Annotated in this window: 61 protein-coding genes, 2 pseudogenes and 1 riboswitch (2 of these 64 running past the window's edge); of the genes and pseudogenes, 13 read left to right on the forward strand and 50 right to left on the reverse strand. The window is 49.6% G+C overall.

The window, feature by feature from the left end; all coding sequences use genetic code 11:
- The 15 genes from N7U64_RS13385 to N7U64_RS13455 form a co-directional block, all read right to left on the reverse strand.
- A protein-coding gene (locus N7U64_RS13385) for a hypothetical protein (protein ID WP_114596099.1) crosses the window boundary here: on the reverse strand, positions 1-100 show its 5' portion. 311 nt of this gene lie to the left of the window's left edge; the window shows 100 of its 411 coding nt (coding positions 1-100); the start codon lies at positions 98-100; its stop codon lies off the left edge, out of view.
- Between the two features lie 232 nt (positions 101-332).
- The gene (locus N7U64_RS13390; RefSeq protein ID WP_012370109.1) at positions 333-728 is read right to left on the reverse strand and encodes an RrF2 family transcriptional regulator; all 396 of its coding nucleotides are present in this window, start codon (positions 726-728) and stop codon (positions 333-335) included.
- A 246-nt stretch (positions 729-974) separates the two neighbouring features.
- A complete protein-coding gene (locus N7U64_RS13395) occupies positions 975-1,712 on the reverse strand; it encodes a Bax inhibitor-1/YccA family membrane protein (RefSeq protein WP_012370108.1) in 738 nt (245 codons plus the stop codon).
- A gap of 58 nt (positions 1,713-1,770) precedes the next feature.
- Positions 1,771-2,562, reverse strand: a complete 792-nt coding sequence (locus N7U64_RS13400; protein ID WP_318930116.1) for an AAC(3) family N-acetyltransferase — start codon at positions 2,560-2,562, stop codon at positions 1,771-1,773.
- A gap of 10 nt (positions 2,563-2,572) precedes the next feature.
- On the reverse strand, positions 2,573-5,581 hold the full coding sequence (locus N7U64_RS13405) for an SMC family ATPase (protein ID WP_318930117.1): 3,009 nt from the start codon (positions 5,579-5,581) through the stop codon (positions 2,573-2,575).
- Entirely contained in the window at positions 5,563-6,684 is a 1,122-nt protein-coding gene (locus N7U64_RS13410) for an exonuclease SbcCD subunit D (protein WP_318930118.1), read from the reverse strand. The genes N7U64_RS13405 and N7U64_RS13410 overlap by 19 nt, the downstream gene beginning before the upstream one ends.
- Before the next feature lie 148 nt (positions 6,685-6,832).
- Complete coding sequence (locus N7U64_RS13415) at positions 6,833-7,036, reverse strand: hypothetical protein (RefSeq protein ID WP_318930120.1); 204 nt, start codon at positions 7,034-7,036, stop codon at positions 6,833-6,835.
- Between the two features lie 85 nt (positions 7,037-7,121).
- Positions 7,122-7,511 carry a hypothetical protein gene (locus N7U64_RS13420; RefSeq protein WP_318930122.1) on the reverse strand — a complete coding sequence of 130 codons (390 nt, stop codon included), beginning with the start codon at positions 7,509-7,511 and terminating at the stop codon, positions 7,122-7,124.
- A 112-nt stretch (positions 7,512-7,623) separates the two neighbouring features.
- Complete coding sequence (locus tag N7U64_RS13425) at positions 7,624-8,649, reverse strand: thiazole biosynthesis adenylyltransferase ThiF (RefSeq protein WP_318930125.1); 1,026 nt, start codon at positions 8,647-8,649, stop codon at positions 7,624-7,626.
- Positions 8,646-9,413, reverse strand: a complete 768-nt coding sequence (locus N7U64_RS13430; protein WP_318930126.1) for a thiazole synthase — start codon at positions 9,411-9,413, stop codon at positions 8,646-8,648. The genes N7U64_RS13425 and N7U64_RS13430 overlap by 4 nt, the downstream gene beginning before the upstream one ends.
- A gap of 3 nt (positions 9,414-9,416) precedes the next feature.
- The gene (gene thiS / locus N7U64_RS13435; RefSeq protein WP_131502889.1) at positions 9,417-9,620 is read right to left on the reverse strand and encodes a sulfur carrier protein ThiS; all 204 of its coding nucleotides are present in this window, start codon (positions 9,618-9,620) and stop codon (positions 9,417-9,419) included.
- Positions 9,617-10,609 carry an NAD(P)/FAD-dependent oxidoreductase gene (locus N7U64_RS13440; RefSeq protein WP_318930128.1) on the reverse strand — a complete coding sequence of 331 codons (993 nt, stop codon included), beginning with the start codon at positions 10,607-10,609 and terminating at the stop codon, positions 9,617-9,619. The genes thiS and N7U64_RS13440 overlap by 4 nt, the downstream gene beginning before the upstream one ends.
- Positions 10,606-11,202 (reverse strand): thiazole tautomerase TenI, encoded by a 597-nt coding sequence (gene tenI, locus N7U64_RS13445; RefSeq protein WP_318930130.1) that lies wholly within the window; start codon positions 11,200-11,202, stop codon positions 10,606-10,608. Before tenI ends, N7U64_RS13440 begins: the two co-directional genes overlap by 4 nt.
- A gap of 91 nt (positions 11,203-11,293) precedes the next feature.
- A riboswitch (TPP riboswitch) is annotated at positions 11,294-11,396 on the reverse strand.
- Between the two features lie 59 nt (positions 11,397-11,455).
- Positions 11,456-12,694, reverse strand: a complete 1,239-nt coding sequence (gene nagZ / locus N7U64_RS13450; protein ID WP_318930131.1) for a beta-N-acetylhexosaminidase — start codon at positions 12,692-12,694, stop codon at positions 11,456-11,458.
- Complete coding sequence (locus tag N7U64_RS13455) at positions 12,691-13,116, reverse strand: OsmC family protein (protein ID WP_318092343.1); 426 nt, start codon at positions 13,114-13,116, stop codon at positions 12,691-12,693. Before N7U64_RS13455 ends, nagZ begins: the two co-directional genes overlap by 4 nt.
- 204 nt (positions 13,117-13,320) lie before the next feature.
- Here N7U64_RS13455 and N7U64_RS13460 point away from each other — a divergent pair, with 204 nt between their 5' ends.
- Positions 13,321-14,508 carry an MFS transporter gene (locus N7U64_RS13460; RefSeq protein WP_318930133.1) on the forward strand — a complete coding sequence of 396 codons (1,188 nt, stop codon included), beginning with the start codon at positions 13,321-13,323 and terminating at the stop codon, positions 14,506-14,508.
- 186 nt (positions 14,509-14,694) lie between these two features.
- Positions 14,695-15,192: a C40 family peptidase gene (locus N7U64_RS13465; protein WP_318930135.1), complete on the forward strand. Its 498-nt coding sequence runs from the start codon at positions 14,695-14,697 to the stop codon at positions 15,190-15,192.
- A gap of 72 nt (positions 15,193-15,264) precedes the next feature.
- On the opposite strand, the gene N7U64_RS13470 is transcribed toward N7U64_RS13465, so the two are convergent.
- The 8 genes from N7U64_RS13470 to N7U64_RS13505 all read right to left on the reverse strand — a co-directional run bounded on the left by N7U64_RS13470 (position 15,265) and on the right by N7U64_RS13505 (position 20,480).
- A complete protein-coding gene (locus N7U64_RS13470; RefSeq protein WP_318930136.1) occupies positions 15,265-16,347 on the reverse strand; it encodes a hypothetical protein in 1,083 nt (360 codons plus the stop codon).
- Between the two features lie 10 nt (positions 16,348-16,357).
- Positions 16,358-17,170, reverse strand: coding sequence for a hypothetical protein (locus N7U64_RS13475; protein WP_318930138.1), 813 nt, complete (start codon positions 17,168-17,170; stop codon positions 16,358-16,360).
- Positions 17,167-17,847: an ABC transporter ATP-binding protein gene (locus N7U64_RS13480; RefSeq protein ID WP_318930139.1), complete on the reverse strand. Its 681-nt coding sequence runs from the start codon at positions 17,845-17,847 to the stop codon at positions 17,167-17,169. The genes N7U64_RS13475 and N7U64_RS13480 overlap by 4 nt, the downstream gene beginning before the upstream one ends.
- Positions 17,840-18,220 carry a GntR family transcriptional regulator gene (locus tag N7U64_RS13485; protein WP_012370090.1) on the reverse strand — a complete coding sequence of 127 codons (381 nt, stop codon included), beginning with the start codon at positions 18,218-18,220 and terminating at the stop codon, positions 17,840-17,842. Before N7U64_RS13485 ends, N7U64_RS13480 begins: the two co-directional genes overlap by 8 nt.
- Before the next feature lie 147 nt (positions 18,221-18,367).
- Positions 18,368-18,658, reverse strand: a complete 291-nt coding sequence (locus N7U64_RS13490; RefSeq protein ID WP_318930140.1) for a hypothetical protein — start codon at positions 18,656-18,658, stop codon at positions 18,368-18,370.
- A gap of 133 nt (positions 18,659-18,791) precedes the next feature.
- Positions 18,792-18,980 (reverse strand): hypothetical protein, encoded by a 189-nt coding sequence (locus N7U64_RS13495; protein ID WP_318930141.1) that lies wholly within the window; start codon positions 18,978-18,980, stop codon positions 18,792-18,794.
- A gap of 13 nt (positions 18,981-18,993) precedes the next feature.
- A complete protein-coding gene (locus tag N7U64_RS13500; RefSeq protein ID WP_012370087.1) occupies positions 18,994-19,869 on the reverse strand; it encodes an SDR family oxidoreductase in 876 nt (291 codons plus the stop codon).
- Positions 19,870-20,018: 149 nt separating this feature from the next.
- Complete coding sequence (locus N7U64_RS13505) at positions 20,019-20,480, reverse strand: NUDIX hydrolase (protein ID WP_251138672.1); 462 nt, start codon at positions 20,478-20,480, stop codon at positions 20,019-20,021.
- Positions 20,481-20,814: 334 nt separating this feature from the next.
- Here N7U64_RS13505 and N7U64_RS13510 point away from each other — a divergent pair, with 334 nt between their 5' ends.
- From N7U64_RS13510 to N7U64_RS13520, 3 genes are all read left to right on the forward strand, one after another.
- The gene (locus N7U64_RS13510; RefSeq protein WP_131502901.1) at positions 20,815-21,549 is read left to right on the forward strand and encodes a peptidoglycan DD-metalloendopeptidase family protein; all 735 of its coding nucleotides are present in this window, start codon (positions 20,815-20,817) and stop codon (positions 21,547-21,549) included.
- A gap of 388 nt (positions 21,550-21,937) precedes the next feature.
- Entirely contained in the window at positions 21,938-22,870 is a 933-nt protein-coding gene (locus N7U64_RS13515) for a peptidoglycan DD-metalloendopeptidase family protein (protein WP_318930143.1), read from the forward strand.
- Between the two features lie 193 nt (positions 22,871-23,063).
- On the forward strand, positions 23,064-23,996 hold the full coding sequence (locus tag N7U64_RS13520) for a cation diffusion facilitator family transporter (RefSeq protein WP_318930144.1): 933 nt from the start codon (positions 23,064-23,066) through the stop codon (positions 23,994-23,996).
- Between the two features lie 83 nt (positions 23,997-24,079).
- On the opposite strand, the gene N7U64_RS13525 is transcribed toward N7U64_RS13520, so the two are convergent.
- Complete coding sequence (locus N7U64_RS13525; protein WP_318930145.1) at positions 24,080-25,189, reverse strand: glycerol dehydrogenase; 1,110 nt, start codon at positions 25,187-25,189, stop codon at positions 24,080-24,082.
- 138 nt (positions 25,190-25,327) lie between these two features.
- A complete protein-coding gene (gene brnQ / locus N7U64_RS13530; protein WP_318930147.1) occupies positions 25,328-26,668 on the reverse strand; it encodes a branched-chain amino acid transport system II carrier protein in 1,341 nt (446 codons plus the stop codon).
- Positions 26,669-26,962: 294 nt separating this feature from the next.
- Here brnQ and N7U64_RS13535 point away from each other — a divergent pair, with 294 nt between their 5' ends.
- Positions 26,963-27,907 carry a DUF2268 domain-containing protein gene (locus N7U64_RS13535; RefSeq protein WP_318930150.1) on the forward strand — a complete coding sequence of 315 codons (945 nt, stop codon included), beginning with the start codon at positions 26,963-26,965 and terminating at the stop codon, positions 27,905-27,907.
- A gap of 94 nt (positions 27,908-28,001) precedes the next feature.
- Here N7U64_RS13535 and N7U64_RS13540 read toward each other — a convergent pair whose 3' ends face one another.
- The 9 genes and pseudogenes from N7U64_RS13540 to N7U64_RS15415 all read right to left on the reverse strand — a co-directional run.
- Complete coding sequence (locus N7U64_RS13540; protein ID WP_318930151.1) at positions 28,002-28,820, reverse strand: MetQ/NlpA family ABC transporter substrate-binding protein; 819 nt, start codon at positions 28,818-28,820, stop codon at positions 28,002-28,004.
- Between the two features lie 19 nt (positions 28,821-28,839).
- Complete coding sequence (locus N7U64_RS13545) at positions 28,840-29,502, reverse strand: methionine ABC transporter permease (RefSeq protein ID WP_318930153.1); 663 nt, start codon at positions 29,500-29,502, stop codon at positions 28,840-28,842.
- Positions 29,495-30,241, reverse strand: a complete 747-nt coding sequence (locus N7U64_RS13550) for a methionine ABC transporter ATP-binding protein (RefSeq protein ID WP_318930154.1) — start codon at positions 30,239-30,241, stop codon at positions 29,495-29,497. Before N7U64_RS13550 ends, N7U64_RS13545 begins: the two co-directional genes overlap by 8 nt.
- A 185-nt stretch (positions 30,242-30,426) precedes the next feature.
- Positions 30,427-31,617: an acetyl-CoA C-acetyltransferase gene (locus N7U64_RS13555; RefSeq protein WP_318930156.1), complete on the reverse strand. Its 1,191-nt coding sequence runs from the start codon at positions 31,615-31,617 to the stop codon at positions 30,427-30,429.
- Between the two features lie 13 nt (positions 31,618-31,630).
- The gene (locus N7U64_RS13560) at positions 31,631-32,407 is read right to left on the reverse strand and encodes a 3-hydroxybutyrate dehydrogenase (RefSeq protein ID WP_318930158.1); all 777 of its coding nucleotides are present in this window, start codon (positions 32,405-32,407) and stop codon (positions 31,631-31,633) included.
- A gap of 5 nt (positions 32,408-32,412) precedes the next feature.
- On the reverse strand, positions 32,413-33,075 hold the full coding sequence (locus tag N7U64_RS13565; protein ID WP_318930160.1) for a 3-oxoacid CoA-transferase subunit B: 663 nt from the start codon (positions 33,073-33,075) through the stop codon (positions 32,413-32,415).
- A gap of 12 nt (positions 33,076-33,087) precedes the next feature.
- Positions 33,088-33,789, reverse strand: coding sequence for a CoA transferase subunit A (locus N7U64_RS13570; protein WP_318930161.1), 702 nt, complete (start codon positions 33,787-33,789; stop codon positions 33,088-33,090).
- A 32-nt stretch (positions 33,790-33,821) separates the two neighbouring features.
- A pseudogene (locus tag N7U64_RS15410) lies at positions 33,822-34,529 on the reverse strand (GntP family permease); the annotation flags it as partial.
- 86 nt (positions 34,530-34,615) lie between these two features.
- Positions 34,616-35,261 (reverse strand): annotated as a pseudogene (locus N7U64_RS15415) (GntP family permease); the annotation flags it as partial.
- 254 nt (positions 35,262-35,515) lie between these two features.
- Between N7U64_RS15415 and N7U64_RS13580 the strand changes: the two are divergent.
- Genes N7U64_RS13580 through N7U64_RS13590 form a run of 3 tightly spaced genes read left to right on the forward strand, consistent with a single transcriptional unit; the run spans position 35,516 to position 37,287 of the window.
- The gene (locus tag N7U64_RS13580; RefSeq protein ID WP_318930165.1) at positions 35,516-36,637 is read left to right on the forward strand and encodes a diguanylate cyclase; all 1,122 of its coding nucleotides are present in this window, start codon (positions 35,516-35,518) and stop codon (positions 36,635-36,637) included.
- Between the two features lie 56 nt (positions 36,638-36,693).
- Positions 36,694-36,870: a hypothetical protein gene (locus tag N7U64_RS13585; protein WP_290830598.1), complete on the forward strand. Its 177-nt coding sequence runs from the start codon at positions 36,694-36,696 to the stop codon at positions 36,868-36,870.
- Positions 36,871-36,882: 12 nt separating this feature from the next.
- A complete protein-coding gene (locus N7U64_RS13590; RefSeq protein WP_318930167.1) occupies positions 36,883-37,287 on the forward strand; it encodes a DUF350 domain-containing protein in 405 nt (134 codons plus the stop codon).
- Between the two features lie 41 nt (positions 37,288-37,328).
- Here the strand turns inward: N7U64_RS13590 and N7U64_RS13595 are convergent, their stop codons facing one another.
- The 4 genes from N7U64_RS13595 to trhA all read right to left on the reverse strand — a co-directional run bounded on the left by N7U64_RS13595 (position 37,329) and on the right by trhA (position 40,868).
- The gene (locus N7U64_RS13595) at positions 37,329-37,586 is read right to left on the reverse strand and encodes a hypothetical protein (protein WP_318930168.1); all 258 of its coding nucleotides are present in this window, start codon (positions 37,584-37,586) and stop codon (positions 37,329-37,331) included.
- Positions 37,587-37,616: 30 nt separating this feature from the next.
- Positions 37,617-38,315 (reverse strand): ribose-5-phosphate isomerase RpiA, encoded by a 699-nt coding sequence (gene rpiA / locus N7U64_RS13600; RefSeq protein ID WP_318930170.1) that lies wholly within the window; start codon positions 38,313-38,315, stop codon positions 37,617-37,619.
- Between the two features lie 46 nt (positions 38,316-38,361).
- Positions 38,362-40,089, reverse strand: a complete 1,728-nt coding sequence (locus tag N7U64_RS13605) for a M3 family oligoendopeptidase (RefSeq protein ID WP_318930171.1) — start codon at positions 40,087-40,089, stop codon at positions 38,362-38,364.
- Positions 40,090-40,220: 131 nt separating this feature from the next.
- A complete protein-coding gene (gene trhA, locus N7U64_RS13610) occupies positions 40,221-40,868 on the reverse strand; it encodes a PAQR family membrane homeostasis protein TrhA (RefSeq protein ID WP_318930172.1) in 648 nt (215 codons plus the stop codon).
- A 116-nt stretch (positions 40,869-40,984) separates the two neighbouring features.
- Here trhA and N7U64_RS13615 point away from each other — a divergent pair, with 116 nt between their 5' ends.
- Complete coding sequence (locus N7U64_RS13615) at positions 40,985-41,506, forward strand: DUF1836 domain-containing protein (protein WP_318930174.1); 522 nt, start codon at positions 40,985-40,987, stop codon at positions 41,504-41,506.
- Positions 41,507-41,560: 54 nt separating this feature from the next.
- Positions 41,561-42,532 carry a DUF4003 family protein gene (locus N7U64_RS13620; RefSeq protein WP_318930176.1) on the forward strand — a complete coding sequence of 324 codons (972 nt, stop codon included), beginning with the start codon at positions 41,561-41,563 and terminating at the stop codon, positions 42,530-42,532.
- 310 nt (positions 42,533-42,842) lie between these two features.
- Here N7U64_RS13620 and N7U64_RS13625 read toward each other — a convergent pair whose 3' ends face one another.
- From N7U64_RS13625 to N7U64_RS13640, 4 genes are all read right to left on the reverse strand, one after another.
- A complete protein-coding gene (locus tag N7U64_RS13625; protein WP_318930178.1) occupies positions 42,843-43,145 on the reverse strand; it encodes a hypothetical protein in 303 nt (100 codons plus the stop codon).
- Between the two features lie 54 nt (positions 43,146-43,199).
- The gene (locus N7U64_RS13630; RefSeq protein ID WP_318930181.1) at positions 43,200-44,954 is read right to left on the reverse strand and encodes an EAL domain-containing protein; all 1,755 of its coding nucleotides are present in this window, start codon (positions 44,952-44,954) and stop codon (positions 43,200-43,202) included.
- Positions 44,955-44,975: 21 nt separating this feature from the next.
- Positions 44,976-46,619, reverse strand: coding sequence for a sensor histidine kinase (locus N7U64_RS13635; protein WP_318930182.1), 1,644 nt, complete (start codon positions 46,617-46,619; stop codon positions 44,976-44,978).
- Between the two features lie 78 nt (positions 46,620-46,697).
- Positions 46,698-47,138 carry a YaiI/YqxD family protein gene (locus N7U64_RS13640; protein ID WP_318930184.1) on the reverse strand — a complete coding sequence of 147 codons (441 nt, stop codon included), beginning with the start codon at positions 47,136-47,138 and terminating at the stop codon, positions 46,698-46,700.
- A 130-nt stretch (positions 47,139-47,268) separates the two neighbouring features.
- Here N7U64_RS13640 and N7U64_RS13645 point away from each other — a divergent pair, with 130 nt between their 5' ends.
- Entirely contained in the window at positions 47,269-49,017 is a 1,749-nt protein-coding gene (locus N7U64_RS13645) for an ABC transporter ATP-binding protein (RefSeq protein ID WP_318930185.1), read from the forward strand.
- Complete coding sequence (locus N7U64_RS13650) at positions 49,014-49,895, forward strand: NAD(P)-dependent oxidoreductase (protein WP_318930186.1); 882 nt, start codon at positions 49,014-49,016, stop codon at positions 49,893-49,895. The genes N7U64_RS13645 and N7U64_RS13650 overlap by 4 nt, the downstream gene beginning before the upstream one ends.
- Before the next feature lie 117 nt (positions 49,896-50,012).
- On the opposite strand, the gene tnpB is transcribed toward N7U64_RS13650, so the two are convergent.
- The 8 genes from tnpB to N7U64_RS13690 all read right to left on the reverse strand — a co-directional run.
- Positions 50,013-51,104: an IS200/IS605 family element RNA-guided endonuclease TnpB gene (gene tnpB, locus N7U64_RS13655; RefSeq protein ID WP_318930187.1), complete on the reverse strand. Its 1,092-nt coding sequence runs from the start codon at positions 51,102-51,104 to the stop codon at positions 50,013-50,015.
- A gap of 202 nt (positions 51,105-51,306) precedes the next feature.
- Positions 51,307-51,945, reverse strand: a complete 639-nt coding sequence (locus N7U64_RS13660; protein WP_318930188.1) for a DUF975 family protein — start codon at positions 51,943-51,945, stop codon at positions 51,307-51,309.
- 410 nt (positions 51,946-52,355) lie between these two features.
- Complete coding sequence (locus tag N7U64_RS13665; protein ID WP_318930189.1) at positions 52,356-53,021, reverse strand: copper homeostasis protein CutC; 666 nt, start codon at positions 53,019-53,021, stop codon at positions 52,356-52,358.
- A gap of 25 nt (positions 53,022-53,046) precedes the next feature.
- Entirely contained in the window at positions 53,047-53,811 is a 765-nt protein-coding gene (locus N7U64_RS13670; protein ID WP_318930190.1) for a DeoR/GlpR family DNA-binding transcription regulator, read from the reverse strand.
- 206 nt (positions 53,812-54,017) lie between these two features.
- The gene (gene plsY / locus N7U64_RS13675; RefSeq protein WP_318930192.1) at positions 54,018-54,638 is read right to left on the reverse strand and encodes a glycerol-3-phosphate 1-O-acyltransferase PlsY; all 621 of its coding nucleotides are present in this window, start codon (positions 54,636-54,638) and stop codon (positions 54,018-54,020) included.
- Positions 54,639-54,655: 17 nt separating this feature from the next.
- Positions 54,656-55,723, reverse strand: coding sequence for a M15 family metallopeptidase (locus N7U64_RS13680; RefSeq protein ID WP_318930193.1), 1,068 nt, complete (start codon positions 55,721-55,723; stop codon positions 54,656-54,658).
- A 95-nt stretch (positions 55,724-55,818) separates the two neighbouring features.
- Positions 55,819-56,253: a thioesterase family protein gene (locus N7U64_RS13685; protein ID WP_318930195.1), complete on the reverse strand. Its 435-nt coding sequence runs from the start codon at positions 56,251-56,253 to the stop codon at positions 55,819-55,821.
- A gap of 12 nt (positions 56,254-56,265) precedes the next feature.
- Positions 56,266-57,188: the final stretch of an AAA family ATPase gene (locus N7U64_RS13690; RefSeq protein WP_318930197.1), read on the reverse strand. Its footprint extends 1,321 nt past the window's final position; the window shows 923 of its 2,244 coding nt (coding positions 1,322-2,244); its start codon lies beyond the right edge, outside the window — the gene reads right to left on this strand; its stop codon occupies positions 56,266-56,268.

The raw sequence follows: 57,188 nt of genomic DNA on the forward strand, positions 1-57,188 counted from the left end.
GTATATCCTGTCCATGTCCCCATCGCGTCGTCAGAAAATACGGTGGACTGACTAATTCCTGAATAAATCGAATGATACGATCAATACTTATCTCAGACATAAAGAAACCTCTCTTCTCACTTCGATACGACAAACGCACCGAAGACCTTCATTTTTAGGACGTGGTTGACACTTAAACATGTTTAAAATAAGTATGTTTTAATCGTGATCATTTCACATCACTTAACTTTTTTATTTTAACATAACGAGACTTTCCAAGCCGAATCGCAAGCAACGAAACACGGTTTTCCTCTCACCCGTAGGAAAAAGGAAAACCGTACTTTCCTGTTGCATCATACTTTTACTTTCGTCAAGTCTTCCAGTGTGTAGGCTTGTAAGGCGTTCGCAAACAAAAGGAATGCTTCATCAAAGGCCTGACGTGTGTTCTTAAGCGTCTCTTTTTCATTGGTTGGCAATACTTCTTTTAGATAGGAAACTTCTTCAAACAGAGCTACGACTTGCCCTAATGTAATTTCATTTGGTGCCTTGGCCAGTTTAAACCCGCCGTTGCGCCCTTGATAAGACGTGATTAAACCAAACTTGCTTAACGCATGGACAATCTTCATCAAATGATTTTTTGAGATGGCATAATGATCCGCCACTTCCTGGATTTGAACAAGCCGGTTCGGATTCAACGTCGCATACAACAGGACGCGAATCGCATAATCCGTCGAACGTGTCATTTTCATTCTTTTCACCTTCTTGAGTTCTTGCCGTTCTAAGCAGACAAATACGAGTGTGTCGATCGTAATAATTTCCGTGCAGTTGCACATATTATTTATCAAATATAGAATATTTTCTTAGATTTGACAATCCAATTAACTGCGTCATATTTTTTCTTTTCAAGGCTGTCATCATGGACAGACCTGTTTTTTAGCAATCAATCGTACTAAAAAGGACATTCCGTCTGACGGAAATGTCCTTTTTAATCGTTATTAATCCCGTGCTGCCAAACGATACAGCAGATCAAGCAACTCGATGTAGAGCCAGATGATCGTGACGATTAATCCGAAAGCGGCCACCCACTCCATCGATTTCGGCGCACGTGCCTGGACTTGTTGCGAGATAAAATCAAAGTCCATCACGAGCGACAGGGAAGCGACGATCACGATGACGAACTGAATCCCGATCGCAAGCGGCGAACTGCCGGTCATGAATGGCAGATCGACACCAAACAATGCGAGCAACAAGTTGACCGCGTACAAGACGAGAATCGACAGTATCGCTGCCGTGACTGCTGAGCGGAAACGTTGTGTTACTTTAATCATGCCCGTCGAATAGACGAACCACATCGCAAACGACACGACGAATGTCGCGAGGACTGCCTTCCCAACAAGTCCCGGGTACATGCTTTCGAACATCAGTGAAATCGCACCGACGGCGACCCCTTCAACGATTGCATAAACCGGTGAGAGTACCGGTGCCGTTCGTGGTTTAAACGTGATGATCAGCGCAAGAATCAATCCGAGGACGACTCCTCCGATCAAGGCCGGCACTAAAAATTGCGGATTAGCGGCTAAAAAGAACCAGGTTCCCCCCGCTGCTGCCGTGACGAGTGCAAGTAAGAGGAAAATCTTACTCATCGTCCCTGCCTTCGTCATCGGGCGTTCGCCGGCACGCGCCGTCTCGAAACCACGGCGTAAGGCTGGATTCACTTTAAAACGTGTTGCCATCTTGCGTTCACTCCTTCTGTTTTTCTATTTCTTATTACGGTTGTTTCCCGGAAAAGTTTCAGCTTAACCAGCTATTTAACGCATTTAGTTGCAGCATCACGACCGGAATCGAAGCTTTGGCTGAGACCAGATGCGACGTTGCCTGGCCGACCTTCCCTGTCGTGACAAACGGTTCGTCGAGCATCCCTTCACCGATCGGTCCAAACGGATCACTGTCGATGATGCGGTGCTGATAACGAATGAAGACTTCTTCATCTCCTTGTTTCATTTTACATCCCGATTCTTCGAGCGGGCGGTCAATCCCGTATTCGGCATAATGCCAAACAGTTGTCGAATCCCACGGCGACCCGATATGCAGAATCTGTCCGTCCGCTTCGATGAACTTCTCAAGCGGGGAGCCGGGACCGAATCCGTTATCAATCGTATGACCCGCAACGAAGGCTTCCGCCTCTTTCCCCCAGGCTGTGACCGACCACATCGGGTGGGCACTGCGTTTGACTTCCGGGAACGTCCGGAACAGTTCCGGCACCTTGCCGATACTCCGGGTTGGTGTCTTCGCCGGATCGTACGCCGGCATTTCCTGACGGATCGTTTCCCACCAGTCTTCCGGAACGGCAGGACGGCTCCAGTTTTTCGGATCCGAATTATCCGTACTCTGTGCCGCCATCATGATCAGACCGTCCGACGTGACAACTTCCTGTAACGCTTCAATCAGCGCTTGTGCGCCACCCGGAATCCAGCCAATCTGTTTCATCGCGCTGTGAACGAACACTTTCATGCCCGGCGTCAAACCAAGTTGTTTCAAATCGGCGATCAGTTTTGATTTCGTGACCATTTGTCTTGCTTCCATTTCGCACCCCTCACTCGACGACAAGGCGAATCGTCGATCCTGTTTTGCCTTGCGTCACTTCAATTTTCGCATCGACCCGCGACTTCAGCTCCTGCACGTGGCTGATGATCCCGACCATTCGGCCGCTCGCCTGGATGGAAAGCAGGGTCTCGATCGCCTGTTCAAGCGATTCCGGATCGAGTGTGCCAAATCCTTCATCAATAAACATCGTCTCGAGTGACACGCCGCCGCTCGCTTCCTGCACGACTTCCGACAGACCGAGTGCCAACGCGAGCGATGCCTTAAAGCTTTCCCCGCCCGACAACGTCTTGACGTGGCGTGTCTGTGACGTATAGGCGTCAAAGACGTTTAAATCGAGACCATATTTCTTCAAGCCTTTACCGGCTTCCGTCTTCCGTTCGAGCAGGAAACGTCCGGACGTCATCCCGTGCAAGTGACGGTTCGCCGCTTGCAGGATTTCATCGAAATAAGCGGTTTGGACATACGTCTCAAACGTCATCCGCTGGGCGTTTTCACCGACCCCGACCCGTGCCAGTTCGCCGATGATGCCGTACCGCGTATCTTCCGCCTCGATTTGTTGCTGAAGACCCGACCAGGCATCGACCAGTTGTTTGATATGCAACCGTTCTTTTTCGATACCAATCCGGTAATCCGTCGCTGTCGCCAGTTCCGCTTCCGCTTGTCTGACGAGCGGACGAAGAGATGTCAGATCCGGACGATCCTGTTGCTGAATCTGTTGTCGGATCCGCTCAAGACCACTTTCGACGTCCTGCCGTTTCCGCCGGTCCGCTTCAAGTCTCTCTGCCAACCTTTCCATCACCTGGCGTGTCAGACGGGCCTGCTCGAATTGTTCGATCGTCTCGAAGCGTTCTTCTTTCAGGCTCTGCTCCAAAGCCTGTTTGGCTTCCGCCTGCTTTGCCGTATGTGTTGCTAATTCTTCTTCCACATGCTCAAGACGTCCGCTTCGCACCGCGACTTCCTGATCGAGCCGTTGTTTTTGCGTCTGTCCTGCTGTCCGCGCCGTTTCAAAATCTGCCAATCGTTTTGCCAGTGTCTGCTGTTCGGTTTCCAACTCACGGCGTGACGGCGCATCTTGATGTTGATTCAGTATTCCTTCGAGCCGGGCGAGCTCCAACAACAGTTTCGACTGCTGATTTGTCTCTTCTTCGATTTGTCGGTCTGCCTGTTCCAATGCCGTCTCGCTCGTCCGGATCTGTTGCTCCAGCTGCTGCTTTCGTTCCTGTTGCTGTTGCAAGCGGCTCTCTTGATTTTTCAAGTCGTTGATTTCAGAACGAATCGCGGAACTGTCGGTCGAAACCGGTTGTCCGTCCGTCAGTGCCGAGAGTTCCTGTTCGAGTTGCCGTTTCCGTTCCGCGACCGTCCGGTACGTCGCTTGTAACTCCTGATGCGCCGATTGCGCCGTTAGGTAAGCTTGATGCAACGCTTCCACATCGAGCGGTTCCGTTTTGACAGCAAGTTGCGGATGTGTTGCACTACCGCAGACCGGACATGCTTCTCCGTCATGCAGATGTGCCGCAAGTTCCGCTGCCAGTTGACGGCGTTCATTCTGCCGGCCAGCCGTGTATATTTTTTCTGCCTGTTCTTTCTCCGTTTTCACGCGTGTCCCGAGCTCGATCAGCCGCAATCGTTCCGCCTCATTCCGTTGCCATTCTAAGTGTTTCTGTTCGATCGATTGCAGGACGAAGCGGCGTTCCTGCAAGGACAGACGGGTGCTCGAATCGTCGGTCATCGTCGCGATTTCTGCCTGCAACCGGGTCCGTTCACTGCGCTGCCGGGTCCGCTGATCGCGTAACGCCTCCGGATTCAACCGGGCGACGGCACGTTGCAGTTCCTGTTGTTGCTGGATCAGTTGCTCTTGATCCTGGAGACGTTGCAGTTCGTCGGCAATCTGCTCCAGGCGCCGTGACGTTTCACGCATTTCCGGTTCCTGCATCGTCAATTGCTCAACGGTCCGGTTGACCTGGTCGAGTTGCTGTTGCAAGTGTTCCAGCTCGGATAGAACCGTTTGTTTCGTCCCTGCCAATTGCCGGACCGTTTGTTCCACCGACTGAAACGTTTCGTATACCCCTTGGATGGCTGCTGCCCGAGACGCGGCAGCATACTCTTCTTGCTGACGTGTCGTTTCCGGCAACGTCAAGGCAAGCTGTTGCTCAAGGTGCAGTAATTGATCGTACTCGATGAATGTCTGCTCGAGTTGTTCCGCCTGACGCAACCGTTCCGTCAATTGTTCGAGCGTTTGACGTCCCGTCTGTTCAATCGTTTTTGCCTGCTCAATTTTTTCATCGAGAGTCGCAAGTAATGTATCAGTCTCGTGACGGATCGTTGTTTCCGTCGCTTCCGACCAGTTGAGGTCAAGCGGAAGTTCCTCAAGTTTTGCGAGCTGTTTCGTTTTCGTTTCTTTGATCGCCGCCGCGAGATCCAGTGCTTTCCGGTGCAGCCGTTGTTGAAATTCCCCGTAATGCTCCGTCTTAAATAACTGTTTGAGGATTTGTAACTTGTCTTTTGATTCCGCCATCAGCAGTTCGCGGAACTTGTTTTGCGGGAGTAGCAGGATTTGCGAAAACTGTTTGTGGTCGAGTTGCAACAGTTCCTGGACCTGTTGACGGATTTCCGGAATCTTCAATGCAAGCGGCTTCCAGGCCGTCCCGTCATGCCGGGCCAGTTCCGCCTCATGTCCGTAATCCGTTTTATTAACCGGATGCGGCTGACTCGGTTGCCGGATAATCCGGTAACGCTCGTCTTTTAACAGAAATTCGAGTTCAACTTCCGTCTTGTCTTCCGGTTTCGCGAAATGACTGCGCAAATCGCTCATTTCCCGTTCTCCGCCTGACGTCTCGCCATATAAAGCAAACGTCAGCGCATCAAAAATCGTCGTTTTCCCGGCACCGGTATTCCCCGAGATGACAAACATCGTCCGACCGCCGAGTGCCCGGAAATCAATTGTCTGTTCGTCGGCAAACGGTCCGAACGCACGTAAGGTTAATCGTTCTGGACGCATGCAGCTTCCTCCTCTAAGACGGTCTGCATCGCATCCGTCGGTTGTTTTTCCCGGACTGCTTCATAAAACTCCCGAAACAGATCCGTCAGCGTCGCCGCCTGCACCTGATCGCGTGACGCCTGGACCGCCCGGGTACTTTCGCGGGTGAAGCCGGTCCGCTCAAGATGGAGAATGTTCGGATAGAGTTTTTTCAGTTTCCCCATCGGATCAATCAAGGCTTCGGCATCCGTGAGGTTGATTTTAATGTAATCGTCCGTCGCTTGTGTTGCGACAAATGCCGGAGCCGTCAGTTCGGCAAGACTGCCGGTCAGTTCACGCAAATCTCGTTTCGCCGTCAACGGTTCGAAGCGGCGATCAAATGTTCCACCATCATTCAGCGTCAAGATATCGACCCCTTTGATGTGACTGGCTTCCGAAAACGAATACTTCAACAGTGAACCGCTGTAGCGGATCGTCTCCGACTTGATCGCAAGCGGATTATGCAGATGACCGAGTGCCGTATACGTAAACGGAGCAAACGCACTGGCGCTGACCTGTCCCGCGGTCCCGACCGACAATTGGCGTTCGGAATCGGTCTCCAGCCCGCCAATGACAAAGGCATGCCCGACAAGGACACTTGGTCCCTCAATGTCCAACGTCTCGATGATTTTTCGCATCGCGTCATCATGCGTCCGGATTGTTTCATCTTGATAGACATACCGGACGGTCGCCGGATCTGCGAACGGGACCGGATAAAAACGGACGCCTTTGATCTCCACCGGTTCGATTGTGTCCGTCAATTTACCGGCCAGGTGCAGACCCGCCCGTTCGAGTAATGTCGTTCCGAAACTCAGCCGTTCCGCTGAATCATGATTACCGCTGATCGCAACGACCGGAATCTTCCGTTCGAGCACGATGTCGGCTAAGACCGTATCGAGCAGCTCGACCGCTTCCGTCGGCGGGACGGCACGGTCATACAAATCTCCGGCAATGATGACCGCGTCCGGCTGTTCCCGGTCCAGCAACCGCAAAAATTCCTGAAGAACGGCGCGTTGATTGCCGAGCATCGATTCCCCGTGAACGATTTTCCCTAAATGCCAGTCGGCTGTATGAATCCATTTCATCTCTTATCACGCTCACTTTTTCTCTATAATATCCTTATTTTAGCATGACTCGTGTCGTTCTGACGATGCTGTAGGTGATTCTAAAACGAGTAAAACCCATGGATTGGCCGGGGATTTCATCCGGTCAACCTATGGGTCGCTGTAGACGTTATGTGTGAAAGGTTAATCCGTGCTCCGCGAGCAACTGTCTCAGTTTCGGTATCGAGGACGGTCCGATTCCGTGCCACTGCAACAGTTCTTCTTCCCGGTAGGTCGCTAACATCTGGAGTGTCGTTACCCCGTGTTCGCTTAAGGCACGTTGCGCCGGTTTCGCAAGGACTAGAAATGGATCAGCCTCAGATCGTTTTTGCATTCATGATGACCTCCTGACAAAATAGACAAAACCCGCTTTCCGATTCAGCCGGAAGGCGGGTTTTCGGATGACTGATCAGTCATCTTCAGTGGGTGTGGCGCTTTTGCCGAAATCTTTTGACCGACGTGAAGATGGATACGGATCCTCCGATGATTGCTCCGACGACGATTCCCGTTGTAAATTTTCCTGCGGGATTTTTCGCAGAACCTGGTTCAGTTGCTGTTATATGTTCTTCCTGTTTCTGCTCGAATAACTGTTGGAGAGGGGAGGATGTAGTCTCGACTTCAACGATCCGGTCAACTTCCTGTTTACAATCTTCCCGGCGTTCGACGCTGCAAGGTGACAGATAAAATGGATTCAGATTCGTCCGATACCGGTCTGGATTCCAATTCGCTTGCTGAACGACTTCAGCTGCATGGTCTGTCCGCTTCGTCTGATCCAATGGCTGGATCGATTGATCGAATTCTTGTTTCATCGTAATCACTCCTCTTCGCATTCAATTCCACCAAAAAAGCTCCGACTTACGTCTGAAGTCTTATTTACCTCTTTTTTAAACATCTAAAACATGTATTAAAAAAATTCTTTTGCTAATTTGTGAACATTTCCACAAAGTAAGTCCCGTATATGTGTTTCGCCTTTCTAGGATCAGGCTCGCCGTGCAGTAAAATCCGTCCGTCGGCAAAAGCCGTAATCCGGTAATCATCCGCCTTGAACATCAGCAGATACGGATTCCGGAGACAGCTGATCCCGTGTGTAGTCAGCTCCTGTTCAAGCCGGACTAAATCCCGCGGTCCTTCGCCGCGGATTTGAACCGTATCCCGGCCGCACAAAGTCACGAATTGAACGGTCGGTGCATTCAGATACGGGTAGACCGGATCCTCTCCGCAAGACGGGCACGCGGATTGTCTGAGAGAACCGACGTTGATTTGACTCTGATGATTATCCCAGACATCGAATGACAGCAACGTCTTCCGTAAGGCGTTGTCCGCTCCCGTCAAATACTTCAAGGCTTCCGTCACTTGATGCGCCGCGACCAGTTGGACGACGGGACTGATGACGCCCGACGTCTCGCATGTCTCCTGCTGTTTCGGCAGATGTTCAAGTAGACAATGCAAACAAGGGGTCTGGCCGGGGCGAATCGTATAAGTCATGCCGTAGCTGCCGACGCAGGCACCAAAAATCCAGGGAATGCCGCGTTTTGACGCCACATCATTGATCAGCATCCGGACACCGAAGTTGTCTGTCGCATCAATTATCAAATCACTGTCGCGGACCAGACGTTCAATATTTTCCGGTGTGACATCTTCGACGATTGCCGTGACGGAAACCATCGAATTGACTTTGCCGAGCCGGCGTTTGGCCGCAACCGTCTTCGGCAAATGATCCTGCACGTCCTGTTCCGTGTAGAGTTGTTGCCGTTGCAGGTTGCTCCACTCGACATAATCCCGGTCAATCAACGTGACGTGCCCGACCCCTCCCCGGACAAGCTGCTCGGCATTCGCCGTTCCGAGTGCACCGGCACCGATGATGACGATACGACAATCCGCCAGTAGATCCTGTCCCTTTTGTCCGATCGGACGAAATCGGACTTGCCGGCTGTACCGATCCGTCATGACCGGCTGATCCCGCTTATCGGACTGCTTGCCGTCGCATACCGTTTTTTCTCGATCCGTCCGGCTTCGAAACCAAGTCGTCCCGCTTCGACCGCCAGTTTCATCGCCTGCGCCATCTTAACGGGATCTCCGGCATGGGCAACGGCTGAATTCAACAGGACAGCATCCGCTCCGAGTTCCATCGCGTAAGCGACGTCTGCCGGTGAACCGATGCCGGCGTCGACGATGACCGGGACTGTCAGTTGTTCGATGATGAAACTGAGCGCGAGCGGATTCAGAATCCCCTGACCGGAACCGATTGGTGATGCGGCCGGCATGATGGCATGACAACCGAGTTCTTCGAGCCGGCGGGCCAGCAATAAATCGTCTGATGTATACGGTAAGACGATGAAACCGTCCTTGATCAGTTCTTCTGACGCCCGCAACGTTTCAATCGGATCCGGCAACAACGTCTTATCGCACCCGATCACTTCGACTTTGACCATATCGCACATCCCGGACGCGCGGGCAAGTCGTGCGAGACGGACCGCTTCTTCTGCTGTTTTCGCCCCTGCCGTGTTCGGCAGCAAATCATAGCGGCTTAAATCAAGCGCCGCAAGCGGATCGGTCTGTCCTTTTGCAAAGACGTCGAGCCGTCGGACTGAAAACGTCAGGATGTTCGTCCCGGATGCTTCGACCGCAAGTTGTTGTATCGTTGCATCCGGATACTTCCCCGTTCCGAGTAACAAGCGTGAAGCAAATGTTTTTCCACCGATTTCTAACATGATTCATCCTCCTCCTACAAAATGAACGATTTCAATGACATCTCCGGGCTGAACGGTCGTGTCCGGATAACGGCACCGGTCGATGATCTGCCGGTTCTGCTCGATGATGACGATTTTTCCGTCAATCGCCAGCTGTTGCAATAAGTCGTGTAACGTCGTTATTTCTTCGGTCAATGCGTAGTCTTTTCCATTTAAACGAATGTTCACTTCGTGTTCTCCCCCTGTCGCTGGTGACTAAAAGCACCTAGCATCGCTTTCGGTTTTTTCCCCATGATGCAATCGGCCAACACAGTTGCCGTCGCCGGTGCCAGTAGGATGCCATGCCGGTGATGACCAGTTGCGACGAATAATCCGTCGATGCCGTCCACCGGTCCAAGATACGGCAGACCGTCACCGGTTTGCGGTCGGACGCCGGCCCACGCTTCGACGAACACAGCTTCCGCAAGCGGCGGATAGAGCCTGATCGCTTGATTTACTAACAAACGAATGCTGTCGAGACGGACGGTCGTCGATTCATCCCCGGGCCGTTCCGTCGCTCCGATGATGATTCGTCCGTCTGCTTTCGGAACGAGGTACACCTGTTCATTAAACAGCGTCCGGTCGAGGCGTCCGGTCATGAGGCGAACGGACAGACACTCCCCCTTGACCGGACTTGTGTCGATCGTGATGCCGAGCGTGCGTAATACAGCTTCCGATCCACGACCACTGGCGACAATGATTTGTCTGCCTGTCCGTAGACCTCGGTTCGTCTCGGCGCCGATGATCCGCTGTTCGTCCCGAACGAGCTGCGAAACAGATGTGTCTTCCTCAATGACTCCACCCCGTCGTTCAATCGCTCTCCGTAAAGCCTGCGTCATTAATCGCGAATCGATCTGTCCGACTTGTTCGAGCGTCAAGGATTGATTTCCTCGTTGCAGGCAAAACGGCTGTTCCAGATAACCACTCCCGAGACCCGTCTCGTCCGACAATTTCCTGACCAATGTCGGATAGAGCGTCCGGCTGAGCGCCGCCAGTTCGTGTAACGATTCCGGCAGTTCCTCGTCTGTCGCAAGCATCCCTGCCGCTGCCCGTGTCGCCCCTTGCCCGGCTGTCGACTGGTCAAGTAACCGGACAGTTTGTCCGCGTTTGAGCAACTCATAGCCGAGCGTCAGACCGATGATCCCAGCCCCGATAATTAAGACATCCGGTCGTGTCATCGTTGCATCACCTCCCGGAACCGGTCAGCTGCTTTAAGCGGAATCGCTTGCCTGAGAATCCCCGACAAGACGGCAACGCCCGAACAGCCGGTCGCAAGGGCATCCCGAACGTTGGCCGGATTGATGCCGCCGATCGCAATGACCGGAATCGTAGTCTGGTCGACGATATGTTTTAAGGCATGCAGTCCCCGCGGCGGTACCCCTGGTTTTGACCCGGTTTCAAAAATATGACCGTACATCACGTAATCCGCACCGGCTTGTTCTGCTGCTGCCGCTTCCATCAGCGAATGGACCGATTGACCGATCCGCAGTTCCGGAAAACGGCGCCGGACACGATCGACCGGAATACTGCGTGTCGTCAGTTGAATTCCGATGCCGGTGACGAGAGCGACGTCAAGCCGGTCATGGACGATTAATCGTTCCGCCGGCACCCCGCGTTTCATTAATAATTCAATGCAGGTCACCAACTCCTGTGCGGACCAGTGCGGTTCCCGCAGATGAATCTGGTCGACGTGCGTTGCGAGTTCCGGTAACGTGCGTTCCAGCGTTTCCCGGCCCTGTTGACCGGTTGTCATCAGATGTAACCGATTCATCATTTCCCCCCTTTCTACACGAAAAAGGACCACCCCATGAACTGATGGAGTGGTCCTACAAAAAAGGGCGACAGTCGTCGCTTCCTCTATGATTGATCGGAATCCACTTCCCTCCGCTAGTACGAACTAGATCAGGTTCAAAGGGTCCGGATACTTCCGTCTCAGTCTGCTGCGAGACTCCCCTAGTGTAGGTATTGATTTATGTGGTACGCCTGTAGTTTACCATGGGTAGTCCGGTTTGTTCTACCCTTGATTAACGTCGCATGTCCGATTCGACCGCTTTGACCTGCTCGATCAAGCGTTCATAATCGCCGACGCGTTTCGTTTGAGACAAGTCATACGTTTGTTTCAAGCGTAGAACCCGTTCCACTTTCTGATCGAGATCGGCTCTCGACAATTTTCCTTGTTTGATCCGCACCATGATTTCCTTGTGAACGGACGTGTAGGCGCCGGGCGACGAAAACATCGCCATGTCGGCACCGTTTTCGAGCGCAAGGCTTACCGCCTGAGCCAGACCGTATCGTTCCGTAATCGCGCCCATCACCAGATCATCCGTGATGATGACCCCGTCAAACTTCAGTTCATCCCGTAAGATACCGGACATGACCGGTTTTGACAACGAAGACGGACGGGATTTGTCGAGAGCCGGGAACAGAATATGCGCGACCATCACCATTTCGGCCCCTTCTTTAATCGCCCGTTTGAACGGGACGAGTTCCGTCTGTTCGAGTTCCGCTTTCGTCGCATCGACCCGCGGCAGACCGACATGGGAATCGACGGTCGTGTCGCCGTGTCCCGGAAAATGTTTGACGACCGGAACGACGTCTTCTTCTTTCATCCCCTGCATCAACGGGACACCCAGCCGGGCCACTTGTTCCGGATCCGCACTGAGCGATCGATCACCGATGATCGGATTCGCCGGATTACTGTTGACGTCAAGGACCGGAGCAAAGTCCATATTAAAGCCGTAAAAACGGGAAATCAAACCGAGCGTCCGTCCGACTTCCTTCATCAAAGCAGGATCATTTTTCTGACCGAACGACAGGCTCGGTGATAATTTCAGTTGCGCATCCGGGACCCGGCTGACGCGTCCACCTTCTTCATCAAAACCGAGGAACGCTTTTTCGTCCGTCGTTTGCGCTTTGGTAATTGCTGTCGTAAAGGTTTTCAATTGATCGGTCGAGGTGATATTGCCGCCAAGCAGCAGGACACCACCGAGTGCATGATTCTGCAGTAATTGACGGTCCGCTTGCGTCAGAGCTGTTCCCGTCACGCCGATGTACAGCAACTGATCAACTTTTTCCGCTGTCGACATCTTCGAGATGGTCTCTTTCAGTTGTTTTTCCGCCCGTTCAGCGGCAGAAGGCCGGTCCGCTTGCGGCGGCTTTGTTTTCTTCGCCGGCTTCGGTTCCGGTGCAGCCGGTTTTGCGGGCTCGTCGGCGCAACCGGCGAGGAGGATACTTGCCAACAGAACAGGAACAATCCGCTTCAAATCGGTTCCTCGTTCCGGACACCGTTGATCGAATAATAGACTTCAATTTCTGCATTCAGCGATTGTGAGACCGAGCAGTATTTGTCTTTGGATAAGGCAATCGCCCGGCGGACTTTATCTTCCGGTAAATCACCTTCGAGCCGGTAATGAATCGAAATCGTCGTGAAACGCCGGGGATGATCATCCGCCCGTTCACCTTCGATATCCATTTCAAATGACGTCAGCGTCAAACGCATCTTTTCTAAAATTGAGACGATATCGATGCCGGTACAACCGGCAACGGCGTGAAGCAGGAGCTCTGTCGGCCGGGGTGCTTGATTGTCTCCGCCGTTTTCCGGCGCGGCATCCATCGCTAAGTGATGTCCGGATTCGGTCTCCCCGCTAAAACCCATCTTGTGATTCCAAGTGACTGTTGCTTGCATCAAGATCACGTCCTTTTCTGATTTAAGTGATGTTTCCTACTCTGTTAGTATACCCGAATCTGTGACAGGTGAAATTGACTGTCTATTCACAATAATGCTTCTTTTTCTGTGTCAGGCAAATCCGGTTTCCGCCCTTGTTAAATCATGCTATTCTGATAAACGATAGTTTTTTTGCGCACAGGCGCCAGAAGTGGGGAATTATTTATGTCATCATCATCGACTCGTTTGAGTCAAGCCGACTGGCTGTTAATCGCGACGTTATCCATGTTGACGTTTGTCCTTGGAACAAGCGAATTCGTCATCGTCGGTATTTTATCTGAAATTGCGGACGGTCTGAACATCACGATTGCAAAAGCCGGGACACTCGTCTCCGCCTTTGCGATCGCCTTCGCCATCGGAACACCGATTACGATGTCCTTGACCGGACACCTCGAACGGCGGAAGTTAATGCTCAGTCTGATTTTCGTCTGGATCATTTTGAATATCTGCAGCGGGATTGCACCGAATTATGAACTGTTGCTGTTGTCACGAATCGTGACGGCTGTGCTGACGGGTGTCCTGATTTCACTGGCAATGGTCGTCGCAAGTGACAGTGTGCCGATCGCGAAACGCGGCGTCGCTGTCTCCTTCATCTTCGGTGGATTCACGATGGCAAACGTCCTCGGTGTGCCGATCGGTACATTCATCGGACAACATGCCGGTTACGCTGCCACGTTTTGGCTGACGAGCAGTCTTGGTGTCGTCGCTCTGCTTGCTGTCTTGAAAGTCGTTCCGGTCCAGCAATCGGAATCATCCGGTTCGATCCGCGAACAGCTCAGTTTACTCGCCAATCCACGGATCATGATCGCCTTTTTCATTCCGTCATTCGGATTCGGTGCGACATACGTCGTCTATACGTATCTCGTGCCCGTGCTTGAGTTGGAACTGAATTTGCCGTCGGCCTGGATCAGTCCGATTTTACTCGCTTACGGTGTCGTCTCGATCTTCAGTAACATCTTGGCCGGTAAAATCGCCAGTCGGAATCCGATCGGCCGTCTCCGGTTCGTCTTCATCGTTCAGGCGATCGTCCTCGCTACTCTATACGTGACGACAGCGTCGGTATCGCTTGGCCTGATCAACATTGCCTTGATGTCCTTGATGTCGATTTTATTGACGACGTCGACGCAAATTTATCTGATCGACCTGGCAGAAAAGTTTAATCCGGAAGCGAAAGGGCTTGCTGCTTCGCTGATGCCGGTCGCAAGTAACGTCGGGATTGCCTTCGGTTCCGCACTCGGCGGGCTCGTCTATGCGAATGGTCCGATGATGAACATCGCCCTTGTCGGAGGTGCCGTCGCCTTACTCGCCGCCGCGTTGACAGCCGTCAGTCACCGGCTCGATCAACGTTCTTAAAAAACGCCTGTTTCCAGAGTGTCCTCTCGTGAGGCGCTTGGAACAGGCGTCTTTTTGTACCGGAGACTCAGACCGAACCTTACAAGACTGTTAGGTGAACGTATCTGATTTGTTGCTTTATTTTCCAATCGGCATGATACGGTAAAGATAGTTTTTCATCCCACTTATGTAAAAGGAGATTTTATTATGAAATCGTATTATGCCATTCCATTAACTGCCCTCTTATTGACAGCGACGGTCAGTCCGATCGCGACATTTGCTGCAACACCGACTAAAGCCGAGACACCAAAACCATTATCGGAAAAAGCACTTGCGAAAAAGAAAGCCGCGATTACAAAACTCGCGACGTCTTTGATCGGAACACCCTATAAAGAAGGCGGAACAACAACAAAAGGATTTGACGCGTCCGGCTTCACGCAATATGTGTATCAAAAAAGTGATCTGAAACTCGAACGGACGATTGCGAAACAAGCCGCAATGCCACTCAAAACCGTCACACTCAAAAAAGCCGTCCCAGGTGACCTATTGTTCGTCCAGGCGAAAAAGGCGAAAGCACCGAACTTCGTCGGAATCTATACCGGTAAAAATAAATTCGTTGCCGTGACAACGAAAAAGGTCGAATCGCAGGACCTGACGTGGAGTTACTATGCGAAACAGGATATCATCATCAAATCGTATCAGTAAGATTAAAAAACGCAATCCGGAACTCCTTGAGAGCTTCGGATTGCGTTTTTTTGGAGTTATTAAAGTTGTTCGCTAGTTCAAGACAAGTTCATTGAGCGTAGTTTCTGCTCGTTTTAGTTTGTCCTTAATATTACCTTCATACAAGGTACGGTCTGATACGGGATCGATAAGACGAACGTTGTATATCCCATCATCCAACCGGTTCGCCGTATAAATCAAACCATCCTTAAGCGTAGTATACTCACCCAATCCAAACTCATCCGTCACTAACGGGATATCCATTGAATGTTTTTCTACTTGCTTTGTTTTTATGTCATACACAGTCCAGTTGAAATCACCCATTTCACGCTCAAATGCAATCAATTTAGATCCGTCCGCACTGAGTTCCGTTTCCCCATTGCTAAATGATTTTAAGCCTTTTATACGTTGTGTTTTTTTTCCGTTGCTTATATATAGCTTATCTTCTGTCATATCGGTTCCATCGATACGTTCCGTCGTAGAATAGACAATTGTTTCGTCGTGAATCCCTATCAGTGAAACATCACCTTTAGGAGTAACAGGTAAATTAATTTTTTGAACAGCATCGTCTTTTAAATCGATTTTGTACAACTGCGTGTCGACTCCGGTTTGCGGATCGTAGACGATGACATATAATAAACTGTCCCCAATTTTTTTATACGGACTGATTTGGGCTTCGTTTAACTTCCGAGCTTCAACAGGTGCCGGAAAATTTTTTTTGACAATACGTTGTTTACCGTCTTCCCAATACTGCAATTCCCATTTGTTATTGTCCGACGTACCGATTGCATATGTTATATCTTCCTGTTCAAATGTATTCACTTGATCAGAATGCATGAAGCGCCGGAAGTTATCCGGTGCATTTTTTTCATCAAATGGACTTTCAAACAATCCTTTAATCAAACTATCCGTTGTTTTTTGAACACGACCGTCTAATCCGACGGTGTAATCAATTTTTCTTAATCCTTGATCAATTAATTCTGCTTGAATAGACCTGACAGCCGGTTGTTTGGGATCGCCTTTGACCGTCTCCACAATAAAGTCAGATTCATCAATCGAACGAATAAACAGAGTATAGATTCCAAGCGTCAGGAAGCTGACGACTGCCAATATAAGTACAAATTTAAATTTTCGCATGACGTCCTCCTCAGACCGAAATTTTCCATTTTAACAAGCGCAGGCTTTTCCAAATCGTATAAATAAAGTAGAAAACAAAAAGCGCTATCATGATTGCAGATATTTCCTGTGACAAAAAGATATCGAGCGTTTCAATGACGTACATACCGCCCATCATGATCACGACAAGCGCAATGACTTCAAGCACGATGAACAACAATCCTTTTACTTTGCGATACGACCGTTCCAACAGCACGAGCATAAACAAAAAGCTGATGATAAACAGGGCAAGCGTTACAATGACGAGTACGTCTGACAGATTCATCGTATATAACTGTTTTAAAGTCCGAGACAACCCAAGAGTAGAAGTTGCACGGTAGTCATCCTTAATCATCCAGTTGAATATGACAAAACTGAGCTGAATGACTACCCACTGCAAACCAATGAAGCTAATGATGACAAGAGCCAGCGAGGTAAATTTAGCAAAAAAGATTTTTGCCCGGTTGCCCGGTAACAACAGTAAACGGTATATGTACTTGGACTCTCCCAGCCAGTCCCGATACCAGATTTGAACAGCATACAGCAACACAAGAGCTACTCCGATCAAGATAATATAGCTGAAATACGAGCTGGCCTGTTCAAACGATAACTTTTCAATCGTGCGGATAGCATCTGATTCGCTTACTTTCGCGTAGCTCATATAGTCCTGCACCTGACGTTCATGATAGATGACCCGTCCGACGACGGTCAGGATTTCAATACCCGCCATCGCAAGGATGACCGAGACAATCATTTTCCAGCTTCGTTTTAACTCTTCGTTCGTTAACATCAGGTACTGTTTCATCGCTGATAAACCTCCCGAATCCGGTCCTGGACCGATTTTCCGTATACTTCACGCATCTCTTCCGTATCGTGTTCATCGATAATCCGACCATCCTGTAAGAAGACGACCCGGTCAATCAGGTGTTCGATTTCAATGATTTCGTGTGTCGTCATCAGGATGCCGCGTCCTTCCATGTAATGACTCGAAAAGATCCAGGCAATCTGTTCTTTCGTAAATAAATCAATTCCGGCAAACGGTTCGTCGAGCAACAAATATGGCCGGTCGAGTGCAAAACCAAGCACGAGACTGAACTTCGCCTGATTCCCTTTTGACAGTTCCAAAATTTTGTCGGTCGTCAGTAACTTGAACAACCCCATCAGCTCTTCGGCGACCTTTGGATTCCAGTCCGGATAATAGTCGCCCATGTAAAGAAGAGCATCCCCGATCGTCATATAGCCGGGCATCGTCTGCAGGTCTGGAACAAAGGCGATTTTGTCACGTGAGACTTCGCCATTGACGAGGACGGTTCCGGCATCAACCGGGACAAGTCCCATGATCGCTTTTAAGATCGTTGATTTCCCTTCCCCGTTTAAGCCGATCAGACAGGTGATGCTGTCCGGACGCACCGAAAAGGAGACACCTTCAAGAATCGGTTTTTTCCGACCGTATCGTTTTTTTAAGCCATGGACTTCAAGCATCGACCTTCCTCCGTTCCGTTGATTGATAGACGGTTTCGACTTTCGTGACGACTTCACCAAGCGGAATCTGAATCGCTTGGACGGCCTCGATGAACTGGGCGACGGCTTCATCGAGCATCTCCGTCCGGACTTTTTTGACGATTTCCTGATCCATCGTGATCTTACTCGGGACGTTTCGTTCTGTCGTGATCAAATTTTGTTCCTCCATCTCTTTATAGGCTTTCTGCGCTGTATTTGGATTGATTCCCAGCTGCGCGGCGATTTCCCGGCGCGATGGGATTTCCTGTCCGCACTTCAGTTCTTCCGTTGCGATTTGTTCCTTGAACCAACGGACGACTTGAAGATACACCGGGCTTCTTTGGTCAAATTGCATCAGGTCCTTGACCTCCTTCTTCCGTTCATTGTATTAAAACAGTAATACACTTTCTTTCTGTATCATACGGGTAATACAGTTGGCTGTCAATTACTTTCCAAAAAAAAGATGCTGTCTCTAAAAATAGAGACAACATCTTGAGTTCCATTACTTTTGATATTCCAAAATCGTCTGTTGAACCGGAATCCCCGACATTGGTACCGTCCGCTCGACGAACAGATACCGTTTTCCATTGACCAAAAAGCGACGGTTCCCTAAATATTCGACCAGTTTTCCATCCTGTTTTAATTTTTGTTCAATCGCTTTGACGTGATCTTCGAGTGCATAGAACCGATCGTCAAACGTCATCGTGATGTTTTTATTTCGGAATCCAAGTAAGTAACTGTAGAAAAACCAAAATCCCGCCCCTAGTGCCAAAAATGCAAATAGAATGTCCATAAGTAATTCCCCCTTTTGATATCTTATTTTACGTTCAAGATAATGTAAGGGTTCCCAAATTATTTGAAATTATCAAAAAGCTTTGGAATAAAAAAACTGACTCTGGACGATGTCCAGAATCAGCCTGTCTTGTTTAGTAGGGTGTTGGATCTTCTTGCGGTGTATCCGGAATTTCCGTTGGTTCCGGGAACGTGTCCGGCTCCGGTTGACGGATTGGATCTTCCTGCGGTGTATCCGGAATTTCTGACGGAGGTGTCGTCGGAATCTCGTCCGGTTGTTGATCCGGTTCGTGTTCCGGCACTTCATTCGGATTTTTCTTCATGATGAGTTCCTCCTTATGATGTAATGTAATCGCCGCCGTTGATATGAATCGTTTGACCGGTGACGTAACTGGAGTCGCGTGACGCCAGGTAGACATACGCCGGTGCGTTTTCCGACGGTTGGCCGCGTCGTTTCATCGGTGTGTCTTCCCCGTGTGCTTCCACCTTTTCTTTTGTGAACGTTGCCGGGATGAGCGGCGTCCAAATCGGACCGGGTGCAACGGCATTGACGCGAATCCCTTTTTCAATCAAGTTTGACGCCAGCGAACGCGTCAACGTCGTGATTGCCCCTTTGGTTGCCGAGTAATCGATCAGTGATGGTGCCCCGCGATACGCCGTGACGGACGATGTATTGATGATCGAATCTTCCTTGTTCAAATGCGGTAACGCAGCCTGCGTCAGATAAAACATTGAAAAGAGATTCGTTTCGAACGTCTCTTTTAACTGATCCGGTGTGATCGCCAAGAAATCGTCTTGCGGGAACTGTTTTCCGGCATTGTTGACCAGGATATTCAATTGACCAAACTCTTGAATGACCTGATCAATAATCGGTTGGGCGTTCTCCGGTTGACTGACATCTTTCGCAAGCGCCAGTGCCTTTACACCATACCCTTCAATCAATTGTTTCGTTTTTTCTGCATCCCGTCCCTCATTTAAGTACACGATGGCGACGTTTGCGCCCTCTTTGGCATAGGCAATCGCGACGGCACGCCCAATACCGCTGTCTCCGCCTGTCACCAACGCCACTTTGCCTTTTAACTTACCTGATCCGACGTATTCCGGGTCGTCGTACACCGGTTCAGGATGCATTTCCGCTTCGATTCCCGGTTGCTGATCCTGTGTTTGTCCCCGTGCTTGTTGATGCATCTGCTCCAATTCTTCTTCGCGCATATGACCCAACCCCTTTTCACTATTTAATGACTACCTTCATTAACATTCCCTTGCCATATATCAATAAACGTCTAACGAAAAAAAAACGATAAAAATTATCGTTTTTTTTAGTTCGTTTCTTCTATATGAGGAGAAGAAACGTAACACAGTCATTCTTCATTTGAAAATAATGGCGACCATTCACCAGACTGAATCATTTTCATCAATTTTTCAGGATACAGCTTCACTGTCTCTAATTGTTCGATTGGAACATATCGATAAATCAATTCTTCGCCTTCCACTCCGAAAAATTCTTCGGTCGTGACCGCCATATCACCCAAAATAGTTACTTCATAATAAAAGCCGACTTCATGAAAAGACACGTCTTCATATGTAAAAAAGTTTTCATGAACGGATAAAAAGCGTGTGACCTCGGCCTTTAATCCGAGTTCTTCTTTGATTTCCCGGACGATTGCCGCCTCCCCGTTCTCCATCAATTGAATCCTTCCGCCCGGCAATGCCCAAAACTCATCCCGGACATTCCGGTGAATCAACAGATGTCCGTCTTTAATAATGACTCCCGCTGCCCGGTGGTTAAAGCGTTGTTGCCCTACTGTAAACTTGATATCCATCTTCATCTTCTCCTCCAATTCGCTATCGACCCATACTTTATCACATTTTCACATATTCCGGATTATGTCATAAAACTCATACCCTGTAATAAAATTTTCCCTGGTATGACGGTATTTCAGAATCATTCCTATCGATATATTACAATACATATTAATTACCTATATTTAAGCAATCAAACTGAAATATTATTTTCAAAACACTCGATGCTATACTCGGTTTATCAAATTCACTACTTCGACGCAGTATTCATATACAGCCTACAACTTATAGACAGATGCGATCTGTCACAACTCATCGACCGTCAATTGTTTTCACATCAGGAGGAACTACTACATGAAACGTATTTTAACAACCGTCACGATGAGCGCACTCGTCGTTTCAGGATTTGCTAGCACGGGTACAGGTAAGGTCGAGGCTGCAAGCTCTTCTTCTTACAAAGTCAAAGTCATGGCCGATGGATTACGTGTCCGGACCGGTCCTTCCACAAAATATAAAATCGTCGGCGGTGTCAATGCCGGAAAAACTTTTAAATACTATGGTAAAAAAGGCAAGTGGACAAAAATTTCGTACGGCGGTAAAAAACGGTACGTCTATTCCAGTTATGTAAAACGATATAGCATCGGGAAAAAGGCAACAGCCAAAAAAGCTTCCCACTCGACAGGTTTCCTCCGTCCGACAAGCGGACGCATTTCTCAAGGATACGGAAAAGCGAGCGGCCGCTACGGATATACGTTCCATAACGGCATCGACATCGCAGCAGCCACAGGGAAAACGGTCCGTGCGACTGCTTCCGGCAGAGTCATTAAATCAGGTTATCAAGGCGCCTACGGCAACTATGTCATGATGAAACATAAAGTGAACGGTTCAACCTACACAAGTGTTTATGCTCATCTCAGCAAACGTTCCGTCTACACCGGTCAATCAGTCGCAAAAGGCTCAAAAATCGGAAATGTCGGCAGCACCGGAAACTCAACCGGTTCACACCTTCACTTCGAACTGCACCGCGGCGGTTACATCTACAGCGGAACTTCAGCAGTCAACACGATCAATCCGCTCAGCGTTTTATAATCATTTCGGACAACCGTTTTCGGTTGTCCGTTTTTTTAAACCTTTTTGGAAATAAGTCCTTTGAAATAAATTCATTCTAATTATTGGAAAATTCATCATAACATACTGATTGTTCTGATTTCCTGACACCTTTTAAAAATCGTTGTCTAATCAATAAAAATCTGACTTTTACAGAAAAATCAATAAGAATTAAAATTCCTAAATTAAGGTAAAATAGATTTTCTGTTCTCTATAATATAAAATATCGAAACATTACAGAAATAATATTGTAATATTTAAACATTTTTACTAATGGTACACTCATCTAAGAAATTCATAAAATAAACTTACATATTGCTTCACCCACATACGGATTCAGTCCGACAGATTTAAAGGAGGATTTACTGATTTGAAAAAATTACTTACTACGCTGACGGTATCTGCTATCGCCGTCGCCGGTTTCTCGACATATGCCGTACCAAAAGCAGATGCGGCAACGTTTTATAAGGTCAAAGTCATGAACGACGGATTACGGGCCCGGACCGGACCAGCTACGACATACGGCATCATCACCGGTCTTGATAAAGGCGATACATACAAATACTTAGGCCGGACCGGGAACTGGACGAAAATACTTTACGGATCACGCAAAGTCTATGTCTCTTCTACATATGTTAAAAAATATTCTGTCACGACATCATATAAAATCAAGATCATGGTCGATAATCTCCGTGTCAGAAGCAGCTCATCCACAAGCAGTTCCCAGGTCGGAACCGTCAACAGCGGTCAGACTTTCCGTTACCTCGGCCGGACCGGCGATTGGATTAAATTCTTATACAACGGCAATAAACGGTTTGTTCACGCCGATTACGTGAAGAAATATACCGTCACGTCACTGACGAATTCGACAGGTGGTGCTGTCAAGGCTTCAAAAGACTTTATCACACCGACCAGTGGACCGATTACGCAAGGATACGGTCAAGCGAGCGGTGTCTACGGCTATACGTTCCATAATGGAATCGATTACGGTGCCCCGAAAGGCACACCGGTTTATGCGACGGCAGCTGGGATAGTCATTACGTCTCAATTAAAAGGTGCGTACGGTAATTATGTCATGGTCAAGCATTCAATTGACGGCGCTTCCTTCACGAGTCTCTATGCCCACATGAACAGCCGGTCAGTCTCAGTCGGACAATCGGTCTCAAAAGGACAGTTGCTCGGCACTGTCGGTCAAACAGGAAATGCGTTCGGAACACATCTTCATTTTGAACTGCACCGCGGAACATATGTCTACAGTGCGACATCGGCGGCAAGCAGCGTCAATCCGTTGAACTACCTCTAACAACTCAAACATCCCCTTATTTCTCATGAAGTAAGGGGATGTTTTTTTCAGTTGTCTCATACAACCGTATACCGCCCAATGATCGCGTTTCATTCTCGTCCATCAGTGGGAAATGAAACATACGTCGATTGACCACAGACGTTTTGTATTTTATAATTCAAACAGACATTTGAATGTAACAGGAGGGACCGTTATGGCACATGACCATAATCACCATCATCATCACACGGATAATAAAAAAGTTTTACTTCTGTCATTCGTTATCATCACGCTGTTTATGATCATCGAGGTAATCGGTGGATTTTGGACGAACAGTCTCGCTTTGTTATCGGACGCCGGGCATATGCTGAGCGATTCGATTTCACTTGCCATCGCACTCGCAGCCTTTCACTTCTCCAATCAGAAGCCGGATGCAAACAAGACGTTCGGTTCGAAACGATTCGAAATTCTCGCGGCAATCTTTAATGGTGTCGCCCTGATCGGCATTTCGCTTTATATCTTTGTCGAAGCCGTCCAGCGGTTTGTTGATCCTCCGGCTGTCGCAACGACCGGGATGTTAATCATCAGTACACTCGGACTTCTAGTGAACTTACTCGTTGCCTGGATCATGACGCGCGGCAGCGGGCATGAAGATAATCTGAACATGCGTGGTGCCTACCTGCATGTCTTAAGTGACATGCTCGGATCCATCGGAGCCATCATTGCCGCCCTGTTGATCCTGTTCTTCGGCTGGGGAATTGCGGATCCGCTCGCCAGTATAATCGTTGCAATCCTCGTTCTGCGCAGCGGCTATTACGTGACGAAGGCCGCGGTCCATGTCTTGATGGAAGGTACACCAAGCGACGTTGATGTCGAACAGGTCGTCTCGACCATTCAAACGAACGAAGCGATTCTTGGTCTGCACGACCTTCATATTTGGTCGATTACGAGCGGTTACAACGCGTTATCCTGCCACGTCGTCGTCAAAGACGACATGACGGTCCGGGAATCGGAGTCGATCCGGGAACAACTGGACCACGACTTAAAACATGTCGGCATTACTCATGCCACGATTCAGGTTGAGACCGCTCAGCATGACCATGAGAATCAACTGTACTGTCATGGGGAACAGAAGCATGTCCATTAATAAGAACCATTCTTACACTAAAAAGGCGATTTCCCTTCAATCGGGAGAATCGCCTTTTTGCTTATCATTGGTATAACGTTTCGTCAGTTCTTCAATTTCGCCTGATAAGCTTTTGAATAGCGGTCAGCGGCAATGATGGCATCCGCCACTTCATCCGCCGTTACATCAAAGCCGCTGTGGATCGTCTCCCCTTCTGCGGTCGCTGCGTTACCGACCTTTAAGATGTCTTCGCGTGAAGCATCTTTTAGTTTGACGTCTTCCAGTGTGACCGGCAGTCCAAGATCCATATAGAACGAAATGTACCGTTCGATTTCTTCCTGCGGGTGTTCTTCGAGCGCCAACTGGACGAGCGTCCCGAACGCGACTTTTTCCCCGTGTGTCAAATGGTGAATGTCTCCTTCAAGCGCCGTGAATCCGTTATGGATGGCATGTGCTGCCGCCAGTCCACCGCTTTCAAACCCAAGACCGCTGAGCAACGTATTGGCTTCAACGACAGCTTCAAGCGCCGGTGTGACGACCTTTGCCTGAACCGACTCATAAGCGAGACGTCCGTGCTCGAACAACACTTCTTCACAGCGTTTCGCAATCGCTTCCGCCGCAATCGTCGGCCGTCCTCCGGCCATCGTCGTGCCGCCGAAGGCAATGACACTCCGGACCTCGACCCATGTCGCCAATGCATCGGCAATCCCCGAGGCAAAGAAACGGGCCGGCGCTTCGGAAATCAATTTTGTATCGACCAAGACAAGATCCGGATTTTTGTTATAAAAACGGTAACTCTCAAAGATTCCTTCATCCGAATAGATGACGGACAGTGCACTTGTCGGCGCATCGGTCGAAGCGATCGTCGGTACGATGACGACCGGCAGATGGAACTCGTCCGAAACGGCTTTTGCCGTATCAAGCGTCTTCCCGCCCCCGACCCCCATGACGAATTTCACGCCGGCATCCTTTGCTTGTGCGGCAATCCGTTCGACCTCATGTTTTGAGGCTTCACCGCTGAAATCTGCTTTTTCAATTTTGATTCCTTCTGCTGAAAATGAAGCATGGACACGTTCCTCGACGATTTTCCAAACGACATCATCGGCGATGACTAGGGCCACGTCTCCAATCGGACTCACATATGTACCGAGCCGATCAATGACATTTTTCCCTTGGACATACTTCGCCGGACTAATGAAAACACGTTCTGACATGTTCAACATCCTTTCTTTCTTCAACGACAGTATCAACAATGGCTTACATTTTAAGCCATTCCTTTTCGGTCTGTTCGTTAAACGCAAAAAGCCGTTTCGATTCGAAATCGAAACGGCTTTTTTCCAGACCAACTGAATTTAAGCAACCCGTGACTGTTCCGTCCGGTATGCTTTTTTCCGACCGAACAATCCGCCGAGGACAGCCCCGATGATGGCCGGAACGACCCAACCGAGTCCGACGGAAAAGAACGGCAATATGTTTTCAAAGACACGCAAGACCGGTTCGACCGGTGCTTTCGCCACCTTCAGTCCGTCAAACAGACTGACGGCAAACGTCATCCACATCGCCCCTTGATAGACGGCCGGTTTTCCTTTAAAGACGTTGTGTAAGAACGTCAGGAAGATCAGACAGATCGCTAACGGATACAGTGTCAACAGAACCGGTTTGGAGATTGCGATCAACTGTGTCAGTCCGATATTGGCGACAAGGGCACTGAAGATCGACAGACCAATCGTCCATTTGACATACGAAATCCGCGGCAACAACAGTGAGAAGAACGACGCACAGGCAGTAATCAGTCCGACACTCGTTGTCAGACACGCAACCGTGATCATCAATCCAAGTAAAATCGAACCGTATGAGCCGAAGTAATAATCGGACACCGCCGACAGAATTTCCGCTCCGTTCGTCAATGGACCGATTTTTGAGATGCTCGATGCGCCCATGAAGGCAAGCGCTGAATACGTGACGGCCAGTAAACTTGCTGCAATCAAAGCGGCTTTCGAACAAATGACGAGCAATTGTTTTTTCGACGTGACCCCTTTTTCTTTAATCGCCGAAATGATGATGATTCCGAACACAAACGCCCCGAGTGCATCAAGCGTCAAATAGCCTTCCTGGAAGCCGTTAAAAAAGGCATTGTGCTGATATGTCGTCAAAGGATTCTGAAAACTTCCGATCGGTTTAATCACGGCGACGAGAATCAATAAGCCGATGAACGTGATCTTAATCGGTGTCAGGATTTTGCCGACGACATCGACGATTTTTGTCGGATTCAATGACAACAGACACGCGACCGTATAAAACAGAATCGAAAAAATCAGCAATGGTGTCGACGATGCCCCTTCTCCGAAGAAAGGTTTGATACCAATCTCGTACGAAACGGTTCCGGCACGCGGAATCGCAAAAAACGGACCGATTGCCAAGTACAGGATGATCGCAAAGACAAGACCAAAGATCGGATGGACCCGTGACGCCATCGCCCGTAAGTCCGGTTCACCGGAATAAGCAAATGCCAAGATGGCCAGCAACGGCAACCCGACGCCTGTGACCAGGAATCCGGCGTTGGCAATCCAGACGTTCTCACCTGCCATTTGTCCGAGCATCGGTGGAAAAATCAAATTTCCGGCCCCGAAAAACAAGGCAAACAGCATCATACCGATGACGACGATAAAGGATGTTGGAACTGTTTTAGACATAAGAAACCTCCACTATTAAATTACGACCTGATTCGTTGACTCGAGCAAAATCAGGTACTTCGTCCGAAAGGATAACATAGGTTTGTGACCTCGTGCTAGGAGTTTATCTGGTGAATATTCTGAAAATTTAGCTGAAAACGTTCTCGTATCCTTCAATAGCGAAATATTGCCATTTGGGGCTGTTCTTTTGTAATCGGTAACATAAGTTCATCTGACTAGGAGGAAATCATGAAACTTTTACCAATTACTTTACGTATGGATAATTATGGTTTTTTAGACAAAGGAGGAACCCGGATGAAACGACTTTTACTTGCCGCTACCTTGACCAGTCTGCTTGCAGGCTGTACCGATGCGCCGGAAGCTGAAAAGGCCGAACCGCAGAAATTGACCTTCAAACAAGATCATCAGACGATTCAAATCATTCCGCTGTACGATGCCTATCAGTCGTATGTCGATGCGACATTAAAAGAGCCGACCGAGAATGGGGCCCTGTTCGAGAAACATGTGTTGGCTGCGAAACACAAATGGATTGAAAAAGAAAAACTGACAGATACCTATACAGACCGACGTATTTTAGAAATTCCGACCGACAACGCAGAAGAACTGAACAAAACGATCGCTTACTTAAAAAAGCATCAGGATGCCATTCAGCAACAGATTAAAAAAAGTCTTCAGACTTCGATTGATGCACTGCCGAGAACAGAGAAGCTGACGGTCTTCGTCGCGCCTTATAATGTTCATAACGCAGCCGATATTCAACGTTTCGGCGGCGTTACCGGTTTTGCCTCCGGAACTGATCTGTTCACGCTCTACTTAGCAAAAGACTTCTCAAAAGATACACTCGCAAATGCCGTTGCTCATGAATACCACCATACCGTTGCTTTTGAACACAACACGCACGACTCGATATTCAACGGTATCATGTTAGAAGGTGAAGCGGACATGTTTGCTGCACAGGTCTATCCAAAAGGGAAATCGGAAGCGACCGAACCGTTGCTCGACCATACATTAGACAATCTGTTGAAACAGATCAACCACCATAACGTCGATGCGTACGAGTTGCGAAACGGTAATTATGACAAAGACATTCCGCCGCTTGCCCAGTATACGCTCGGTTATATGATCATGACGGACTTCCTTCAGAAAAATCCGGATCTTTCCGTCGCCAAGTGGACTGCGATGCCGACGACTGATATTTTGGAGAAGACCGGTTATGCGAAGAGGTTGACCATTCGTTAAACGGCATCCTGATACTCGAACGACAAAAAAACCACGAATCGCGTGTCTCTGAAGCAGACACGCGATTCGTGGTTTTGATTTTTAAGCCGAACACTCATTTAAAGGCAGGAATTGCCGTTTCATCATAATTGTCCTCGAGGAACTTTTTGACTTTCGGACTTGTCATCGCTTTCGCAAGCTTTTGAATCGCTTCCGAATCCTGATTGTCCTTCCGGGCAACGAGTGTGATGGCGAAGTCATTTTCGATCCCTTCCGTGACGAGCGCATCTTTCTTCGGCGTCAGACCGAGCGGTGAAGCATAGGCCGGCGTCATGATGACTGCATCGGCATCATCATACAGACGGGCGAGCATCAGTAAATCGACTTCCTTGAACTTAAAGTTACGTTTGTTTTCCGTGATGTCTTTCATCGTGTAGTACGGACCGGTTTTCTTTTTCAACTGAATCGCATCATGCTGAGCGAGCAGAGCAAGTGACCGGTCGATGTTTGAGACATCGTTTGCGATGGCAATGACGGCACCTTTCGGCAACTGGTCCATCTTTTTATAGTCTTTCGAATAAAGACCGTAGTTGGCAAAGTAGATTGGTTTGATCGGCACTAAATCAGCCTTGTTGTTGCGGTTGAATTCTTCCATGTACGGTACGTGCTGGAAGAAGTTCGCATCGACTTCCTTTGCAGCCAGGGCACTGTTCGGTTGCACGTTGTCACTGAGGACCACGACTTCCAGATTGATTCCCTCTTTTTTCAGTTCCGGTTTAACGAGGTCGAGAATTTCCGTCATCGGTTTGATCAATGACGCGACTTTTAACGTTTCCGTTTTTGGAGTCGAACTCTGTTCGTTTTTCTCATCCGCGTTTCCACATCCGGCCAGTGCCAGGACAGCAACGCTGAGAAGTGTCATGATTTTTTTCATTTTAAATTCCTACTTTCGGTTAACGTTTATCGAGCAAGCGTGCTGCGGTCGTTCCGGTAAATTGAATCAGTTGGACCAGGACGACCATGATTAAAATCATATAGAGCATTAATTCCGTCTGAAATTGTTGATAGCCGTACCGGACGGCAAAGTCGCCGATCCCCCCGCCCCCGACAACCCCCATAATCGTCGAATAGGAAATGAAGCTGACGATCGATGTCGTCAGTCCTAGGACAAGACCAGACCGGGCTTCAACGAATAAAAACTTCAGGACGACTTCTCGCGTCGAGGCGCCCATCGAAACGGCCGCCTCGATGACACCTTTTGGCACTTCAAGCAACGATTGTTCGACGAGCCGTGAGTAATGGGCAACGGCAATGACCGCCAACGGAACCGTCGCCGCCGCTGTTCCGATCGCCGTCCCGATAATGAACCGCGTAAACGGAATCAGGAAAACGACGAGCAATAAAAACGGAAACGACCGGATTGTATTGACGAATAAATTCAGAATCGAAAAGACGAACTGGTTCGACAGCAACTGTCCTTTACGTGACAGATAAAGCCAGGTTCCGAGCGGTAAACCGAGAAGAAGAGCCGCGAGAATCGAGATTCCGACCATCACGAACGTTTGTCCGATCGCCAGTCTGATTTCCGCCGCATATTCGAGCACGATGTCAGGCATGTGGATCCCTCCGCTCTGTCAACTGGGTCAGGAACCAGCCGGCATCACTTGTAATTTCCGTGATCCCCGCCGGTTCAGTCGCTACGGTCGCTTCAATCCGGCCGTCCGCCATAACCGTGACCCGGTTGCAGATGCTCTGAATCACGTTCATCTCATGGCTGACGAGGACAATCGTCACGCCGAGCGTCTGATTGATATTCTGCAACACACGCAGGATTTCTGACGTCTTACTCGGGTCAAGCGACGACGTCGGCTCGTCACATAACAGCACACGCGGCCGGTTGGCGAGTGCCCGGGCAATGGCGACACGCTGCTTCTGTCCTCCGCTCAGTTCGGCCGGATACTTGCCGGCGAACGAGGCCAGACCGACGAACCGGAGACACTCCTGAATCCGTTCCGTTCGCTCCCGCTTTTTGACACCAGCCAGTTCAAGTGAAACGGCAATGTTTTGTTCGACCGTCTTGTTCCCGACCAGATTAAAGTCCTGAAAAATCATGCCGATGTTTTGCCGGGTCTGCCGGAGCTGCCGGTTCGACAGATTCGTTAAATCCATTCCATCGAATTCAATCCGGCCGGTATCCGGTTGTTCCAGCAGATTCATCAGCCGGAGCAACGTCGATTTTCCGGCTCCGCTCGCTCCGATGATGCCATGCACTTCGCCCTGTTCAATCGAGAGGGCGACGGACTGGATAACCGGCTGTCTGGAAAAAGCTTTACTGACATTCTGTAATGAAATCATCTGACACCCTCCCTTACAACGTGTTCCATTTTACCGTAAGCCGTCTCTTTTTACCATATTTTGCGCTCTTTTTCTTTCCTGCGTCATTTCGCTAATGAAGTAAATCATTTAGATAATAAAAATGGAATCCCACCTGAACATAACGTCCAAAGGGGATTCCTTATTCCATCATTCAACAACCAGAATCATCCTTCAAATTTCTTGACGATCGTCGCGATCCCTTGACCGCCGCCGATGCAGAGGGTTGCGAGACCATAGCTTTCGCCGGTCCGTAACATCTCGTGAATCAACGTCACCATGATCCGTGTTCCGCTGGCGCCGATCGGATGACCGAGCGCAATCGCTCCACCGTTACGGTTTAGCTTCGCCGGATCAAACCGGAGTTCCGCGTCGACTGCAAGCGACTGGGCAGCAAACGCTTCGTTCGCTTCGATGACGTCCATTGCGTCAAGTTCGAGACCGGCTTTTTGTAATGCCTGTCCGACGGCTTTGACGGGACCGATTCCCATGATGCTCGGATCGACACCGGATGTTCCGTTGGCGACGATTTCAACGAGTGGTGTCAGTCCGAGTTCTTTTGCTTTACGGGCCGACATGACGACGACTGCTGCCGCTCCGTCATTGATTCCGGAGGCGTTGCCGGCTGTGACTGTCCCGCCCTTTTTGAAGGCCGGACGCAGGCGTGCGAGTGATTCTGCGGTCGTGCCGGCACGCGGAAACTCATCTTCCACAAACATAATTGGATCGCCTTTACGTTGCGGAATCTCAACCGGTGTGATTTCCGCCTGGAACCGGTCCGCTTCGATCGCCTGCTCCGCTTTTTGTTGACTCGTTGCTGCGAACTGATCCTGCGCTTCGCGGGAAATCGTGTACTGCTCGGCCAGGTTTTCCGCCGTAATCCCCATATGATAATCGTTAAAGGCGCATTCGAGACCGTCCTTGATGATTGTATCGACCAATGGCTGATCGCCCATGCGTAAGCCGGTCCGGGCTCCGCCCAAGAGATAAGGTGCCTGACTCATGTTTTCCATTCCGCCGGCGACGATGATGTCGGCTTCACCGGATTTAATGGCTTGGAAGGCAAGATGGATTGCCTTTAAACCGGAACCGCAGACTTTGTTGATCGTCATCGCCGGAACCGTTTCCGGCAGACCGGCGAAGAGACTTGCCTGACGTGCCGGATTTTGTCCGAGTCCCGCCTGCAGGACATTGCCCATGATGACTTCTTCAACGAGATGCGGCGCGACATTCGCTTGTTCGAGTGCCGCCTGAATGACCGTTGCCCCGAGTTTCGTTGCCGGGACATCTTTTAAACTGCCGTTAAAACTGCCGATTGCTGTCCGTGTCGCACTGACGATGACGACTTGTTCGCTCATCCTGATGTCCCCCTTATTGAATCGTATAACCGCCGTCCAGGACGTTTGCCTGACCGGTAATGCCTTTTGCTTTACGGCTCGCGAGGAATAACGCATAATCCGCGATTTCTTCGACCGCAAGCAACCGTTTTTGCGGTACAAGCGGATAGATGACGTCTTCGAGGACTTTTTCCAGTTCAACTTGGCGTGTCTTCGCAAGATCCGCCATCTGATTCCGGACAAGCGGTGTATCGACGTAACCCGGGCATAACGCATTGACGGTGATGCCGTGTTCCGCTCCTTCAAGTGCCGCGACTTTCGTCAAACCAAGCAGTCCGTGTTTCGCCGAATTATAGGCGGCTTTTCCGGCAAAGCCAATCAGTCCGTTAATCGATGCCATGTTGATGATCCGGCCGTACCCTTGCTCCTTCATCAGCGGAAACGCATGTTTGATCGCCATGAACGGAGCTGTCAGCATGATTTTGATCATCAGTTCAAACTTCTCCGTCGGAAATTCTTCGATGGGTGAAACATGTTGCAGACCGGCATTGTTGATTAAGACATCGAGTCGACCGTAATGCTCAACCGTTTTTGCGAAAACCGACTGGACCTGTGCTTCATCCGTGACGTTCAGCGTCAGTCCGATGACATCGTGTCCCGCTTCCTGCAATGACTTTGCTGCTGTTTCGGCTGCTTCCGTATTCACGTCCGTAATGACGACTTTTGCTCCTGCTTCAGCGAAGGCTTTTGAAATTTCAAGACCGATTCCGCTTCCTGCTCCCGTCACGAGGACGATATCTCCGTTAACCATCTGACTCACTCCCCTATGCTGATGCGTTCCAGTTCCGGACTGACGGTAAACTGTGCTTCCGTCACGTTGCGGATGTCTTCAACGGTCAATCCGTCGAGCGTCTCAATCAAGACCATCCCGGCTTCCGTGAAATCAAAGACGGCTTTATCCGTGATCAACCGGTTGACGACCCGGCTACCGGTCAACGGTAACGTGCACCGTGCCTTGACCTTCGACTCGCCGTACTTATTGACGTGCTCCATGATGATGACGACCCGCTTGGCGCCGTTGACGAGATCCATCGCCCCGCCCATCCCTTTGACCATCTTGCCGGGAATCATCCAGTTCGCGAGATCACCGTTTTCGGCGACTTCCATCCCGCCTAAAATCGCGAGATCGATGTGGCCGCCGCGGATCATTGCAAACGATTCGGCACTGTCGAAGTACGATGCGCCTTTTTGTGCGGTGACCGTCTCTTTGCCGGCATTGATTTCGTCGGCGTCGACTTCATGTTCGAGCGGATACGGTCCGATCCCGAGCAACCCGTTTTCCGATTGCAGCATGACGTGTACATCAGCCGGAATCGCATTGGCGATCAGTGTCGGAATCCCGATTCCAAGATTGACGTACATCCCGTCCTCGATTTCCTGCAGGGCACGGTTGATGATGATTTCTCTTGACGTTGCCATAGTAACTCCCCCTTATGCTTCCCGGACTGTCCGGCGTTCGATGCGTTTTTCGTAGTCTGTTCCGACGATGATGCGCTGGACGTAGACGGCCGGCGTATGGATTTCGTTCGGATCGAGTTCCCCGACTTCGACCAGTTCCTCGACTTCGACGATCGTCACTTTCCCGGCTGTCGCGACAAGCGGATTGAAGTTCCGGGATGTTTTCCGGAAAACGAGGTTCCCGAGTTTGTCCGCTTTCCAGGCTTTGACGAGGGCAAAGTCACCGACGATCCCTTCTTCAAGCAGATACGTCTTGCCGTCAAACTCTTTTTGTTCCTTGCCTTCCGCAATCGGTGTCCCGACGCCGGTTGGTGTGTAAAAACCGGGAATGCCTGCTCCGCCGGCCCGGATTCGTTCTGCCAGCGTCCCCTGCGGCACGAGATCGACTTCAATCTCACCGCTCAAGTACTGCTGCTCAAACGTCTTGTTTTCACCGACGTAGGAAGAGACCATCTTTTTAATCTGGCGGGATTGCAACAAGATGCCGAGCCCGAAATCGTCGACACCGCAGTTATTGCTGATGACCGTTAAATCCTTGACCCCTTGTTGCTGCAAGGCGGCAATCGATTTTTCCGGAATGCCGCATAAGCCGAACCCGCCGACGACGAGCGTTGCCCCGTCAAAAATGTCGGCTGTCGCTTCTGTAAATGAATCGTAGATTTTCCCTTGTTGCATCGTTCATTTCCCCCTTTTTTAAACCCCGTTGCTTAATAAAGACCTGTCAGATTGTACAATCCGATCATCAGGAAGACGGTGACCGTTTTTAACACAGTAATCATAAAGATGTCACGGTACGACTGACGGTGTGTCAAACCGGTGACTGCAAGCAAGGTGATGACCGCTCCGTTATGAGGTAACGTATCCATGCCGCCGGACGCCATCGAGATGACCCGGTGCATGACTTCCGGTGGAACGCCGCCTGAAGTGATCGCCTGTGTATATTTATCCGACATCGCACTGAGGGCGATTCCCATTCCGCCGGACGCGGATCCCGTCACACCGGCAAGTGCGGTCGTCGTGACCGCACCGTTGACGAGCGGATCGGTGAACGTCGACGAAATACCGTTTGAAACCGTCTTGAAGCCCGGTAAAGCGGCGATCACACCGCCGAATCCATACTCGGCCCCGGTATTCATGACAGCAAGTAACGCCCCGCCGATACTGAGGTTCAATCCGGCCTGGAAGTTCGTCCGGACTTTTTTAAAGTCATACAGCATTGCCGAGATGATGCCGATGATCAAGGCCATTTGAACGGACCAGATGGCAAGAACAGCCGGTGTCTCGATTTTACCGAATGCTTCGAGACCAATCGCAGCGAAATCAAAACCTTCCGGATACCAGTTCGGAATCGCCAGCGTGAAGTATTTGTTCATGACGGCGACTAAAATTAACGGAACAAACGCCAGGACTTGGCGGTAGACCGGCTGCTGCGCTGTCTCAAGTGTCATCTCCGGTTCATTTTTCAATTCCATTTGCGGAGCTGTACTGGCTGCCGTCGCTTCAAAACCGGCATACCCTTCCCCCGCTTGATGGGCTTTCCGTTTACGCGATTCGAGATAGAACATTCCAACCGTCAAAATAATCAAACCGCCGACCGATCCCATGATCGGTGCTGCGTAAATATCTGTTTTAAAGAACGTCGTGGGAATGACGTTTTGGATTTGCGGTGTACCCGGCAGAGCGTCCATCGTAAATGTAAAGGCACCGAGCGCAATCGTTCCCGGAATCAGACGTTTCGGGATATTCGCTTCCCGGAACAGATTGGCTGCGAACGGATAGACCGCGAAGACGACGACGAACAGGCTGACGCCGCTGTATGTCAAGATGGCTCCGAGCAGCACGATGGCGAGAATCGCCCGTTTCGCTCCGATCATCCGAATGATTGACTTCGCAATCGATTCGGCGATTCCTGACATCTCGACGACTTTCCCGAAGATGGCTCCGAGCAGGAATACTGGGAAGTAGGCCTTAATGAAGCCGACCATTTTTTCCATGAAGATATTCGAGAAGAACGGTAAGACCCAATCCGGGTTCGTCAACAGGACGGCGAACAAGGCACAGATCGGGGCGAACAGGATGACTGAAAAACCACGGTACGCTACGAACATTAATAAAGATAAGGCAAGAAGAATAATAATCAGTTCCATGGTGAATCTCCTTTAAGTTTTAGTAAGCGCTTTCAATTGCTTCTTCATCATTTAACAATTGAATCAACGAATGGTCAATCAAAAAACGCAAACCTATAAGTAGAGCTTATAGGTTCTATAAGTTCACATTATAGACACATTTTTACTTCTCATGACTTTTTGAGAAATCTTTTAGTCAGATGAAGGACTATTCGACGCCAGTAGCGTATTCTAACGGTAGAATGATTTGCAACACGAAAGCAAGGTGCGTAAATTTGAAAACCATTCTTTATGATCTTATCCATAACCTGACCCTATTGATGAGCGGCTTTTATTTGCTTGGGAAATTGTCGCCGCACCCGATTACCGTCGATTCCAAACGCTCGGTCCGTATTTTGTACGGAATCAGCTTGAGTCTCCTGTCCTGGTTGCTGATGCAGATGACTTTTGAACCGGTTCCCGGTATCCTGATCGATTTGCGGCACATTCCCGTTATCGTCGCTGCTTACTTCGCTGGTCCGTTGCCGACGATGATTGTGACCGTCGTCATCATCCTGTACCGTTTCAGCGTCAGTCTGAACAGTTCGGCATATGCCGCGGCACTGTTCATCCTCTTAATGGCTGCCGGAACGTCCCTTCTCGTCAAATGGTTACCAATCTACTCCAAGCGGACTTTTACGATCGTGACGATTTATGCGACTCTTCTGCACGGGCTCGTCTTGACGTACGTCTTAGCTGACACGGGACTGATTCTCGATATTCTCAGTGTCGTGTTGCCGGCCTCATTCATCAGCAGTTGGCTGGCGCTTGTCATCATCCGCGATATCCGGTTAACAAAACAGTCGATGCGGACCTGGCAGCAAACGGCACAGCGCGACTTCTTGACCGGCCTGCATAATTTCCGGGCTTTTACGGATCGGTTTGATGATTTGAAGCAGCAAATGATTTTACAACAGCATGAAGTGGCCTTGATTACGATCGACATCGATCACTTCAAGCATGTCAATGACACGTTCGGTCACGAAGCCGGCGACGAGGTCCTGCGACAATTCGCTTCCCGTTTGCGGGACGGTGTGACGGATGCCGGATACATCTCCCGCAACGGCGGCGAGGAATTTTCTGTTCTCGTCGAACAGCTGACGGTCCCGAAAGTCCTGGCGCTCGCTGAACAATTACGGGAACGGATTGCCACTTCGCCGTTTCAACTGCCGAACGGGACGCTGTTACCGTTGACCGCCTCATTTGGCGTCGCTCATTTTCCGCAATCCACACCCGAGATTCAGCAGCTGGTCACGGATGCGGACGTCGCCTTGTACCATTCCAAACAAAACGGACGGAATCAAGTAACGCTTTTTGTAAAGGAAATTGAAGTGGCGATTACCCATCCTGTCGATTAGGGATGGACGAATTCGGAAAAATCGGCTACGTTTGATGATGAGGAAGGTGATTCATCATGAAATTAACAAAAGGACCTTACATTATCATCGGTCTATTGCTTGGTCTGCTCTTCGGCTACATCGGCGATAACTTTTACCTGTATGTCTCTGCCGGGATTTTAGTCGGCGCGATGCTCGAAGGGTATGTCGCCTGGCAACAACGAAAAGAACGAAACAAATCCAATCATTCCTAAGGAGGAAATACGATGGACTTCAGTGAACTGTTTGTCTCGACCCTTGCGTATATCGGCGTCGCCACACTTTTGCTTGCAATCGGGGTTGTTCTGTTTGAAGTAACAACGAAATCAAAAGAGATGGAGCTGATTCGTCAAGGGAAAAAAGCGGCCGTCTACGCATTCGGCGGACGGATTCTCGGTCTTGCGATCGTTCTCTACTCGAGTATCACGAACTCGGTCAGCATTTTCGACATGGTATTATGGGGCGCACTCGCCATCGTCTTCCAAATCGTCCTGTTTTATTTGGCAGACTTGATCATTCCGCGGATCAGCATGACAAAAGAAATTGATGCTAATAACGAAGCTGTCGGTTTATTACTGCTGTTTCTGTCGATTTCAATTGGTCTGATCATCGCCGGTTCCCTTACATACTGAAAAAAAGCGCCAACAATCCGGATGTGGATTGTCGGCGCTTTTCATTTTTCCAGATCTTCCAGTTCTTTTTGCGAACGCGGATAGCCGTTTGCCTGCCACTCCGCCCGGTAAATCGAATCAAGTTTCGTCAATCCGACTTCATCCGGATCTTTGTCGGCATCAGGACTTGAGTCCTGGTCCAAGTGTGTCAGATACTCTTTTAACGGATCCACATTTCGTTTGTCCTTGTTTTTTAGTAACAGAAGTCCGGCTCCCGCCAAAACACTTGCTCCGAATACATATCGTTTTCGCAAACGCATCGGTTTTCCCTTCTTTCTCTAAAAACATACTCAGACAAGTCCGCCTCCATCCCGTAACTCAGGATGCGCAAGCCGTCTGACCTGTCCCTGCTCGACCGTCAGGACATGATCCGGCTGCCGTTCGAAATAACCGGTTTCGAGGACACCGGTCAAACTTTTCAGTTCCTTCGCAAAATGATGCAAGTCCTGAACCCGTTTGAGATCCACATCCAAAATCAGATGTCCGCCGTCCGTGATAAACGGTTTCCCGTCCTGTTCCCGCAATGTCGCGTCGACATGCTTGTCCTGTAAAAAACGTTCAACATACGGTTTCGCAAACCGATCGATTTCGACCGGTAAGGGGCCGGTCAGGTGATGAACGAACTTCGAAGCGTCCGCTAAGTAGAGCACTTCCCGGCTCATCAGCGCGACGACCTTTTCCCGAAACAAGGCGCCACCGCCACCTTTCAAAACGCGGAACTGCGGATCGATTTGATCGATTCCGTCGACGGTCAAGTCAATCCGGGTCGCCTCTTTAAGTGAGAGAAGCGGAATGTTCAACCGTTCGGCTTGTGCCGCCGTCTCGTCTGACGTCGCCACTCCTTGGACCTGTCCGCCTGCCTCGACCCACTTGCCGAGGACATCAATGAAGCTCCGGGTCGTCGAACCTGTGCCGAGACCGATAATCATCCCGTTTTTGACATGCTTGATGGCGGCTTCTGCCAGCATCGCCTTCTCCTGTTCATACATCCGCACCACTCCTTCGTTACTACCCTATTCCCGATTGCTCAGGAATTCAATCGACGAGTCCGGCCGTCTTTTGTAAGTACATGTCAATCGCCGATAGGAGCGGTTCCAGTGCCTGTTGCCAAAAATCAACGGAATCCGGCTCACCGTTCATATACTGTTCAATCAGTTCTTCAATTGTCGCCTGTCCCGACGCGCGCAACAACGGTTCGAACTGTCCGGTGAACGCCTCATTTGATTGCTTGACCGCCGTATACAAGTGATTGCTCAGCAAATAACCGACCGTGTAGGGAATATTGTAGAACGGCTTTTCCGTATCATAGAAATGACCTACAAAAATCCATTTATATGGATCCGGTTCCGCCAGTACACCGCCGTAAAAGCGGGCATCCTCCTCCCGCATCAGTTCAGTAATCCGGTCGCTTGAAACCGGTCCCTGCCGTCGCTCCGAATAAAAACATTGTTCAAACCGGAACATGTTCGGAATGGTTGCGACGTATTTTAATCCTTCGCTGATTTTGATTTCAAGCATCGCCAGTTTTTCTTCGCCCGCCGATTGTTCGATGACGGCGTCAAGGACCAGGTTTTCCATGAATGTCGAAGCCGTCTCTGCACTGCTCGTCCCTTTTATCTGATCAAGAAACGGCAACTCGTGCAACAGTGCATTGTGATACGCATGACCCAGTTCATGGGCAAGCGTGACGACATCCGGATACGCTTCGCGGTACGTCATGAAGATCCGGCTCTCTTTAGCGGCCGGGAACGAGGCACAGAAACCGCCTTCTGCTTTAGATGGCCGGTTTTCCGCATCGATCCAGCCTTTTTCAAACACGGTTCTCGTAAAGTTTGCCAACCGCGGATGCAACCGGTCAAATTGATGCAGAATGATCGATTGCGCCTCGCCATAGGAAACATGACCGTGCGAGGTAAAGGTATTCGCCTCTAAATCATGCCATGCCGGTTCCGTGACATGTGCCAGACGCAATTTCCGTTCGTAATAGGACTGGAACAGCGGACGATTTTGATCAATCGCCGCAAGCATCGCTTCAATTGTCGTCCGTTGCATCCGGTTTTGTTCACACAGTTCCGTTAACGGATCCTCCCATCCGCGTTTTGTGTAAACTTGCAATCGAAAACCGGCTATCCGGTTCAAAATCATCGCAAAGTCTTCTCGTTCAGCAGCACACGTCTTTGCGAAAGCTGTCGCTGCCGCTTGCCGGTCATTGCGTGTTGCCCCATGAAAAACCTGATGCAGGGCGTGTCCGATTGTGACCTCTTCTTCATCAAGCGGAATCCGTAAACCGGTCAAACGCTGTTCATACAACTGTTCCCATCCGGAAAAACCGTCGATTGCCAGTGCTTGAATCATTTGTTCCTGCTCAGCCGGTAGACGCCGTTCCATGATGGCACGGCGTTCTGTCAGATAATAAGACGGCGTGTCCGCTTGTAGCGTTTCCCATTCTGCAGCGGACAGTTTCCGCAATCGTTCCTCAAAGTCCGTTTCACCCACCCGGAGACTCGCCTGCAATATCTCTGTCTGCTCAAGCAGCCTTCCCACTTCATGACGCGAAACATCTTCCGCGTACAGGCAATACACAAAATCACTCAGTTCTTCAACGTGGCATTTGATTCGCTCAAGATGCGTCAAATAAAAAGACACCGGAGGTTGGCCGGTTTGAAGCTGATCCAGTTCCTGTCGTAACCTGTCAATCGTCTGTTTCACGTCCTCAGTCGAATACAGTTTTTCGAGCTGCCAGCGGGATTGCGTAATCGACATCACTTTTCCTCCTTTAATTAATCCTGTCCTTTCGTTTCCTTCGGCTTCCCTTCCCGGGAGACCTGCCAATGAAATACTTTGCTAACAAAAAAACATCCTTCCGCTGACGAAAGGATGTGTGGATGGACTCATCAAATGACGAAGAAATAGACACAAAGGAAATGTGCTAAGCTGCCGAGCAGGACGAACAAATGGAAAATCTCGTGAAAACCAAGGTGCTTGAACGAAAGAGCACGCGGCTTTAATCCATAGATGATACCGCCGATCGTGTAGAATATCCCACCGAGGAACAATAGACCGATTCCGACCGGCGACAGGACTGCTGCGAGCGGTGTAATCGCAAAGACCATGATCCAGCCCATTCCGATGTAAAGCGTCGTTGACAACCAGCGCGGACTGTTGAACCAGACGAGCTTAAAGGTGATCCCAAAGACAGCAATCAGCATGACGATGCTGAATAGGACCCAACCGGTCGGTCCGTTCAGACTGATCAGGCAAAACGGGGCGTAGGACCCGGCAATCAGCAGATAAATCATCGAATGATCGAGACGTCTCCACGTCGCAATCGCTCGGTCACTGGCCAGTACCATATGATACGTCGCCGAGACAGCATATAAGGCAATCATGCTGACACCAAAGATAATTGCCGCGACAATCGCTAGTCCGGCTCCCCGCTCCAGTGCTGCTTTGATGACCAGTGCGAGCAGTCCGACGAAAGCCAAAACAGCTCCGCCCAGATGTGTCAGACCATTGATGGGTTCTCTCATATACGTTTTCATAATTCCCCTCCGTTGTTATGTAGTTTTTAATACTACATGGCGTTATATGAACATTCTATCATACACTAGAAAAATAGGAAGCCATTCCGCACTATTTTTTTTTTGGAGGTATTTTCATGACACAGCCAGATCAACCGATACCATCGTTCGACCGCCAGTTGGAATTAACGGATATCCCGAACATCGACCTCTACATGGATCAGGTCATCCAGTTGTTCGAACGGACCTTTCAGGAGACGACGCGGACGGAAGGCGAAACCATCTTAACGAAAACGATGATTAACAATTATGCCAAGAAAAAACTGTTTTTCCCGGTCACAAACAAAAAGTATACAAAAAATCATTTGATCCTGATCAGCCTGATTTATCAACTGAAAGGAACGTTTTCAATCAATGACATCAAAACGATTTTGACGGACTTGAATACCGGTGTGACCGAACATACGATTGATTTAGAAAATTTTTATCAGTCTTATTTGGACACGACGGCAGCCAACTTAACCGCCTTCGAGGAGCAGCAACCGCCGACGGATGACTTGGATCATCTCGAACAGTTGCAACTGATTCTGTCGCTCGCCCATATGAGTAACTTGTACCGTCGCGCAGCGGAGCGTCTGATTGACGGGCTAGAAAAGTAAGCAACTTTTATTAACGTTCATGGTAAAATAGGGGAAAAGGATGAGGTGCGCGGGATGGATATCGGACAACGTTTTTTGGAACGATTGGATGAAACAGGACATTATTTCGTCAGTTACCAGGATGGCATTATCATCGAGCTTGCTTTTGATGCTGCCGTCGGACGCCATTCCACACCTTTTCCCGCGTTGGAGAAAACGGCTCAATTTTTGGAGGACCATCTCCACTCGCATCAGACACAAGCTTTGTTGCTCGCTTCAAAAATTCACGCGTATGATGCGGAACCGACGGAACGGATTGCCCCGATGATGTCAATCTACAGTTTCTTTGCAACGCATCGGCTTGTCCATCCGCTGAATGCCTATTCCACTGCTCTATTGATCAGCCGCCTGGAAACAACGGATGTTCAGCTTGAACGGACCGTTTCGTTATACCGCCTTTGCAAAACCTCCCACCGCTTCATCGTCACCCCCCTGCTCATCTCGTTCCTGTTTTTGAACAGTCTCCGCCGGGGAGAACTCACGGATATTCATGAGCAGATTGAATCTTTGTACAGCATGTTGAAAAAGCGGTTTGGCCGGTCACAGCAGACATATGTCACGTCACTGCTGTTTGCGTTATTACCAGACGCGGATCATCCCCTTTACCTGGATCAGCTCGTCCGTTCCCGTAATCTTTACCGTAAACAGGGGATTCCGTTATCGTTTCATGCATTACTCGCCTTACTCGGTCAACCGGAAACGCATCAAAACGCGCTTAACCAGTTAACGGAATGCTTGCGCCGAAACCCACACTTTAAATACCGGAAGGATCTAGTATTCCTGACTGCCGTCCGGCTGTACCTTGCCGATCATCCGACATTACATCAACTGTTTGCGCCGTATAGTCCGTCTGACTGGACAAGCTCGACCGATTTCATTCCTATTTTCTTGTTTCCAGTCGACTTGACGGATACGTCACATGCGACCGACGGCGGAATGGCGGACGGAGGGTTTGACGGTGGAGATGGGGGCGGCGGAGGTGATTAACTTCTTCCATCGGGTATCTGTTCGCGTACTGGATTTCTAAAAAAGGGGTTGACTCAAAAAAGAAACACTCATTTTTTCACGCGCTATCCTCAGGCGAGACACAAGCCAGTTTCCCCGCCTGAATCAGGCAGGAAAGCGGGTCTTGTCTGTCTCTGACAGCGCAAAATTGCGCTTTTCCTGTAGGAGTCGCGTGAAAAGAGTGTTTCTTTTTTAACGCGAAAAGGGTGGCAGATTCCAATTCTGCCACCCTTTTCTTTGTAGAATCTGACTTTTAAGTCAGCCCCGTATAAAAACCGGCGTGTACGCCCGATTATTTTTGTTGATCGTCTGCATCGGACGGTGTAACATCACCGTCTTCATCTGCTTCGTGGGACAAATCTGGTGCTTCGTCAGACGATGGTTCAGAATCCAGTTGATCTGTTGATTCCGAATCTGCTGACTTCTTGTCTTGATTGTCAGAATTCGATGCTGATTCTTTTTCGTGGTGCTCTGATGTTGAATCCGAATCGTTTTGTGCTCCCGTATCGGATTGATCACGACCTGCGATCTCGTCGTTCGTCATACGATTCCCCGATGTAATCGGATCCGTTTCTTTTTCATGTTGCTCTGCCATCGTAATGTCCCCCTCAAATTCATAATGATTAGAGTATTCCCTTACATGAGCCGGTTAAACATCCTGGGTGTGAATCGTCTTTGAAAAATCAGCAATCAAGTTCGCGACCGGTTGCGGATGATGCATGTAATGTCCCTGTACATAAAGCGGATTTCCCACTGCAAGGATCTGTTGGAATTGAGCGCTTGTTTCAACTTCCTGGATGACAAGCGCGATTCCAAGAGCCTGAGTCAACGAGTAAACGGACTGGACCATCGACTGCTCCAGCTGATTTTGGACAAGACGCCGTGTAAAAATCGGATCCAGCTTGACGGATTGCACCGGTAATCGGAGCAGCGAATTGAGCGATGCATAATGACTGCCGAAGTGGTCGACACTCAACCGGTATCCTGCCCGACGCAATCTTTCCAATCGTTCGATGACTTTTCGTTTTCCGATTTGCAGTACTTCTTCCCGGATTTCAAGGACAATCCGGTCTTTTTTAAACGATGAACACTTTGAAAATTGTAGCAGGTCGTTGAGCATCGCATCCGACTTAAATTGACTGGCTGACAGATTGATTGAAATCGTCACCGGACGTCCGAGTTCCGTCTCTAACCGAACACTGTCCGAAAGCGCCTGTGCAATCGTAAAATGACCGATTTGACCGAACTTGCCTGTCCGTTCTGCAATCGGGATGAAGTCGGCCGGACTGACGAATCCGAGGACCGGATGATTCCAGCGCAGCAGAGCTTCGACGGCAACCGTTTGTCCCAGTTTGGCATTAAAGATCCGCTGATAATACAATTCAAACTGTCCGCGCTCCAGCGCCTGGTCCAATTCCTGTTCCAGCACATGGTTGAACGGATGTTGTTCGACCTCACGCTGTTGTTCGACGAACAAGGTGCCTGCTTTGCCGTCCAGTTTGACCTGTTGCATCAGCGCTTCTGCTGCATAGACTTGTGTCTGACGGTTCATATGGTCGCCTGTCAACAGACTGACACCGGATGAGGCGGTCAGACGAATCGGTTCATCGGCCAGGTTCAGGATCGGCTGTTCAATCGCTTCGATGATTAATTCGGCAAACGACCGGCCCTGGTCTGAAATGTCGGCCTGTTCGAACGGCGCCAGAATAATGAACTCATTGCCGTCCATCCGTCCGACGACGTGTTCCGGAATTGCCACATATTTCAACCGTGATGCGATTTCCTGAAGGACTCGATTTCCGACACGGTACCCATACTTCGCATTGACGGCATGAAAGTTATCGAGATTGAGAACCATCAGAAAGGTCGGCTGGTTCGAGACACTTGAAATCAAGCGGTTCATATAACGTTCGTTATAGACATTCGTCAACGCATCTTTGATGACATATGTCTCGACACTGATTGATTTACTGATGATGTCGGCGTAACTTTCAATCAATTCTAAATCCGTTTCACTGAATTCGTATGGTTGATCGTCAAAGGCACATAAGGTTCCAATTTTCTCATTGTTGGCATTTTTAATCGCCACACCGAGAAAACTCCCGTTTCCAAGCGTTTGTGTGACCGGGTGATGACTTGTCATCGGGTTCGCCAATAATTCATTGATTTGAATTTTACCGTCCGTTTCATCGATGACGAGTTTGCAGAGGACGTGTTGAAAGACGTGTGTCGTCCCCTCTTCAATCAGTTCTTTCCCTTGATTAATCGCCTTAACGATAAAATTGCTGTTCAAATCATTTAATGCAAAAAACAGTGTATTGACGCCGATTTTCTCACTTAACTGATTTAAGATATCTTCGACAAGCGGGTGTAAAGCTTCATATCGCATTTGCGAGTTATCCACATTCCGCCCCTCCTTTCCTGTTTAGTCCCCTGTCAGTTCGACCGGAAATTGAAGTGTAAACGTACTGCCCCGTCCTTCTTCCGACTGGACGGCAATCGATCCGCCGTGATCCATGACGATCATCCGGCAAATCGCGAGACCAAGGCCCGTCCCGCCAATTTTCCGCGTATCCGAGTTATCGGCCCGATAAAATTTATCAAATACATACGGCAATGCTTTTTCCGGAATTCCGATTCCTTCGTCTTCAATTGTCAGGACGACCTGCGATCCCTTGATACGGCCCTGTACTTGAATCGTGCCGCCGTCCGGCGAATATTTAATGGCATTCATGATCAAGTTCGTAAAGAGCTGTTTCATTTTTTCTTCGCTGGCGGTCATATGATAATCTCCCGCGTCAAAGCTTACCCGGATGCGGTGTTGGCTGCTTGCCAGTTCAAACATCGGTCGCATTTCATGAACCAGTTTTTTTAGATCCAGCTGTTTTTTGACGATGCCTTGGGAGACGTCCTCGCCTTTTTGGATTTCTAAAATATCATCGATCAGTTCAGCCAGACGGACCGTCTCGGAATGAATCGTCTCAAGGTATTTTTTTTGACGCGGACCATCGAGTGAACGGCGCATCAACAGTTCCGTAAAGCCCATGATGGACGAAAGTGGTGTTCGGAGTTCATGCGAAACAATCGATACGAATTCCGACTGCTTCAAATCGAGTTCCTTTTCTTTCGTGACATCACGCAGGACAAGCATCATCCCCCACTCGACGTTGGCGATGGCGATTCGTTCCGCGTAGGCACTTAACAACAAATTTCCGCGAAACGCCGACAGTTCAATTGTCTCGCCCGGAATCTCGCCGTTCATCAATTGACCGATGTAGTCATGCAGCGCATCCGGCTGATCGACATGTTCGAATAAAGAAGTCGCCCGTTCATACGCATGGCGAAAACCTTGGGATTGACTGACGAGCTTCGGTGGAAACATGTTCAACAACGCCTGATTGGCATAAATCTGCTCTCCGCTGCTTTCGATATACAATACCGCTTCCCGAATCGAATCGAGTAATTGGTAGGTTTTGATTTTTTCATGTTCCATTTGATGGAACAGCAGGTGCCGTTCCAGTGTCATACCGAGTTTACGTGATAAATCCAAAATATCTCCGACCTGCTCCAAGTTGAACTGTTCGAACGGATGTTTAAGATAGATGACACCGACGACACCGCCATTGCTCGGTGACTGGACCGGAATCGCGGATTCATACATCTGATCTGCCAACGGGAGCTGAACCGATTTACGCATGACAAAAGCACGGCGCAACACGGAATACTGATCTAAATCCTTTTCAATCAATTCAATGTCTTCGACGCCTTGCGTGACAAGATGACTCAGTTGTTCCCGACGGTATAACAGAATGGCTCCCGCCTCGAGGTCGATCAGCTGAAGCAACTTGACAAGTAACGTCTCACAGGCAGACTCCACGTTTTGGGTCGCCAACGCTTCCATGATTTCATTCCGGTGTTTCAGTTTATGTTCAACTTCCGCCAAGTCTTGTGTCAGTTGACCGATCCGTTGACGATCAGTCGTCTGCAATTCCTTGACTGGAAATGGACTGGTTTTCAGACGATACGGTCTCGTCTTTTTTTCAGGACGATATCGTACGATTTTTTTCAATGGGCTTCCTCCTTCCAATACATGCATTCATGTTTCAAATTATAACATGAGATTTTAAGTTTTCGGCGCGCATTTGACTCAAGAATGAAGAGTCGTTTCCGCTAATAAGCGCTTAAACGATTGTTCAAAGGCAACATCTTCTTGTCGTGTCCGTTTTTTCGGTCCCTTCGTCCGTCCACCTGCCCGCCGGATTTCTTGACCGACATGTCGTGTATGTAGAAGGAAATCTATATTTTCATTCGTAAAAATCCGGCCATTTTGATCGACGGCTCGTCCGTTGCGGGCAAGCGCAAGTGCCGCCAGACCGTAATCCTGGGTCACGACGATATCTCCCGGCGCCATCCGGTTGACGATGGCAAAGTCGACCGCGTCAGCCCCTTGACCAATCGTGATGGTCGTCGCGCCTTCCCGGTTAAACTGATGTGCCGTATCGCACACTAAAAACACTTCGTACCCCTTACTCAATCGAATCGTCAAATCGACGACGGGACAACCGTCCGCATCAATCCATATTTTCATGTCCTGCCACTCCCTTTTCAATTCTCTTTCATTCAGTGTCCGCGACGACCGGAATTACTGTCAAGTCAATCCCTCGCAGTTGACCGTAACTGTCTTAGAACCGACAATAGGAAGGAAAGGATGTGCCGACTTGAAACCTGCTACATTTAGCTCATTTTTATCCTTACTGAAGAAAAGCGAACCACCGGTCGGACTGCTGTCAGCCGCCGTGACGGTTTCGATCATCCAGGCGCTCGCCGCACTGATGATTCCCTGGTTCTTGAAATCCCTGATTGATAACTTTTCCATCGATCAGGTGACCCCGGGTCTGATTGCCCTCTTTGTCACCGTCTTCATCGTCCAGATGATCAGCAATGCTTTTTCGATTTACTGGTTGCAAGTCGCCGGGCAACGAATCGTCGCCAACTTACGGACGATGTTATGGAAACACCTGCTAGCTTTACCCATTCCCTTCTATGACGAAACGAAGTCGGGTGAACTTGTCTCGCGTCTCAACAATGATGCGACGACGTTACAACAGTTACTATCGGAGCAACTCGTCCGTCTATTGACCTCGATTGTTTCGATTGTCGGCGCAATCACGATTTTATTTTTCCTCGACTGGCAAATGACGCTTGTCATGGTCATCGCTGTTCCGTTGACATTATTGATTATCATTCCGCTTGTCCGGAAGTTGCATCAGATCTCGCGGGAGACCCAAAAAGAGCTCGCCGGTCTGTCCGGATTTTTTGCAGAAATGCTTGGTGAAGTCCGTCTCGTCAAATCACAGGCGACAGAAACCTATGAAATGGACCGCGGGAAAACACGGATTGAACATCTGTTTGGATTTGGGGTGAAGGAAGGAAAGATTCAGGCCATCTTACTGCCGGTCTTCAATGTCGCCCTGACATCGATGCTGATCGTCATCATCAGCTTCGGTGCCTACCGTGTCTCGACGAATCAGATCACAGCCGGTGAACTCGTCGCCTTCTCGTTGTATCTGTTTCAAATCATGACGCCGCTCGTGACGATGACCGAATTCGTTTCGAAATTACAAAAAGCACGCGGCGCGACGGAACGGATCTCCGAACTGCTCGAAGAACAGCCGGAACAGAACGGTACGCGACAGGTCGAGCGTCCGTTTGCTGCCGTTCATTTTAATCACTTGTCATTCGGCTACGACGAAGCGACACTGTTGCACGATGTCACTTTCTCGTTACCGCGTGGTCAAACAACGGCAATCGTCGGCCCGAGCGGTTCCGGGAAGTCGACATTATTCGCCTTGCTCGAACGGTTTTATCTGCCAACGAACGGTCAGATCGAACTCGGGCGTCATGCGATTGATCAGTTCGAGCTCGCGAGCTGGCGGAATGCGATCGGCTACGTCGCACAGGATTCACCTGTCCTGTCCGGAACGATCCGCGACAATCTGCTGTACGGCTTGACGCAACAGGTCACGGAACAACAAATCCGCGATGCCGCTGAAATGGCGAATGCCGATGAATTCATCTCTTCGTTCGCACTCGGATACGATACGGAAATCGGTGAACGCGGAGTCAAATTGTCCGGTGGTCAACGGCAACGGATTGCGATCGCCCGGGCCCTCCTGCGTGATCCGGAATTGTTACTGCTCGACGAAGCGACCTCGAGCCTTGACTCGGAGTCGGAACGGGTCGTCCAGGAAGCGCTTGAACGGCTGATGGAAGGACGGACGACATTTGTCATCGCCCATCGTCTCGCAACGGTCCGGCATGCGGATCAAATCGTCGTTCTTGAACAAGGACGTGTGTCCGGCATCGGAACACATGACACCCTCGTCGAGACAAATGTTTTGTATAATAAACTCGTAACGCAACAATTCATCGGTCAAACCGAAACGTCCAGGGGGAGTAATACATGACAAAAACAATTGGTTTCATCGGACTCGGCGTCATGGGTCAAGGCATGGTCCGCAACTTATTAAAAGCCGGTTTTTCCGTCAAAGGCTATAACCGGACAAAAGAAAAGGGCTTGCCGCTCGAACAGGACGGCGCTGTCATCGTCGAGACGATTCAGGAAGCCGTCCAAGATGCCGATATCGTCATCTCGATCGTCGGTTATCCGCAGGATGTCGAACAGATTTATTTAGCGGACGATGGGATTCTAGCATCCGCTAAACCGGGAACGATCGTCATCGATATGACGACATCAAGTCCGGCGCTTGCGATCCGGATTGCAGAGCAGGCGGACGAGAAAGGTCTGCGGGCACTCGACGCCCCCGTCACAGGCGGTGATCTCGGTGCAAAAAACGGGACCCTTGCGATTTTAGCCGGCGGAGACGAAGACGCGTTCAACACCGTCCGACCGTTATTCGAGGCCATGGGAAAATCAATCGCCCGGTTCGGCGGTCCGGGACAAGGTCAATCGGCGAAGCTCGCCAATCAGATTGCGATTGCCGGATCGATGATTGGAACCGCCGAAATGTTGCTGTTCGTCACGAAATCCGGGATTGATCCGACACAGTTCGTCGAGACGATCAAAAGCGGCTCGGCCGGCAGCTGGTCACTCGAAAATCTGATCCCGCGTGTCATCGCGGAAAACTATTCACCGGGGTTCTTCGTCAAACACTTCATCAAGGATATGAACCTGGCACTCGAACGGGCCGGGGAAATGGGGATTGCCACACCGGGACTCGCGCTCGTCAAAGACCTGTATGACGAACTGGCGGCTTCCGGGCATGCTGAATCCGGTACACAGGCACTTTACCTGCTGTTAAAAGAGAAAACACCATCGCAGTGAACTACTCACCACTTATTTGCTTCGCAAATTGAAGTGGGAGCTTCTTGGGAAGACCGTACTTTTACGAGCTACGGTTATTGACCAAGCTCATCGGGTGGTTCCCACCCTGAAGGGGTTTCAGTCTGCTAACAGCAACAAGTTGATACTTGCGTTGATATCTCGATCATGATGCGCACCGCAAGTGCATGTCCACTCGCGCACATCCAACGTCTTCTTCTCGCCTTTCGTTCCACAAGAAGAACAGATTTGCGTTGAGGCGTACCATTGGTCCGCTTTGATCAGTGTTCGTCCGTAGAATGTGCATTTATAGGCCAACTGCCGGACGAACTCATACCAACTGACGTCTCCGATCGATTTGGCGATCGTATGGTTCTTCATCATGTTCTTCGACTTCAGTGTCTCGACGACGATGACTTGGTTCTCGTCAACGATCCGTTTCGACAGCTTATGAAGAAAGTCTTGACGTTGATTTACAATCTTCTCATGCTTCTTGGCGAGGATGATCCTCGCCTTGTCTCGGTTCTTACTCCCCTTCTTTTTGCGGGACAAGGCACGTTGTGCCTTCTTGATCTTCTCTTCGGACTTTCGAAGGAAACGAGGATTGGCAACTTTCTCAGAAGTCCACTCGTCGTTCGTCATGATGGCGAAGTGTTCCAGACCAAGGTCGATTCCTACTTTATTCTTAGCGGGAACCCATTGCTCTTCGGTCTGATCGACTAGAATCGAGATGAAGAATTTCCGGGTCTTCGTCATCGAGACCGTAGCGGACTTGATGATACCAACGAACGGACGATGCTGCTTCAACTTTACGAAACCGATTTTAGGAAGTTTCACCTTACGATCTTCGATTCGTATGCTCCCCTTCAGATTATTTGTTGTGTAAGAGGCTCGGTCGTTATGCTTTGATTTGAATTTCGGAAATCCGACAGACTGATCCCGAAAAAAGTTGTTATACGCTTTGTTCAAATCCATCTGAGCGTTCGCAAGGGAAAGACTGTCGACTTCTTTGAGGAAAGGGAATTCAGGCTTGTACTTCGCTGGGGTTGGGAGCTTTTGCTTTGCGCCAGGGTTGAGCTTCGAGTCTTCATACAGTCGGATCCGCTCTTCGAGCATCTTATTGTAGACGAAGCGGACACAACCGAACGTCTTCACGAAATATTCTTGTTGGGATTTCGTCGGATAGAGTCGAAACTTATATGCCTTCAGCAAAGCAATCACTCCTTTCCTTTTGATTCTTTATACTCATTTTATCGAACGATTGGAGTCTTGCAAAGTCAGGCGATTCATCTCCCACCTACGCCGGGCTCCGCCCCAAGATGCTTAGAGATGGGAGAATTCTCGCTAAATTTAGTAAAATGGATGACAAAAACGAGTCCGACACTCCCAACCAGGGAAAGTCAGACTCGTTTTTTTACGCGGAACGTGTTGCTGTCTGTTGCTCTTTTTTCAATTGTTCATAAAAATGTGCCATCGTCGTATCAAAATACGGCGTCAACAGGACCACGCCGACGGTACTGAGCAACGCAAGAATCCCCCAGATGATGAAACTGAGATACAGTTTCGCGAGACGCCATTTATGCCCCCGCATCATGCGGCGGCTTTCCCCCAGCACCTGGACAAACGACAAATCCGGTCGATCGACTAATAAAAATGGCACCAAACGGTACATCAGATAAAAGTAGATGGCGGGAAGAATCAAAAAAGAACCGATATAAACGAGCAGCGTCACCAGTGTGTAAGCCGCCATCGTCTTCAGGTAAAAACGGATCGACGCAAACCCTTCAAATAACGTCCCGATCCCGGCCGACTCTCCGCGAACGAATCGTAAGTAGGCAATCGTCCGCCCAAGCGTAACCGGTGCGAGCACAATCGTCACGACGATGTTCAGGGCGACGAAACGCAGCATGCTGTCGATATTGTCCTGGTCAAACGACATCCGGCTGGCCGCCAGTGCAAAGATGACGAAATAGATGATCGAGATGCTGAGCGCTGTCAGCCACTTTCCTTTTAACGTCGCAAGTGCAGCCTGTTTGTACTGTAGATTTGTCATGATGAACTCCTTTATCTTTCAACTTTCCTGTTTTAGTGTACCGTAGTCTGCTTTGAAAAAATAGCAATCATCCCTTCACAAGACTGAAGATGTGACGATTTTTGGACAATGGACTCCTACAGCATTTTACTTCTCAGTATCTTATGTTTGTTGCGAATCATACATTCATAAGTTTTATCTAAGTAATGAAATAGGGAGACGGATTTTAAAGTCCGTCTCCCTATATTCGTTTTAAAGAAATGATTCGCTTCATGAGACTCCTACAGGAAAAAGCGCAATTTCCATTGCGCTGTCAGAGAGAAACAAGACCCGATTCCCTGACCATGAGGGCAGGGAAACTGGCTTGTGTCTCGCCTGAGGAAAGCGAGTGAAGAGCAGAATCATTTTTTCTTCGAACCCTAAAGCTTTTTTTAACGTATCAGCAATTCTTTTAACGCTTTGACTTTCTCCGGATCGACTTGACCATCCACGAGGACAGCGGATCCGACGTGTAACTCAGTTGCGTTCGTTGTTTTAAGTAATTCTTGCGCCCGTTCGACTGTAATTCCGGAGCCCGGCAAAACAATCAAGTCGGGATGCTGTTCGATCATTTCGGCGATGACTGCCTGGCCTTCCAGTGCCGTCGGGTGCGCCCCGGACGTTAAAATCCGGTCGACTTCCGGAAAATCAGCCAATACTTCCGCTGCTTCTAGGATGTCACGGCTGCTGTCGATTGCCCGGTGGAACGTCAACGACAAATCGCCTTTATGTTTGATGATCCGTCCGAGGAATCCTTCGTTGACACGACCGTCTGCCGTCAAGGACCCGACGACGATACCTGCTGCGCCGAGTTCCCGGATCAAATCGATGTCCGTGATGATCGTTTCCTGATCGGCTTTCGAATAAACGAACGACTTGCTGTGTGGACGCACAAGGACATGGACCGGAATCTCGACCGATGACAAGACTTGCCGGATCAGTCCGTAACTCGGTGTCAAACCGCCTTCCGATAAGGCGGAGACCAGTTCCAACCGGTCGGCGCCCGCCCGTTCGGCCGCTGTTGCTTCTTCTACTGTTGCTGCAATGATTTCTAACATGGTACATCCCTCCCGCCCTAGTGTATCATGAGACGACGGTCCAGTTCACCCGTTCGTTAAACAGTTTCATCTCCCAGGACGGCGGATAGGTCGAGGGACTGAGAACGATTTTAGCGCGCCGGAATTCCGCCACTTTATACTTCCGGTTGCCTTCAAACTCGTCACACGCCAAAAAGGCATACACGTCTTTCGTCCGTCCGATGACGGCTTTTTGAATCAGCGATGATTCGATGTCGTCGCTGACGAATCCCCGCTCGATTTCCGCACCGTCGAACGTCAAAAATGAGGCATCAAAGGCGTAGGCATCGAGTGCCTGCAAGACTTCCACCCCGACCGTCTGTCCAAATGAATCGACGGTTCCGCCGAGCAGCCGGATTTCCCCGTGAAATGGTCCCGTTTCCCGGCACTGTTCCAGGTGACTGGCAATCGACAACGAGTTCGTGACAATCGTCGCACTGCCGTTTAAATACGGCAACAGATGCTCGACCGGTTCCCCTTTTCCCAAAAAGATGCAGGAGTAGTCACTGAGCCAGCCTTTGGCATAGCGGGCCAGCCGCCGTGACAGTTGATCCGTCCGTCGTGAAACCGGTGACTCCTGTTTTCCGCCCTGGTAGATCGCCCCGCCGTAGACCCGCTTCAGTTGCCGTTCCCGTTCGAGTTCTTCGAGATACCGTCGGACCGTCTCACCGGAGACATCCAACCGATCGATCAAATCTTTTGTCATGACTTTCCCTTCTTCTTCAAGCCACTGCATGATTTGTGATTTTCGTTCCTCTCCTAATAACGACACATGACCTTCCCCCTTCACAGACAAGTACTACTTCTAGTGTAGCGAACGTCTGTAAAGGTCTTGTAAATCCGGTGTAAAAAAACGTGTAATTCCTATGAATTGTTGTTGAATTCGTTCATTTTTCAGATTAACGAAACAAAATCGGCAAACGACAAAAAACCGAATCCTCCTGCCCTTCCGAGAAGAGCAACAGCATTCGGTTACTATCAGTCGATTTCTTTTTTGTCTTTTGCGAACATGTTGATCTTCGACTCCGTACCTTGACGGATCCGACTGATGTTTTCGCGGTGTTTGAAAATGACGAACAGGGCAAGAATCGTAAAGAACGTCGGGACGATCCAGTCATGTTCGATGATACCAATCGTAATCGAGACGACGATTCCGATGCTTGCCGCAACGATTGAGCTGAGCGAAACCATCCGGCTGAAGCGTAACGTCGTCAAAAATGAGACGAGTAAAAACAGGAACAGGATCGGGCTCGTCACGAGCAGCATCCCGCCGGACGTCGCGACGGCTTTTCCGCCTTTGAACTTGGCAAAGACCGGATAGATGTGTCCGATGACGGCCGCAAGTCCCGCAAACAGCGGGTGTAATTCGGAAGCGAGCAGGATCGGCACAAGACTGGCGACTGCTCCTTTACCGAGATCACCAATCAAGACGATGATGCCTGCTTTTTTGCCTAAGACCCGAAACGTATTCGTCGTCCCGAGATTTCCACTGCCGTGCTGCCGAATATCAATGCCGTGTCCCCATTTTCCGACAAGCAGGGCAAATGGAATCGAGCCGAGTAAATAGCCTAAAATTAAAATCCCGATGATTTCAATCATGGTCAACCTCCAACGTATTAGTGACCGACCTTCATATATTCTTCGAGAGTCTGTCCATTATTTTTAATTTGTGTGGCTGGACCGACACCAACATACCGGATGTGCCATGGCTCATACGTGTACCCAGTCCGTGACTGGAACCCACGGTCGTAACGGACGATGAATCCATACTTCGCTGCGTTGTTCGCAATCCATTTTCCTTCTTTTGTATCCCCGAGCTCTGCTGTCAATCCGTTCCCGACACTTGGTGCCGAGATATCAAACACAAGTCCGGTCTGGTGTTCACTGTGACCGGGACGGGCCGAATATTGATCGGCGGCCGCTTTTCCGTCACGGGCGACGTAGTTGTTGTAAAGGACGGTCTGACGTGAACCGGAACGGAATCCGCTGACGGCGTTCAGTGTCACGCCGTCTGCTTTTGCATCGGCAAACATTTTTTCCATCTGTTTTGCGGCGGGTGCCCGCATGTAACTTTGTTCGAGGACGCCGGAATACGAGAAGCTGACGTTCGGTACGACTAAGTCCGACGGTTTGTAATCGATCGGCAAGCTGTATTTTTTATTGACGACGACTAACAGGTCGAGCGATAAATCGGCTTTTGTATCCGATTTATCGACATCCGGTGTCTCGGACTCCGGTTTCGACGGTTTGGCCGGTTCCGGATCCTGAGCGGAATCAGTTTTTCCGTCCTCTTTTTTGTCGGTCGATTTGTCTTCAGCCTTGTCTTCTGTCGAAGATGCGTCCGATGACTTCTCTTCCGTCGTTTTATCTTCAGCTGATTTGTCCGCAGCCGCTTTCTCTTCAGCCGCTTTTTCATCCGCTGTTTTTTTGTCGGCAGCTGCCTGCTCTTCGGCCTTTTTCTCAGCTTCCGCTTTCGCTTCGGCTTCTTTTTTCGCTTCCGCTGCTTCTTTTGCTTCTTTTTCTTTCGCTACTTCGGCATCACTTTTTTCGTTGTCTGAAGTGGCCTTTTCATCTGCGCTTTTATTCGCCTGTTCGGTTTTTGAGTTGTCTTGCGCTTCCTGATCCCCAGGGTTACATCCTGCAAGGAGGAGCGCCAATGTACTGACTGCTACGATTTTTTTCATTTTTAATTCCCCGCTTCCTTGGTGCTATTCTATGTTACCTCTAATCGACTGATTAGAAAAGCCCTCACGCAAGAAATCCTGCTGAGGGCGGAGGCTTAATTGGAGATGAGTGCAGCATCATCGGTACGCATTTGTTCGTAAATCGCGTGCCAGTTCGGAAAGACTTTTGGTAAACGGATTGGACGGAAATTTTCTTTTTTAACGACGACATGCGACGTTTTTCCTGCGACCGCCAGTTGACCGTCGGCATTCTTGACTTCATAGCCGTAAATCGTCCGCAAACCGTCATAATGATCAACCCAGACGGACACCTGTGCTACGTCACCGTACGTCAATGACCGTTTGTAATCGAGATTCACGTTCGTGACTGGCGAGACATATCCGGCTTCTTCCATTTCCTTGTAATCAAGTCCGAGTGACTTGATCAGTTCCGTCCGTGCAATCTCAAAATAAACGAGATAATTCGAATGATAGACGATGCCCATCATATCGGTTTCTGCGTAACGGACTGGTATTTCAATCGTGTACATGTAGCTTCCCCCTTAAAAATCCTCTTTTTCAAGATAGGACCATTCTGAACCGGTTAAGCTAAGTTTGTCAATTAATCGGACGGATTGCTTCGCAATGGCCCGTTCGACGATCGTAATCGCGGCACGGGCATTTCCGTTCGGGACGGTTTCGATCATACCCTCGAGCGTATCTTTCGCTTCCTCCGTCAACTGATACCCATACTGTGCGGCGTAATTAACGATGATTTCGATCAGCTCGTCTTTCGCGTAGTTCGGGAAATGGAATTCGCGTTTAAACCGGGATTTCAGACCCGGATTGCTGGCGAGCAACGCCTGCATCGGCTGCTCGTAACCCGCGAGGACGACAACCAGATTATCGGCATGTTTCGTCATCTCGTCGACCAGCGTATCGATCGCTTCCTTGCCGAAATCGTTGGCACCCCCGTTTAACGCATACGCTTCATCGATGAACAGAACACCGCCGAGCGCATCACGGATGACGTCCCGCGTTTGTTGCGCGGTCTGACCGACGTAGCCCGAGACAAGATCGGCCCGGCTGACGACTTTCAAGTGGCCCCGCTTCAAGTAACCGCACTGGCGGAGGACATCGGCATACAAAGCCGCGACGGTCGTTTTCCCGGTTCCGCTGTTGCCGCTGAAGACCGCATGCAGTTCGACCGGCAACACTTTAAATCCGGCTTCCTGGCGGCGCTTCTGCATCGACAATAATGCCTGGATTTGTTTGATTTCCGCTTTCAGCGGCTGTAATCCGACCAATTGTTCGAGTCGTTCCTCGACCGTATTATCATCTGAAGCAACAAGTTCAAAATCAGCTTGTTCGAGCAACGCAAAATCTTCGTGACTGGCACTTTCCCCGAGACTCGCCCCTTTTTTGAAGATGGCATCGAGGACGATATTGCGGACGGCGCGTCCGTTACCGAAACTGGCGTCGACCC

Source organism: Exiguobacterium sp. K1 (assembly GCF_033721435.1).
GTDB lineage: Bacteria > Bacillota > Bacilli > Exiguobacteriales > Exiguobacteriaceae > Exiguobacterium_A > Exiguobacterium_A artemiae.

Coding starts and splice junctions, on each gene's coding strand:
- N7U64_RS13460 (WP_318930133.1), top strand. CDS start 13,321: ATGTCATCATCATCGACTCGTTTGAGTCAAGCCGACTGGCTGTTAATC.
- N7U64_RS13430 (WP_318930126.1), bottom strand. CDS start 9,413: ATGTTAGAAATCGGTGGAAAAACATTTGCTTCACGCTTGTTACTCGGA.
- N7U64_RS13560 (WP_318930158.1), bottom strand. CDS start 32,407: ATGGTTAACGGAGATATCGTCCTCGTGACGGGAGCAGGAAGCGGAATC.
- N7U64_RS13475 (WP_318930138.1), bottom strand. CDS start 17,170: ATGAAACAGTACCTGATGTTAACGAACGAAGAGTTAAAACGAAGCTGG.
- N7U64_RS13545 (WP_318930153.1), bottom strand. CDS start 29,502: ATGCCTGACATCGTGCTCGAATATGCGGCGGAAATCAGACTGGCGATC.
- N7U64_RS13400 (WP_318930116.1), bottom strand. CDS start 2,562: ATGGAAGCAAGACAAATGGTCACGAAATCAAAACTGATCGCCGATTTG.
- N7U64_RS13465 (WP_318930135.1), top strand. CDS start 14,695: ATGAAATCGTATTATGCCATTCCATTAACTGCCCTCTTATTGACAGCG.
- N7U64_RS13550 (WP_318930154.1), bottom strand. CDS start 30,241: ATGATTTCATTACAGAATGTCAGTAAAGCTTTTTCCAGACAGCCGGTT.
- N7U64_RS13555 (WP_318930156.1), bottom strand. CDS start 31,617: ATGAGCGAACAAGTCGTCATCGTCAGTGCGACACGGACAGCAATCGGC.
- plsY (WP_318930192.1), bottom strand. CDS start 54,638: ATGATTGAAATCATCGGGATTTTAATTTTAGGCTATTTACTCGGCTCG.
- N7U64_RS13595 (WP_318930168.1), bottom strand. CDS start 37,586: ATGCGTTTGCGAAAACGATATGTATTCGGAGCAAGTGTTTTGGCGGGA.
- N7U64_RS13390 (WP_012370109.1), bottom strand. CDS start 728: ATGAAAATGACACGTTCGACGGATTATGCGATTCGCGTCCTGTTGTAT.
- N7U64_RS13525 (WP_318930145.1), bottom strand. CDS start 25,189: ATGTCAGAACGTGTTTTCATTAGTCCGGCGAAGTATGTCCAAGGGAAA.
- N7U64_RS13480 (WP_318930139.1), bottom strand. CDS start 17,847: ATGCTTGAAGTCCATGGCTTAAAAAAACGATACGGTCGGAAAAAACCG.
- N7U64_RS13520 (WP_318930144.1), top strand. CDS start 23,064: ATGGCACATGACCATAATCACCATCATCATCACACGGATAATAAAAAA.
- N7U64_RS13640 (WP_318930184.1), bottom strand. CDS start 47,138: ATGAAAATATGGATTGATGCGGACGGTTGTCCCGTCGTCGATTTGACG.
- trhA (WP_318930172.1), bottom strand. CDS start 40,868: ATGAAAACGTATATGAGAGAACCCATCAATGGTCTGACACATCTGGGC.
- N7U64_RS13510 (WP_131502901.1), top strand. CDS start 20,815: ATGAAACGTATTTTAACAACCGTCACGATGAGCGCACTCGTCGTTTCA.
- N7U64_RS13395 (WP_012370108.1), bottom strand. CDS start 1,712: ATGGCAACACGTTTTAAAGTGAATCCAGCCTTACGCCGTGGTTTCGAG.
- N7U64_RS13505 (WP_251138672.1), bottom strand. CDS start 20,480: ATGGATATCAAGTTTACAGTAGGGCAACAACGCTTTAACCACCGGGCA.
- N7U64_RS13485 (WP_012370090.1), bottom strand. CDS start 18,220: ATGCAATTTGACCAAAGAAGCCCGGTGTATCTTCAAGTCGTCCGTTGG.
- N7U64_RS13410 (WP_318930118.1), bottom strand. CDS start 6,684: ATGAAATGGATTCATACAGCCGACTGGCATTTAGGGAAAATCGTTCAC.
- N7U64_RS13405 (WP_318930117.1), bottom strand. CDS start 5,581: ATGCGTCCAGAACGATTAACCTTACGTGCGTTCGGACCGTTTGCCGAC.
- N7U64_RS13535 (WP_318930150.1), top strand. CDS start 26,963: ATGAAACGACTTTTACTTGCCGCTACCTTGACCAGTCTGCTTGCAGGC.
- N7U64_RS13605 (WP_318930171.1), bottom strand. CDS start 40,089: ATGTCGATTACGCAATCCCGCTGGCAGCTCGAAAAACTGTATTCGACT.
- N7U64_RS13620 (WP_318930176.1), top strand. CDS start 41,561: ATGGATATCGGACAACGTTTTTTGGAACGATTGGATGAAACAGGACAT.
- N7U64_RS13585 (WP_290830598.1), top strand. CDS start 36,694: ATGAAATTAACAAAAGGACCTTACATTATCATCGGTCTATTGCTTGGT.
- N7U64_RS13650 (WP_318930186.1), top strand. CDS start 49,014: ATGACAAAAACAATTGGTTTCATCGGACTCGGCGTCATGGGTCAAGGC.
- N7U64_RS13490 (WP_318930140.1), bottom strand. CDS start 18,658: ATGGACATTCTATTTGCATTTTTGGCACTAGGGGCGGGATTTTGGTTT.
- N7U64_RS13540 (WP_318930151.1), bottom strand. CDS start 28,820: ATGAAAAAAATCATGACACTTCTCAGCGTTGCTGTCCTGGCACTGGCC.
- N7U64_RS13470 (WP_318930136.1), bottom strand. CDS start 16,347: ATGCGAAAATTTAAATTTGTACTTATATTGGCAGTCGTCAGCTTCCTG.
- N7U64_RS13660 (WP_318930188.1), bottom strand. CDS start 51,945: ATGACAAATCTACAGTACAAACAGGCTGCACTTGCGACGTTAAAAGGA.
- N7U64_RS13455 (WP_318092343.1), bottom strand. CDS start 13,116: ATGCAAGCAACAGTCACTTGGAATCACAAGATGGGTTTTAGCGGGGAG.
- N7U64_RS13565 (WP_318930160.1), bottom strand. CDS start 33,075: ATGGCAACGTCAAGAGAAATCATCATCAACCGTGCCCTGCAGGAAATC.
- N7U64_RS13665 (WP_318930189.1), bottom strand. CDS start 53,021: ATGTTAGAAATCATTGCAGCAACAGTAGAAGAAGCAACAGCGGCCGAA.
- N7U64_RS13680 (WP_318930193.1), bottom strand. CDS start 55,723: ATGAAAAAAATCGTAGCAGTCAGTACATTGGCGCTCCTCCTTGCAGGA.
- N7U64_RS13625 (WP_318930178.1), bottom strand. CDS start 43,145: ATGGCAGAGCAACATGAAAAAGAAACGGATCCGATTACATCGGGGAAT.
- N7U64_RS13615 (WP_318930174.1), top strand. CDS start 40,985: ATGACACAGCCAGATCAACCGATACCATCGTTCGACCGCCAGTTGGAA.
- N7U64_RS13420 (WP_318930122.1), bottom strand. CDS start 7,511: ATGAAACAAGAATTCGATCAATCGATCCAGCCATTGGATCAGACGAAG.
- N7U64_RS13440 (WP_318930128.1), bottom strand. CDS start 10,609: ATGACACGACCGGATGTCTTAATTATCGGGGCTGGGATCATCGGTCTG.
- N7U64_RS13500 (WP_012370087.1), bottom strand. CDS start 19,869: ATGCGCGAAGAAGAATTGGAGCAGATGCATCAACAAGCACGGGGACAA.
- N7U64_RS13685 (WP_318930195.1), bottom strand. CDS start 56,253: ATGTACACGATTGAAATACCAGTCCGTTACGCAGAAACCGATATGATG.
- N7U64_RS13495 (WP_318930141.1), bottom strand. CDS start 18,980: ATGAAGAAAAATCCGAATGAAGTGCCGGAACACGAACCGGATCAACAA.
- N7U64_RS13590 (WP_318930167.1), top strand. CDS start 36,883: ATGGACTTCAGTGAACTGTTTGTCTCGACCCTTGCGTATATCGGCGTC.
- tenI (WP_318930130.1), bottom strand. CDS start 11,202: ATGAATCGGTTACATCTGATGACAACCGGTCAACAGGGCCGGGAAACG.
- N7U64_RS13415 (WP_318930120.1), bottom strand. CDS start 7,036: ATGCAAAAACGATCTGAGGCTGATCCATTTCTAGTCCTTGCGAAACCG.
- N7U64_RS13425 (WP_318930125.1), bottom strand. CDS start 8,649: ATGACGGATCGGTACAGCCGGCAAGTCCGATTTCGTCCGATCGGACAA.
- N7U64_RS13570 (WP_318930161.1), bottom strand. CDS start 33,789: ATGCAACAAGGGAAAATCTACGATTCATTTACAGAAGCGACAGCCGAC.
- brnQ (WP_318930147.1), bottom strand. CDS start 26,668: ATGTCTAAAACAGTTCCAACATCCTTTATCGTCGTCATCGGTATGATG.
- rpiA (WP_318930170.1), bottom strand. CDS start 38,315: ATGTATGAACAGGAGAAGGCGATGCTGGCAGAAGCCGCCATCAAGCAT.